The organism is Desulfosporosinus sp. FKB (genome assembly GCF_002196705.1).
Taxonomy (GTDB): domain Bacteria; phylum Bacillota; class Desulfitobacteriia; order Desulfitobacteriales; family Desulfitobacteriaceae; genus Desulfosporosinus.
Genome location: NZ_NADJ01000039.1, coordinates 459850 through 517520, shown reverse-complemented (window position 1 = coordinate 517520; position 57671 = coordinate 459850). Strand labels below are relative to the sequence as shown.

The 57671-nt window shown below is 41.4% G+C and carries 57 protein-coding genes (1 of these 57 running past the window's edge); 40 read left to right on the top strand and 17 right to left on the bottom strand.

Annotated elements, in window-relative coordinates; genetic code table 11:
- The first annotated feature begins 54 nt into the window (after positions 1–54).
- From nuoE to hydE, 8 genes are all read left to right on the top strand, one after another.
- Positions 55–543: an NADH-quinone oxidoreductase subunit NuoE gene (gene nuoE, locus B5Y67_RS21190; RefSeq protein ID WP_088228357.1), complete on the top strand. Its 489-nt coding sequence runs from the start codon at positions 55–57 to the stop codon at positions 541–543.
- 84 nt (positions 544–627) lie between these two features.
- Positions 628–2514, top strand: coding sequence for an NADH-quinone oxidoreductase subunit NuoF (locus tag B5Y67_RS21185; RefSeq protein WP_088228356.1), 1887 nt, complete (start codon positions 628–630; stop codon positions 2512–2514).
- 22 nt (positions 2515–2536) lie between these two features.
- Positions 2537–4279, top strand: a complete 1743-nt coding sequence (locus tag B5Y67_RS21180; protein ID WP_088228355.1) for an NADH-dependent [FeFe] hydrogenase, group A6 — start codon at positions 2537–2539, stop codon at positions 4277–4279.
- Between the two features lie 252 nt (positions 4280–4531).
- The gene (locus tag B5Y67_RS21175; RefSeq protein ID WP_088228443.1) at positions 4532–4786 is read left to right on the top strand and encodes a TM1266 family iron-only hydrogenase system putative regulator; all 255 of its coding nucleotides are present in this window, start codon (positions 4532–4534) and stop codon (positions 4784–4786) included.
- A gap of 102 nt (positions 4787–4888) precedes the next feature.
- Complete coding sequence (gene hydG, locus B5Y67_RS21170) at positions 4889–6307, top strand: [FeFe] hydrogenase H-cluster radical SAM maturase HydG (RefSeq protein ID WP_088228354.1); 1419 nt, start codon at positions 4889–4891, stop codon at positions 6305–6307.
- A 17-nt stretch (positions 6308–6324) separates the two neighbouring features.
- Positions 6325–7731, top strand: a complete 1407-nt coding sequence (locus tag B5Y67_RS21165) for an aspartate ammonia-lyase (RefSeq protein WP_088228353.1) — start codon at positions 6325–6327, stop codon at positions 7729–7731.
- A gap of 18 nt (positions 7732–7749) precedes the next feature.
- Complete coding sequence (gene hydF / locus B5Y67_RS21160; RefSeq protein ID WP_088228352.1) at positions 7750–8994, top strand: [FeFe] hydrogenase H-cluster maturation GTPase HydF; 1245 nt, start codon at positions 7750–7752, stop codon at positions 8992–8994.
- 74 nt (positions 8995–9068) lie between these two features.
- Positions 9069–10145: a [FeFe] hydrogenase H-cluster radical SAM maturase HydE gene (gene hydE / locus B5Y67_RS21155; RefSeq protein WP_088228442.1), complete on the top strand. Its 1077-nt coding sequence runs from the start codon at positions 9069–9071 to the stop codon at positions 10143–10145.
- A 292-nt stretch (positions 10146–10437) separates the two neighbouring features.
- Here hydE and B5Y67_RS21150 read toward each other — a convergent pair whose 3' ends face one another.
- The 3 genes from B5Y67_RS21150 to B5Y67_RS21140 are packed head-to-tail and all read right to left on the bottom strand — an operon-like array spanning position 10438 to position 13164.
- A complete protein-coding gene (locus B5Y67_RS21150; RefSeq protein WP_088228351.1) occupies positions 10438–11901 on the bottom strand; it encodes a HAMP domain-containing sensor histidine kinase in 1464 nt (487 codons plus the stop codon).
- A complete protein-coding gene (locus tag B5Y67_RS21145) occupies positions 11891–12568 on the bottom strand; it encodes a response regulator transcription factor (protein ID WP_088228350.1) in 678 nt (225 codons plus the stop codon). The genes B5Y67_RS21150 and B5Y67_RS21145 overlap by 11 nt, the downstream gene beginning before the upstream one ends.
- Positions 12569–12603: 35 nt before the next feature.
- Positions 12604–13164: a ubiquitin gene (locus tag B5Y67_RS21140; protein WP_088228349.1), complete on the bottom strand. Its 561-nt coding sequence runs from the start codon at positions 13162–13164 to the stop codon at positions 12604–12606.
- Positions 13165–13707: 543 nt separating this feature from the next.
- Between B5Y67_RS21140 and B5Y67_RS21135 the strand changes: the two genes are divergently transcribed.
- From B5Y67_RS21135 to B5Y67_RS21120, 4 genes are all read left to right on the top strand, one after another.
- Positions 13708–14535, top strand: a complete 828-nt coding sequence (locus B5Y67_RS21135) for a DUF1906 domain-containing protein (protein ID WP_088228348.1) — start codon at positions 13708–13710, stop codon at positions 14533–14535.
- A 563-nt stretch (positions 14536–15098) separates the two neighbouring features.
- Positions 15099–15668 (top strand): PadR family transcriptional regulator, encoded by a 570-nt coding sequence (locus B5Y67_RS21130; protein WP_088228347.1) that lies wholly within the window; start codon positions 15099–15101, stop codon positions 15666–15668.
- Positions 15669–15750: 82 nt separating this feature from the next.
- Entirely contained in the window at positions 15751–16293 is a 543-nt protein-coding gene (locus B5Y67_RS21125; RefSeq protein ID WP_088228346.1) for a flavodoxin family protein, read from the top strand.
- A complete protein-coding gene (locus B5Y67_RS21120; RefSeq protein ID WP_088228345.1) occupies positions 16274–16942 on the top strand; it encodes a hypothetical protein in 669 nt (222 codons plus the stop codon). The genes B5Y67_RS21125 and B5Y67_RS21120 overlap by 20 nt, the downstream gene beginning before the upstream one ends.
- A gap of 169 nt (positions 16943–17111) precedes the next feature.
- Here the strand turns inward: B5Y67_RS21120 and B5Y67_RS21115 are convergent, their stop codons facing one another.
- Together B5Y67_RS21115 and B5Y67_RS21110 are read right to left on the bottom strand one after the other, a co-directional pair.
- Positions 17112–17363 (bottom strand): hypothetical protein, encoded by a 252-nt coding sequence (locus tag B5Y67_RS21115; RefSeq protein ID WP_242976069.1) that lies wholly within the window; start codon positions 17361–17363, stop codon positions 17112–17114.
- 71 nt (positions 17364–17434) lie between these two features.
- The gene (locus B5Y67_RS21110) at positions 17435–18670 is read right to left on the bottom strand and encodes an MFS transporter (protein WP_088228440.1); all 1236 of its coding nucleotides are present in this window, start codon (positions 18668–18670) and stop codon (positions 17435–17437) included.
- A 154-nt stretch (positions 18671–18824) separates the two neighbouring features.
- Between B5Y67_RS21110 and B5Y67_RS21105 the strand changes: the two genes are divergently transcribed.
- Positions 18825–19709, top strand: a complete 885-nt coding sequence (locus tag B5Y67_RS21105; RefSeq protein WP_088228344.1) for a LysR family transcriptional regulator — start codon at positions 18825–18827, stop codon at positions 19707–19709.
- A gap of 58 nt (positions 19710–19767) precedes the next feature.
- Here B5Y67_RS21105 and B5Y67_RS21100 read toward each other — a convergent pair whose 3' ends face one another.
- Positions 19768–21069 (bottom strand): homocysteine S-methyltransferase family protein, encoded by a 1302-nt coding sequence (locus tag B5Y67_RS21100; RefSeq protein WP_088228343.1) that lies wholly within the window; start codon positions 21067–21069, stop codon positions 19768–19770.
- A 408-nt stretch (positions 21070–21477) separates the two neighbouring features.
- Positions 21478–21786, bottom strand: coding sequence for a carboxymuconolactone decarboxylase family protein (locus B5Y67_RS21095; protein ID WP_088228342.1), 309 nt, complete (start codon positions 21784–21786; stop codon positions 21478–21480).
- A 488-nt stretch (positions 21787–22274) separates the two neighbouring features.
- On the opposite strand from B5Y67_RS21095, the gene B5Y67_RS21090 reads away from it, so the two are divergent.
- From B5Y67_RS21090 to nuoB, 7 genes are read left to right on the top strand one after another with little or no spacing between them, the layout of a single operon-like run.
- A complete protein-coding gene (locus B5Y67_RS21090) occupies positions 22275–22823 on the top strand; it encodes a TetR/AcrR family transcriptional regulator (RefSeq protein ID WP_088228341.1) in 549 nt (182 codons plus the stop codon).
- A 43-nt stretch (positions 22824–22866) separates the two neighbouring features.
- Positions 22867–24924, top strand: a complete 2058-nt coding sequence (locus B5Y67_RS21085) for a proton-conducting transporter membrane subunit (protein WP_088228340.1) — start codon at positions 22867–22869, stop codon at positions 24922–24924.
- Between the two features lie 35 nt (positions 24925–24959).
- A complete protein-coding gene (locus B5Y67_RS21080) occupies positions 24960–25916 on the top strand; it encodes an NADH-quinone oxidoreductase subunit H (protein WP_088228339.1) in 957 nt (318 codons plus the stop codon).
- Positions 25917–25923: 7 nt separating this feature from the next.
- Positions 25924–26583: an NADH-quinone oxidoreductase subunit K gene (locus tag B5Y67_RS21075; protein WP_088228439.1), complete on the top strand. Its 660-nt coding sequence runs from the start codon at positions 25924–25926 to the stop codon at positions 26581–26583.
- A 9-nt stretch (positions 26584–26592) separates the two neighbouring features.
- Entirely contained in the window at positions 26593–28065 is a 1473-nt protein-coding gene (locus B5Y67_RS21070) for a hydrogenase 4 subunit F (protein WP_088228338.1), read from the top strand.
- Between the two features lie 27 nt (positions 28066–28092).
- Positions 28093–29802 carry an NADH-quinone oxidoreductase subunit C gene (locus B5Y67_RS21065; RefSeq protein WP_242976067.1) on the top strand — a complete coding sequence of 570 codons (1710 nt, stop codon included), beginning with the start codon at positions 28093–28095 and terminating at the stop codon, positions 29800–29802.
- Between the two features lie 31 nt (positions 29803–29833).
- Positions 29834–30694, top strand: a complete 861-nt coding sequence (gene nuoB, locus B5Y67_RS21060) for an NADH-quinone oxidoreductase subunit NuoB (RefSeq protein ID WP_088228337.1) — start codon at positions 29834–29836, stop codon at positions 30692–30694.
- Positions 30695–31073: 379 nt separating this feature from the next.
- Here the strand turns inward: nuoB and B5Y67_RS21055 are convergent, their stop codons facing one another.
- Together B5Y67_RS21055 and B5Y67_RS21050 are read right to left on the bottom strand one after the other, a co-directional pair.
- Positions 31074–31898 (bottom strand): hypothetical protein, encoded by an 825-nt coding sequence (locus tag B5Y67_RS21055; RefSeq protein WP_088228336.1) that lies wholly within the window; start codon positions 31896–31898, stop codon positions 31074–31076.
- Positions 31899–31972: 74 nt separating this feature from the next.
- Positions 31973–32911 (bottom strand): DMT family transporter, encoded by a 939-nt coding sequence (locus B5Y67_RS21050; protein WP_088228335.1) that lies wholly within the window; start codon positions 32909–32911, stop codon positions 31973–31975.
- A gap of 219 nt (positions 32912–33130) precedes the next feature.
- Between B5Y67_RS21050 and B5Y67_RS21045 the strand changes: the two genes are divergently transcribed.
- The 4 genes from B5Y67_RS21045 to B5Y67_RS21035 all read left to right on the top strand — a co-directional run bounded on the left by B5Y67_RS21045 (position 33131) and on the right by B5Y67_RS21035 (position 36607).
- Positions 33131–33778 carry a flavodoxin family protein gene (locus B5Y67_RS21045; protein ID WP_088228334.1) on the top strand — a complete coding sequence of 216 codons (648 nt, stop codon included), beginning with the start codon at positions 33131–33133 and terminating at the stop codon, positions 33776–33778.
- A 367-nt stretch (positions 33779–34145) separates the two neighbouring features.
- The gene (locus tag B5Y67_RS26280) at positions 34146–34271 is read left to right on the top strand and encodes a hypothetical protein (RefSeq protein ID WP_282432801.1); all 126 of its coding nucleotides are present in this window, start codon (positions 34146–34148) and stop codon (positions 34269–34271) included.
- A gap of 36 nt (positions 34272–34307) precedes the next feature.
- Positions 34308–35225, top strand: a complete 918-nt coding sequence (locus tag B5Y67_RS21040; RefSeq protein WP_088228333.1) for a ketopantoate reductase family protein — start codon at positions 34308–34310, stop codon at positions 35223–35225.
- Positions 35226–35764: 539 nt separating this feature from the next.
- Positions 35765–36607 (top strand): site-2 protease family protein, encoded by an 843-nt coding sequence (locus tag B5Y67_RS21035; RefSeq protein WP_242976066.1) that lies wholly within the window; start codon positions 35765–35767, stop codon positions 36605–36607.
- 127 nt (positions 36608–36734) lie between these two features.
- Here the strand turns inward: B5Y67_RS21035 and B5Y67_RS21030 are convergent, their stop codons facing one another.
- On the bottom strand, positions 36735–37007 hold the full coding sequence (locus B5Y67_RS21030) for a hypothetical protein (protein ID WP_088228332.1): 273 nt from the start codon (positions 37005–37007) through the stop codon (positions 36735–36737).
- Between the two features lie 331 nt (positions 37008–37338).
- The gene (locus B5Y67_RS21025) at positions 37339–37707 is read right to left on the bottom strand and encodes a hypothetical protein (protein WP_088228331.1); all 369 of its coding nucleotides are present in this window, start codon (positions 37705–37707) and stop codon (positions 37339–37341) included.
- A 251-nt stretch (positions 37708–37958) separates the two neighbouring features.
- On the opposite strand from B5Y67_RS21025, the gene B5Y67_RS21020 reads away from it, so the two are divergent.
- Positions 37959–38492, top strand: a complete 534-nt coding sequence (locus B5Y67_RS21020; protein WP_088228330.1) for a DUF1456 family protein — start codon at positions 37959–37961, stop codon at positions 38490–38492.
- Positions 38493–38654: 162 nt separating this feature from the next.
- Here the strand turns inward: B5Y67_RS21020 and B5Y67_RS21015 are convergent, their stop codons facing one another.
- Entirely contained in the window at positions 38655–38966 is a 312-nt protein-coding gene (locus B5Y67_RS21015; RefSeq protein WP_088228329.1) for a methylated-DNA--[protein]-cysteine S-methyltransferase, read from the bottom strand.
- 442 nt (positions 38967–39408) lie between these two features.
- On the opposite strand from B5Y67_RS21015, the gene B5Y67_RS21010 reads away from it, so the two are divergent.
- From B5Y67_RS21010 to B5Y67_RS20995, 4 genes are all read left to right on the top strand, one after another.
- Positions 39409–40101, top strand: a complete 693-nt coding sequence (locus B5Y67_RS21010) for a DNA alkylation repair protein (protein WP_088228328.1) — start codon at positions 39409–39411, stop codon at positions 40099–40101.
- Between the two features lie 20 nt (positions 40102–40121).
- Complete coding sequence (locus B5Y67_RS21005; protein WP_088228327.1) at positions 40122–40760, top strand: nitroreductase family protein; 639 nt, start codon at positions 40122–40124, stop codon at positions 40758–40760.
- Between the two features lie 431 nt (positions 40761–41191).
- Positions 41192–42976: a methyl-accepting chemotaxis protein gene (locus B5Y67_RS21000; protein WP_088228326.1), complete on the top strand. Its 1785-nt coding sequence runs from the start codon at positions 41192–41194 to the stop codon at positions 42974–42976.
- Between the two features lie 475 nt (positions 42977–43451).
- Positions 43452–43898: a DUF3788 domain-containing protein gene (locus B5Y67_RS20995; protein WP_088228325.1), complete on the top strand. Its 447-nt coding sequence runs from the start codon at positions 43452–43454 to the stop codon at positions 43896–43898.
- Between the two features lie 47 nt (positions 43899–43945).
- Here B5Y67_RS20995 and B5Y67_RS20990 read toward each other — a convergent pair whose 3' ends face one another.
- Together B5Y67_RS20990 and B5Y67_RS20985 are read right to left on the bottom strand one after the other, a co-directional pair.
- A complete protein-coding gene (locus B5Y67_RS20990; protein WP_242976065.1) occupies positions 43946–44731 on the bottom strand; it encodes an AraC family transcriptional regulator in 786 nt (261 codons plus the stop codon).
- Positions 44728–45327 carry a LysE family transporter gene (locus B5Y67_RS20985; RefSeq protein ID WP_088228324.1) on the bottom strand — a complete coding sequence of 200 codons (600 nt, stop codon included), beginning with the start codon at positions 45325–45327 and terminating at the stop codon, positions 44728–44730. Before B5Y67_RS20985 ends, B5Y67_RS20990 begins: the two co-directional genes overlap by 4 nt.
- 213 nt (positions 45328–45540) lie before the next feature.
- On the opposite strand from B5Y67_RS20985, the gene B5Y67_RS20980 reads away from it, so the two are divergent.
- The 3 genes from B5Y67_RS20980 to B5Y67_RS20970 all read left to right on the top strand — a co-directional run bounded on the left by B5Y67_RS20980 (position 45541) and on the right by B5Y67_RS20970 (position 46957).
- Positions 45541–45984 (top strand): GNAT family N-acetyltransferase, encoded by a 444-nt coding sequence (locus B5Y67_RS20980; protein WP_207652433.1) that lies wholly within the window; start codon positions 45541–45543, stop codon positions 45982–45984.
- 632 nt (positions 45985–46616) lie between these two features.
- Positions 46617–46751 carry a hypothetical protein gene (locus B5Y67_RS26275; RefSeq protein WP_282432803.1) on the top strand — a complete coding sequence of 45 codons (135 nt, stop codon included), beginning with the start codon at positions 46617–46619 and terminating at the stop codon, positions 46749–46751.
- Complete coding sequence (locus tag B5Y67_RS20970) at positions 46712–46957, top strand: ASCH domain-containing protein (RefSeq protein WP_242976081.1); 246 nt, start codon at positions 46712–46714, stop codon at positions 46955–46957. Before B5Y67_RS26275 ends, B5Y67_RS20970 begins: the two co-directional genes overlap by 40 nt.
- A 146-nt stretch (positions 46958–47103) precedes the next feature.
- On the opposite strand, the gene abc-f is transcribed toward B5Y67_RS20970, so the two are convergent.
- On the bottom strand, positions 47104–49029 hold the full coding sequence (abc-f, locus tag B5Y67_RS20965; RefSeq protein ID WP_088228322.1) for a ribosomal protection-like ABC-F family protein: 1926 nt from the start codon (positions 49027–49029) through the stop codon (positions 47104–47106).
- A 99-nt stretch (positions 49030–49128) separates the two neighbouring features.
- Positions 49129–49281 carry an RAxF-45 family protein gene (locus B5Y67_RS25470; protein ID WP_170932762.1) on the bottom strand — a complete coding sequence of 51 codons (153 nt, stop codon included), beginning with the start codon at positions 49279–49281 and terminating at the stop codon, positions 49129–49131.
- Positions 49282–49841: 560 nt separating this feature from the next.
- On the opposite strand from B5Y67_RS25470, the gene crcB reads away from it, so the two are divergent.
- The 8 genes from crcB (at position 49842) to B5Y67_RS20925 (ending at position 57104) form a co-directional block, all read left to right on the top strand.
- Complete coding sequence (gene crcB / locus B5Y67_RS20960; RefSeq protein ID WP_088228321.1) at positions 49842–50213, top strand: fluoride efflux transporter CrcB; 372 nt, start codon at positions 49842–49844, stop codon at positions 50211–50213.
- Positions 50214–50281: 68 nt separating this feature from the next.
- Entirely contained in the window at positions 50282–50611 is a 330-nt protein-coding gene (locus tag B5Y67_RS20955) for a DUF190 domain-containing protein (protein WP_088228320.1), read from the top strand.
- Positions 50612–50763: 152 nt separating this feature from the next.
- Positions 50764–51900, top strand: a complete 1137-nt coding sequence (locus B5Y67_RS20950) for an MFS transporter (protein WP_088228319.1) — start codon at positions 50764–50766, stop codon at positions 51898–51900.
- Between the two features lie 1059 nt (positions 51901–52959).
- Positions 52960–53949 (top strand): D-cysteine desulfhydrase family protein, encoded by a 990-nt coding sequence (locus B5Y67_RS20940; protein WP_088228317.1) that lies wholly within the window; start codon positions 52960–52962, stop codon positions 53947–53949.
- Between the two features lie 473 nt (positions 53950–54422).
- A complete protein-coding gene (locus B5Y67_RS25465) occupies positions 54423–54593 on the top strand; it encodes a hypothetical protein (RefSeq protein WP_170932760.1) in 171 nt (56 codons plus the stop codon).
- A gap of 112 nt (positions 54594–54705) precedes the next feature.
- On the top strand, positions 54706–55290 hold the full coding sequence (locus tag B5Y67_RS20935) for a hypothetical protein (protein WP_088228316.1): 585 nt from the start codon (positions 54706–54708) through the stop codon (positions 55288–55290).
- A 241-nt stretch (positions 55291–55531) separates the two neighbouring features.
- Positions 55532–56137: a TetR/AcrR family transcriptional regulator gene (locus B5Y67_RS20930; protein ID WP_088228434.1), complete on the top strand. Its 606-nt coding sequence runs from the start codon at positions 55532–55534 to the stop codon at positions 56135–56137.
- Positions 56138–56288: 151 nt separating this feature from the next.
- Positions 56289–57104 carry a nitroreductase family protein gene (locus B5Y67_RS20925; RefSeq protein ID WP_088228315.1) on the top strand — a complete coding sequence of 272 codons (816 nt, stop codon included), beginning with the start codon at positions 56289–56291 and terminating at the stop codon, positions 57102–57104.
- Between the two features lie 132 nt (positions 57105–57236).
- Here B5Y67_RS20925 and B5Y67_RS20920 read toward each other — a convergent pair whose 3' ends face one another.
- Positions 57237–57671, bottom strand: partial view of a DUF169 domain-containing protein gene (locus B5Y67_RS20920; protein ID WP_088228314.1) — the 3' portion only. Its footprint extends 285 nt past the window's final position; the window shows 435 of its 720 coding nt (coding positions 286–720); the start codon falls outside the window, past its right edge — the gene reads right to left on this strand; it ends in the stop codon at positions 57237–57239.

Here is a 57671-nt window from a genome sequence, read left to right as displayed (position 1 = left end):
AGATGGAGGGTAGTACTACTTTGCTAAAATAAATTTAAGAGGAGGAGGATTTAAATGTGCAACAGCGATTCGCCTAATGAGTTCGCGCAAAAGTTAGATAATTTTATTGACAGCTTGCCGAATAAAAAGGAAAACTTAATTGCAATTTTGCATTATGCTCAGGAAATATATGGTTGGCTGCCTGATAACGTGCAGTGGCATATTGCTCAAAAGCTTGATATACCCTCGGCCAAGGTTTACGGAGTGGTGAGCTTTTATTCGTATTTCACCATGAAACCAAGAGGAGAACATGTGGTTAATGTGTGTATGGGCACAGCCTGCTTCGTACGTGGTGCGGAAAAATTAAAAAATGAACTTGAAAATCAATTAAAAATCAAAGCCGGTGAGACTACTCCGGATAATCTCTTTACGTTAGAAACTCTGCGCTGTGTTGGAGCCTGCGGTCTTGCCCCTGTCATGATCGTTGACGGAGAAGTCCATGGAAAAATGCATGAGCCCCAAGAAATTAATGAGGTTCTGGCGAAGTACCGTCCGGAAGGTTAAATGAATCAAACCAACACCAACTAAGTTGTATGCTGACAAAGTAGATGGATGTGTGAGAAGCGTCATCGAAGGAAGGGAAACCAAATGAAACTTAAAGATACCGAAGAATTAAATGTTTTGAAAGCTCAAAGTCTCAAGCTTATTGAGACACGCCGAGCCAAAGAAGCGGTGGATACCAAAAATGCCCCCGGTTTAGTCAGACATATTTTGGTCTGTGGTGGACCTGGGTGTCATTCCTCAGGCAGTCCGCGAATTGCTGAAGTTTTGGAAGAGGAACTGGATCGTGCAGGATTAGCGGATCAAATAAAGGTTTTTGAACCAGGTTGCTTCGGATTTTGTGAAAAAGGTCCTATGATACAGATCCATCCTGATAATGTTACGTATTGTGAAGTTTCTCCTGAAGATGTCTCAACTATTGTGCAAGAACATTTGCTTGAAGGAAAGCAAGTTGAACGCCTTCTTTATATGGACCCCAACACTAAAGAACGTTTTGCTGCGAATATTCCCTTCTATAATAATCAACTGCGTATTGCCCTGCGCAACGTTGGCTATATTGCACCGGAAAATATTCTGGAATATATCGCTGCAGATGGTTATCAAGCACTAGCCAAAGTTCTTTTCCACATGACTCCTCTGGAAGTTATCGATACGCTTAAAGTCAGCGGGCTGCGAGGACGCGGCGGGGCTGGGTTCCCAACAGGTGTAAAGTGGGAATTTACCCGCAGGAGCGAGGCAGATCAACGATATATTATCTGTAACGCCGATGAAGGTGATCCGGGTGCTTTTATGGATCGCTCAGTTTTGGAAGGGGACCCTCACAGTGTTCTTGAGGCAATGCTTATTGCAGGTGCAGCGATTGGATCTTCACAGGGCTATATTTATGTTCGGGCAGAATATCCTGCAGCTATCCATCGCTTAAAAATCGCTATTGATCAAGCACGCGAATACGGTTTGCTTGGCAAACAGATTTTGGGAAGCGATTTTGACTTTGATATTGAACTTAAATACGGAGCCGGTGCTTTTGTCTGCGGTGAAGAAACGGCACTTATTCATTCAATTGAGGGATTAAGGGGAGAACCTACCGTCAAACCTCCATTCCCTGCCCAAAAGGGACTATGGGGTAAGCCCACCTGTGTCAACAATGTGGAAACGTTAGCTAATATTCCTCCAATTATTTTAAAAGGTGCAGAATGGTTCGCCAAAATCGGGACTGAAAAAAGCAAAGGAACAAAAGTATTTGCTCTGGCCGGAAAAGTAAATAATGTTGGTTTAGTGGAAGTTCCTATGGGAACAACCCTTCGCGAAATCATTTTTGGCATCGGCGGAGGGATTAAACGCCATAAAACCTTTAAAGCGGCTCAAACCGGGGGCCCTTCCGGCGGATGTATTCCGACAAAATATTTGGACTCGCCCATAGATTATGAATCGTTAATGGCCATTGGTTCCATGATGGGTTCCGGAGGGCTTATTGTTTTAGATGAAGATGACTGCATGGTTGAAATCGCCAAGTTTTTCCTGGAATTCACCATGGATGAATCCTGTGGCCGCTGTACCGCTTGTCGTGTGGGAACAAAACGGCTGCATGAAATCTTACAAAAAATTACCGAAGGCCGCGGCACCTTAGAGGATCTGGAAAACTTAGAAAAACTGTGCAATATTATCAAGGATACTGCCCTTTGCGGCTTGGGGCAAAGTGCTCCGAACCCAATTCTTTCAACCCTGAAATATTTCCGGGATGAATATGTTGCTCATATTGTCGATAAAACCTGCCCAGCGGGCGTATGTAAAAGCTTGTTAAAATACGAAATTACTGATAAATGCGTTGGCTGCGGTCGTTGTGCCAAACAATGCCCCACGCGCGCCATCAGCGGTTCGCCTAAGAAACGCCATGTTATTGACCAAGAACGTTGTCTAAAGTGTGGGGCCTGTATGGAACAATGCCGGGTTGATGGTGCCATTATTCGTCATTAAGGCTCGTAAAGGAGGACTTCCTATGGATATACATCTAACTATCAACGATATACCCTTGACAGTCCCAGAGGGAACGACAATTCTAGAAGCAGCACGAACTATAAATATAGATATTCCGACATTATGCCATATGAAACTCCATGAAATGCATTATAATAATAATATAGCTTCTTGCCGGGTCTGTGTTGTTGAGATTGAAGGGCGACGCAATTTAGCCTCTTCATGTTCGACCCCTGTCATGGAGGGAATGGTTGTGAAAACTGATTCCCTGCGAGCCATTCAAGCTCGAAGAGCCATGGTTGAGCTGCTGCTCTCGGACCATCCGAAATCTTGTTTAACCTGTGCCAAGAACATGGATTGTGACCTGAGAAAGCTGGCTGCAGAATTAGGTGTGCGGACGATCGGCTATGAAGGGGTGGAATCTGAGTTTGAAATTGATCAATCCAGTTCCTCAATTGTACGTGATCCGAATAAATGCATTCGCTGCCGCCGCTGCGAAACAATGTGTAATGAAGTTCAGACAGTCGGGGTATACTCTGCTATGGGGCGTGGCTTTGAGACTGTAATCAAAACCGCCTTTGATTTACCGCTTAGCCAAACGGCCTGTACGTTTTGCGGACAGTGTTTGGCGGTATGTCCGACAGGTGCTTTAACTGAAGTGGACCAAGTAGATAAAGTTTGGAAAGCTCTCAACGATCCTAATCAATTTGTAGTTGTCCAAACTGCACCAGCTGTACGGGTTGCTCTGGGAGAGGAATTTGGTATGGAACCTGGTGAGATTGTTACAGGAAAAATGGTGGCTTCCTTGCGACGGCTTGGATTCGATCGAGTTTTCGACACGGATTTCGCGGCGGACTTGACGATTATGGAAGAAGCCAGCGAACTTGTACACCGAATACAACATGGCGGCCGCTTACCTTTGTTGACAAGCTGCTGCCCAGCCTGGGTTAAATTCTTTGAGCATCAATTTCCTGATCTCTTAGACATCCCTTCAACGTGTAAATCTCCGCATCAAATGATGGGAAGTTTGATCAAGAGCTATTATGCTAAGACGTTAGGTATCGATCCCAAATCCATCACGGTTGTTTCCGTAATGCCCTGTGTCGCTAAAAAATACGAAGCGGCTCGTCCTGAATTAGGCCAAAGTGCCGATACTGCTGATGTGGACATCGTTATCACGACTCGTGAACTTGCTCGCATGATCCGTGAAGCCAGCATTCATTTCGATCATCTCAAGGATCAAGAGTTTGATCATCCGTTAGGGGAATCAACAGGTGCAGCCATTATTTTCGGAACAACAGGAGGAGTTCTGGAAGCGGCCCTAAGGACAGCCTATGAAATGCTGACAGGGGAAGCTCTGGAAAAAGTAGAATTTGAAGCTCTCAGAGGTATGAATGGAATTAAAGAAGCCGTTATCCCTATCGCAGGAAAAGACTATCGAATTGCAGTTATTCATGGTCTGGGCAATGCTCGCACTGTGCTGGAGAAAATACGGGCCGGAGAAAGCGATTATGATGTGATAGAGATCATGGCTTGTCCGGGAGGATGTATCGGCGGCGGTGGTCAACCTTATCATCATGGCAATATGGAAATCCTTAAATCCCGAGCGGCTGCTATTTATCGCGAAGACCGTGCTAAGCCTTTGCGTAAGTCCCATGAAAACCTGGCGATAGTTGCTTTGTATAAGGATTACTTGGGTGAACCTTACGGAGAGAGAGCTCACCAATTACTGCATACCAGTTATACGGCGCGCAGAAAAATCTAATGGTTGTACCCGATCATGCCATGTCTAGGAGTGCTTTCAGCTTTTTGTTGGCATAATACTCCATGAAATGAGACTAATTTCATAATAATCATCGACTGTGTTGGAAGATTTCCGCCATAGTGGATTCATAAAAACAATGATCTAATTGTGAAGATTAATCTGAGCAAGAGGAGAAGGGTGAAATTAATGCTAATGTTGGAAAGCCTTCTTACTTTTGGGGAAGGCTTTCTTTTTTTTGGAGGAAATGAAAGCATGGATAGTAGAATCGGAGTGGTAGGGATCGTTATCGAAGAATTTGAAAGCGCAAATCTAGTCAACGAAACGCTGCATGAATTAGCGAGTATTATCGTTGGGAGAATGGGCGTTCCGCGCAAGGAGAGAGGAATAGCAATTATTTCGTTGATTGTTGAAGGCACTACTGATGAAATTAGTGCTCTCACAGGAAGGCTCGGGAAAATTAAAGGAGTTAACGTCAAATCAGCTTTGACTAAAAAGTCGGAGAGGTAAAGTGAAACTTGATACAGGTGGAGTTTGGACCTCATCTGAATCTCAGTTGAGCGTTGATAGATAAGATAATTAAAAATAACTATAAAAAAAGGAGTTTGGGCTATGTATAATAGTAAGTCAAAAATCGCAACGGAGTTTATAGATGACGGTGAAATTCTGACCACCCTTGCCTATGCCCAGGAAAACAAAAGAAATCGTGAACTGATTGATGCTCTAATAGAACGTGCCAAAGACTGCAAAGGCTTAACCCATCGAGAAGCTGCCGTTCTGTTGGAATGTGATTTGGAAGATGAAAATGAGAAAATGTTCAAACTCGCCAAGGAGATTAAGCAAAAGCTTTATGGCAACCGTATTGTCATGTTTGCTCCGCTCTATCTTTCAAACTACTGCATAAATGGCTGTGTGTATTGTCCTTACCACCATAAAAATAAGAACATATCTCGCAAAAAACTTTCGCAGGAGGATATTGAACGAGAGGTCATTGCTTTGCAGGATATGGGACACAAGCGTTTGGCTTTAGAAACAGGAGAAGATCCTGTGAACAATCCCATTGAATATGTTCTGGAGAGTATCAAGACTATTTACGGTATTAAGCATAAAAACGGAGCTATTCGTCGAGTCAATGTTAATATTGCTGCAACAACCGTGGAAAACTATCGCAAGCTTAAAGAAGCAGGTATCGGTACTTATATTCTATTCCAGGAAACCTATAACAAAAAAAGCTATGAGGAACTGCATCCCACAGGACCAAAGCACGACTACGCCTATCATACTGAAGCGATGGATCGTGCCATGGAGGGCGGTATTGATGATGTGGGAATCGGAGTTTTGTTCGGCTTAAATATGTATCGTTATGACTTTGTAGGTCTACTCATGCATGCTGAGCATTTAGAGGCAGCAATGGGCGTGGGGCCGCATACTATCAGCGTTCCGCGCATCCGTCCTGCCGATGATATTGATCCTAAAAACTTTTCCAATGCCATCTCAGATGATATTTTTGCAAAGATCGTGGCCGTAATTCGTATTGCCACCCCTTATACGGGAATGATTATTTCCACCCGTGAATCGCAAGCAACCCGTGAGCGTGTACTGGGCTTGGGTATATCTCAGATAAGCGGAGGCTCAAGCACCAGTGTTGGCGGATATGTCGAGCCGGAAGCAGAGGATGATAACTCGGCACAATTTGAAGTTAATGATACCCGTACCTTGGATCAGATTTTAAACTGGCTCCTGGGAATGGGGTATATCCCCAGCTTCTGTACTGCGTGTTATCGTGAAGGGCGTACAGGGGATCGTTTTATGAAACTTGTTAAGTCCGGGCAGATTGCCAACTGCTGTCAGCCCAATGCTTTAATGACTCTCAAAGAATATCTGGAGGATTATGCTTCGCCGGATACCAAGAAAAAGGGTGAGGCAGTCATTGAAAAAGAAATTCCCAATATACCTAATGAAAAGGTTCGAACAATTGCTTCAACGCATTTGAACGAAATTAAGGATGGCAAGCGAGATTTCCGCTTCTAACTCCTGGAGGATGTAACGTGAACGTTAGAATAGAAAAGGACAATATTGGTAAACTGGAAATTCCAGAATCAAGTTATTACGGAGTTAATACAAAACGGGCTCTTGAAAACTTCGATTTAGGGACGAGAAGTGTTAATCGAAAGCTGATCTATGAAATAGCCTTAATTAAAAAAGCAGCAGCAATGGTCAATCATCGTTTGAAGAAATTGACGAAGGACAAGGCACAAGCTATCATTAAAGCCTGCGAAGAAATCATTGAGGGTAAATTCGATCAGGAATTTATCGTCAATGCTTTGCAAGGGGGAGCGGGAACCTCCACAAATATGAATGTCAATGAGGTCGCCGCCAACAGAGCCCTTGAGATTCTTGGCGGAGAAAAAGGAGATTATCATCTTATCCACCCCTTAAACGACGTCAATATGTCTCAATCGACTAATGACGTTTACCCTACTGCCTTGCGAATTGCAGCCATACGTCTGCTGCGAAGGTTAAGCTATTCTCTGGCAGATCTGCAGGAAGCTCTCCAGAAGAAAGAAAATGAATTTAGTGATGTCCTTAAACTTGGCCGGACAGAGCTGATGGACGCTCTGCCAATGATGCTGGGGCAGGAATTCGGTGCCTATGCCAAGGGCATCGAAAGGGACCGCTGGCGAGTTTATAAAGGCGAAGAACGGCTTAGGCAGATTAACTTGGGTGGTACCGCTATTGGCACTGGCATGAATGCTTCGCATGACTATATTTTTATGATCACGGATACTATTCAGGAACTGACAGGACTGGGCTTAGCCCGGTCTGACTATCCGATAGACATAACCCAAAATAATGATGTTTTTGTTGAAGTATCTGGCCTTTTAAAAGCTTGCAGTACAAATTTGCTGAAAATTTCCAATGACCTGCGTCTAATGGCTTCCGGACCTAAAGGGGGGTTGGGAGAAATAGAACTTCCTCAAAGGCAAGCAGGTTCAACCATAATGCCCGGCAAAATAAACCCTGTCATCCCGGAAATGATCGGTCAAGTGGCCATGAAGGTTATGGCGAATGATTATGCGATTACTTTAGCGGCTTCTTCCGGACAGTTGGAACTTAATTCTTTTATGCCCTTGATCGCAGAAAGCTTATTGGAATCCCTCGAATTGTTGAATCAGGGAGTTATCCTCTTCCGGGAAAAATGTATCGAGGGAATTCAGGCCCAAAAAGAAAAATGCCAAGCCAATCTTGAAAGGTCAACAGCATTAGCTGCGGCTCTTGTTCATCATATCGGTTATGATCGGGCTTCTGAGCTCGCTGGAAAAGCCTTAAGGGGAAATAAATCTATAGGTGACGTTTTAAAAGAAGAAACAACCTTATCGGACTCCCGGATTGCCGAAATCCTCAATCCTTGGGAAGTCACGAAACCGGGTATACCGGGAGGACTGGAAAAATGATTTGCTGGGGGAATTTTAATGAGCTTAAATGATGCACCAAGAGGGGTGAGAGTTCACCTGGCGCTTTTCGGTAAAAGAAATGCGGGGAAATCCAGTGTTATCAATGCCCTGACAGGACAGGAGACAGCTATCGTTTCCGAGGTAAAAGGAACAACAACAGATCCTGTTTTCAAAGCGATAGAAATCTTACCTATAGGGCCTTGTGTGATCATTGATACGGCCGGCTTCGATGATGTAGGAGAATTAGGAGAGCTAAGGATCAAAAAGACCCTGGAGGTTCTTGATAAGACCGATGTTGCCCTGCTTATCATAGACATTAATCTTGGAATCAGTGACGATGACAATTTAATTCTTAAAACGTTAAGAGATAAGAAAAAGCCAGTCATTGTTGTCTTAAATAAGATGGATACTCTGGACAAGTCAGAGGCGGGAAAAAAAGCGGCTCAACTGCAGGAAACCTTAAATACTCCGGTTGTTGCCCTATCGGCTCTCACGAAACAAGGAATTAAAGATTTAAAAAGCGCAATTGTCTCAGTGATCCCGGAGAACGAGGATACCTTCAAAATTGTTGGAGATTTGATTAATCCCGGCGATTTTGTTGTATTGGTTACTCCCATCGATAAAGCCGCTCCTAAAGGACGTCTGATTCTTCCTCAACAGCAGACGATACGCGATGTCTTGGAGAGCGATGCCATGGCAATTGTAACCAAGGAATATGAGCTGAGAGAAACCTTAAGCAATCTCGCTAAAAAGCCCAAACTCGTTATTACGGATTCCCAAGTGTTTCTAAAGGTTGCTGCAGATACACCTAAGGATATCTTAATGACCTCCTTCTCAATCTTGTTTGCCCGGCAAAAAGGAGATCTCACCGAATTTATCCGAGGAGCGAAAGCCATCGACCGCCTCAAGAATGGAGACAAAGTATTAATTGCCGAGGGCTGTACCCATCACCGGCAATCTGATGATATCGGCAGTGTGAAGATACCCAGGTGGATACGTCAAAGAACAGGTAAACAGCTAGAGTTTGAATTCACATCCGGCGTAACCTTTACCGAGGATGTCCAGAAATATGCTTTAATCGTTCACTGTGGAGCTTGTATGATGAACCGAACCGGCATGCTCAGCAGAATAGCGAGTGCTAAAGCTTTGGGCGTACCTATTGTCAACTATGGAATTTTGATTGCCTATGTACAGGGATTGGTGAGCAGAGCTCTTGAACCGTTCCCCTTAGCTAAGATGGTCTTGGAAGAAGAGCTTGGTTAATAGTTGCAATCTGGCAATTTGAGAGATTCAAGCAGAAAAAATGCTACCCTTAATGGAGGAAATGAGTAGTGACTATGCATAATTTAATCGAGAAAGCCTATCAGACCAATGATCTCTCAAAAGAGGAAATAATAGCTCTCGTAGAAACTATAACACCTGAGGAAAGGGAGATTCTCTATAAAAACGCCCTTAAGACAAAACAAAACTATTATGGAAACAAGGTTTATTTGCGAGGGCTGATTGAGTTTTCCAACATTTGCCGTCAAGATTGCTTATATTGCGGTCTTCGGGCTTCCAATACTAAGGTGGAACGATATCGGCTGACACCGGGGGAAATATTGGCTTGCTGTGATAAAGGCTATGAATTAGGTTATCGGACCTTTGTTTTGCAAAGCGGTGAAGATCTTTGGTACACAGTTGAGATACTTAGTGAGCTGATTCGTCAGATTAAGAAACGCTATGACCAAGAGGTGGCCGTCACCCTATCCATCGGCGAGCGGGGAGCGGAAACGTATCAGAGTCTTTTTGCTTCCGGGGCTGATCGTTTTTTGATGCGCCATGAAACTGCCACGGAGGGATTGTATGAATCACTGCATCCGACGATGAGCTTTACTAATCGCAGGGCTTGTTTAAATGCTTTAAAAGAGATTGGGTATCAAGTGGGAGCAGGGTTTATGGTTGGACTCCCCGGACAGACTCCAGCTGATTTGGCAGAAGACCTCCATTATTTAAAAGAACTTCATCCCGACATGATTGGAATCGGGCCTTTCATTCCCCACAGCGAAACGCCTCTGGGAGGAGAGAAGGGTGGAACGGTAGACGATACTTTAGTAATGGTGGCCTTAGCACGACTCCTTGTTCCGGACAGCCTTATTCCGGCTACAACGGCCTTAGGCACTCTCCACCCTCTTGGGAGGGAGCTGGCCTTACAAGCAGGCGCCAATGTTGTTATGCCTATTATCACCCCGACATCGGTAAGGAAACAGTATGCACTTTATGAAAATAAAATTTGCGGTGATGATCATCCAGAGGATTGCCGTTATTGTATTGAGCGAAGAATTCAGGCGGTGGGACAAGATGTGGATTTAGGCAAAGGTGATAGTTGGAAGTTTATCTCGAATGGTGATCGTTTCAAAGAGGCCACTGATTAATTTCTGCCTGGATAATCAATCCTTAGCTCAAGATACAATATGTTTATCCAGTTTTTAAGATCCCCACTTCTTGTAAGTGGGGGTGGTTCCTTCGTTAACTTCAGGTGGGGTAGAGTCCTCCTTCGCCGCTAAGTATTCCTATTGGGAAAGGCGGCTCGGCAATAATGTCCACTGGACATTATTGTATCTGAAGTCCCGATGTTCAGCTTTAGCTGAACGAGTTCACTTAATACAGCCAATTATAATCAATAAGGGGCAGCTTATGTACTTTGAACAGAAGCTGCCTTTTGTATTATCCAGCCGGAAGGATAATGGAAATCCTTGTGCCGATATCTTGTCTGCTTAAAACCTCCATGTGTCCGCCATGACGTTCGGTGATCCACTTAGCAATCGACAAGCCCAGCCCTGTACCGCCTGTGGCTCGGGCTCGGGACTCATCGGTCCGAAAGAAGCGGTCAAAGATTTTGGGGACTGCTTCAGGGGCAATACCTATTCCTTCATCTTGAACGGTCAGGCGGGCTAGATTATCTGAATTAGAAACTAAAATCGTAATTTTTTTACCCGTGGGAGTATATTTCATAGCATTATCTATCAGTATCCTCAGGGCTTGTTTAATAAGACTTTTGTCAGCGTTAATCAAAACTGTCGTGATTTTCGCAGCATAATCGTGGCCTTCATCAATCATCTGCGTCTCCCGCAGTACTTCTTCGACCAGGGCAGACAGCTCAAATCGCTCAATTTGCAGAGCCATCGTGTTATTGTCCCCTCGAGCTAAAAACAAAAGCTGTTCTACCAAGCCCTTCATATTCGCAGTTTCATCTTTGATAGCATCAATAGATTCCTGCAACGTTTTTTCATCGTTTTTTCCCCAACGATCCAAGAGATTGACATACCCTTGGATAACCGAAATTGGTGTCCTTAATTCATGGGAAGCATCGGAGACAAACCGTACTTGGGAACGATAGGATTCGTTGATTCTGTCCAGCATGCCATTGATGGCTGCTGCGAGGGTTTTAAGTTCGCTTTGCGTATCTTCCACGGAGATTCTTGTGTCGAGACGAGTAGCATTAATATCGTCTAACTTGCCGGCCAGAACTTCCAATTGTCCCGGAGAAAAAACGCCTTCAGTACTCAGGTTTCGGGCTGCTTGAGCCAATTGCTGAATTGGGCGGAAGGTATTGCGGATTATTCTTGCACCCGTAAAAATGCTGCGCATCAGCAGCAAAAGCTCAAGGATTACTATTATGGCAAACATTACCATAAGGATCCCAAGTGTCTTTTGCAGGTGGAAAGATATTCGATAAGGATGATCACCGGTTTCAATGGTCACATTATACGTAATTCCCAAAAATCGTCCCCATTCATTTAAGCCTTTGGAATTCGGCAGTTCAATACTCCGAATCCCTGAGGCGGTTTGTTTGGAGAAATAAGTCTTCAAAGGCGGGGGGATTTGGATACCTCCAGGTTCTCCCGTTGGGGGGGCTATACTGCATTCATTAATGGTCAGCCATTGTTCAGCCTCCGGAGTAGGTAAACCTGATTGGGCGATTAGTTGTGCTGCCGATGTCACAGTTTCTTCGGCGCGTATAAATAAGCCTGCGGCTCCCAGCAGGCATAAAAATATATCCAGGACAAGAAAAAGTCCCAGCAGACGGAAAAACAAGGTTATGTTGAGCTTCCAGACGATAGAAAAACGTATTCTGGTACTAATACTACTGGAGGAATTCGAGGAATCACTTAGGGATTTATTTTTCATCCTTAATCACGTATCCCACGCCCCTTACCGTATGAATCAGCTTGACATTGAAGACCTCATCAATTTTGCCGCGGAGAAAACGCACGTAAACATCAACAGCGTTAGTTTCCCCTGTAAAATCAAAGCCCCAGACATTCTCCAGCAGCGCTTCCCGCGAAACGACCATTCCCTTATTTTTGAGCAGATAGTGCAGAAGATCAAATTCCCGTTTTGTCAGGTCGATAGGTTTCCCCTCCATCGTAACCTTATGACGGCCGGTATCCAGCAACAGGCCGGAGGCGGACAATACTTCTGCATTTTCAATTGTTGTTTTGCGCAGGGCGGTGCGGATTCGGGCCAATAGCTCCTCAATGGCAAAAGGTTTCGTGATATAATCGCTCGCTCCGCTGTCAAGTCCGAAAACTTTATCCATCACACTGTCCCGAGCTGTCAGCATAATGATAGGAACTGAGGAGGTTCGGCGAAGTCTGCGCAGGACCTCCATGCCGCTTAATTTTGGCAGCATAACATCTAACAAAACAAGGTCGAACTCGCCAGTTTCGGCGAGTTCAAGCCCTGTTCTGCCATCGAAGGCCTTTGTTGTGATATAGCCCTCATAGCCGAGCTCCAGCTCGATAAAGCGGGCAATTTTTTCCTCATCCTCGATAATCAATATTTTAGAACTCATGAAACCTCACGTCATTTCTCGAATTTTCTAGAGACTTAGATGTTAATAGATTTCTTGAGATTTTCGGCAGCGTCGGCTGCGCTATCCATTGCCCTATTGACAGTATTATTGCCTAAGTCAGGCCCATTGAAGCGATAGTGTAAACCGAAGAAGAGCCCGATGATAAGAAGGGGAATGGTAACCCAGAAAGCGAAGATCAGGAGCAAGCCGAGTACCGTAACCGGGAAAGAGCCTTTGACTTCCTCTCCCTTAAGCACTTCAAAGGAATTGGCATTTCCCTTGCGGATAATTTTCAGGCAAAATTCCCCGACTTTTTTTATAACGGAGAAAAAGGTTTTTCCGTTGTGACAATGATGATGTTGGTGATAATGCTGCTTTCCCCAACAATTGTCTTGATAAGCCTCGGCATTGGGGTCAATCGTTTTTTCACTGCTGTAATAACCGCCTCCGGTCGGGGCAGAAACCTTTCCCTGTTTTTCCAAATAGATAATGGCATCCAGCAAATCTCCATTTGCTGCATCGAGGGCAGCTTTGGCTTCTTCATAACTAATATTTGCCATCGTACATAATTTTTCGACTTGTTCCAGGGTTGTCATTTTAAGAATTCCTCCTTGTTTTCTGTTAGAATACCTCTTTGTAACATTTCAATGTGTGTTCTGGTGCCGCAACTGACTATGTTTGTATTCTAACCTCGAAAACTTCAAGGATAATTTGATAAAAATTAAAATTTGATTAAAAAATTAAAGTGCTGGACTTGCAGATGTCTAAAAAATCGCTGGTAAGATCAGCTCATATAAATACTATCAACGAAGTCTATTTTGTCAATAGTACACTAAAGTATGCGTCTTCCTTTTTCGCCTTTGAAATTGTAACTATTGGTTCTAAATGAGCGTAACCTACTGTGCAGAATCCTTTTATCCAATCGTAAGATTCCCGCTTCCTGTCTTCAAGTGGGAGTGGCCCCCATACCTAGCTTCGGTGGGGGTAGAGTCCATCCTTTAGCTGAACGAGTTCACTCTTTGTTAGAGCAGGCAGTGATATCCGTGAGTATATTAGTTTATGGCTCACATTGGGGAATTGTTTGAGAATCACTGTTCTCGCAAATGTTGCTTTAATCAAAGAGAAAGGAGGGGTGGAAGATGAATGGAATTGACTGTGCTACTAGGCTGAATTTGACAAATGTTCAAAGCTTAAAAATATCGGGAGTTTTAGCGGTTGGACGATACCTTGGCTACAAACAAGGTTGGACGAAATCGTTGTCTCCTGATGAAGTTCAATTAATTTTTGTGGCCGGGTTAGACATCTTTCTTATTTGGGAGTCCAATCCGATCAACAGGAGTTACTTCACCTATGACCAAGGAGCAGCTGATGCCAAACAAGCTGTGATTGAGGCTGAGTTTCTCAGTGCTCCCAAGGGTGCGGCAATCTATTTTGCAGTTGACTATGATGCTCAAGCCGGAGATATGTCCTCTATCCAAGACTATTTCAATGGAGTGAAGGATGGATTAGGCGGTCAGTTTCTAACGGGAGTCTATGGATCTTATGCGGTCATGAATGGTATTCTGGCAGATAAATATTTTCAAACCTATGCCTGGTCCAATGGTCAAAAAGCGCCAAACCATATTTATCAATATAATAACAATATTTATTTGGCAGGTGTATTTGTCGATCAAGATTATGTGAATGAAGACGCAGGCTTATGGAAGAGGAGTGACAATATGGGCTTAGATATAGCGGTCTTATTATATACAAAGGAAGACTTTTGGGCAGGAAACGACGTAGCTGTTAAAAATGGAAATTGTGCTTTATTTGTGAGACCGGACGATCATTCTGTCCCCAAGACTGCTATGAGCGCAGCAACACTGATTGTTGTCGGCGGACCTACGACGGGGCATCCAAACGAGGTGCTTCTGAGCGGCAATGACAAGTATGACACAGCTGCAGCAGTAAAAAAATATTTAGGCTAAGATCTAAAAATGTTTAACCTACTCTTTACAGCCCCTTCACGGAAAGGTAACTTTCAGGGTTTATTATAAGGGTAACAACACACGTCATTTTAACCCCTCCATGCTGAGGGGGCTTTTTTTGCATAGTTGTATATTAGAAGATGTTCTTTAGGTTTAACATATTTTTTAATTAAAGTTCATGGAACTATAACAAAAATAATCTATGATAAAGGCAAGAGCTTAAGGTTTTGAGACCGAAGCAAACAAAAACCTGTTATCCGCTAAGCGGTTAACATATTCTCACTTTTCTTCCGTCGTCCTTCCTTTACTCCCCTCACCATGAGGGGCTTTTTTTTGCCCAAGATAAGTTTTATTATTGAATGCCTTGCCTGTGAACCTTTGTATTATTACTCTTACGAAATGAAGCTGGTAAAGGGTAATACTAAGCTATTAGAAAAAATCTCTTTAGCTTATATTGACTTGCATAAAAAATATATTTACAATATATAATATTATTATATATATCATAGTTGTATATATAATAATTATACGTATATAAAACTATGAGGTAAGGTGAGCAATTTATGGCAACTGTTAATAAAACTAAATATGCACTTCTTGGTGTTTTAAACATAATGCCTTGTTCTGGATATGACATTAAAAAGTTCTGTGATTCTTCTATATCCCATTTTTGGAATGAAAATTATGCACGGATTTATCCTGTACTAAAGGAGATGGAGAAAGAAGGGCTGGTTGTTAAGAAAACGGAACAAACCGAAGGAAGACCCCTGAAGAATGTTTATTCGATCACTGAAGCAGGTAAACATGAATTGGATGCCTGGCTTTTGGAACCGGTTCAAAGCATCATGGGGAGGAATGAGCTTCTTCTCAAATTATTCTTTTCCTCCGAAGTGCCTCAGGAAAATATCATCGAGAAGCTTGAGGAAGAAAAAGTAAAGCACGAGAAACTTATCGCTGACTATTTGCAGATGGAAGAAATTCTGAAAGCAGATGAGCAGGTAAAAAACAGCAAAAATCTTCCGCTTTGGCTCGCGACCCTTAGTTGTGGAAGATACAATTCTGAGGCAAGGATTAAATGGTGCAGGGAGACGATAAAATCCCTGACAAATAACTTCGCTATTGAAGGAGATTGACTATGATGCCATGTTTCCGGGATGTATTAGAAAATAAAAATCCACAGAAGAGCGTAATAAGGATTAAAGGAGGGTGTGGGCTATGAAGGTGCTGATACTCAATGGAAACCCGAAAGCAGAGAACGAGAGGTTCGAGGAATACATTCAAGAGTTAGCTCTTGATTTGAAACAGAATGGTCATAATACCATTGTGTTAAATCTAAAGGAAATGGAAATAAACCGTTGTATTGGTTGTTATTCTTGTTGGCTAAAAACCCCCGGTAAATGTATTTTTAACGATGATGATCCCCAAATATTAAAGGAATATTTGAAAGCGGATTTGGTACTATTTGCTTCGCCTATTATTATGGGTTTTATCAGTAGTTTGTTGAAACGTGTACAAGAACGATGCTTGCCCCTGGTGCTTCCGTTTTTGTATGTTAAGAACGATAGAATGCAGCATATATCCAGGTATGAGAAGTATCCGGCAATTGCCTTGCTTCTTGATCATTCGGAAGATTATGATCAGGTCAGCGCCGAAATCATAGAAAAGGTCTTCCGAAGCAGCAACAGTCGTAAGTTTCTTTTTACGAAAACGATGAACAATAGTCCTGAGGAGGTCGCTTATGCAATTAACAGTATTTAACGGATCACCAAAGCTTGGGAAAAGTAATACAGAGCTGATGGTGAATGGGTTTCTTGAAGGTTTTGAGAAGACACCGGGTAATGGGTCCAGGGTGTTTAAACTTAATCACTTAAAATCTGTGAAGGAAGCTGTAAGCATAATTCAAGAGTCGGAGTATATATTGCTGGCCTTTCCTTTGTATTCTTATTCCATGCCGGCAGGGGTTAAGGAATTGATTGAAGAACTGGAACCTTTATGTGGGAATTGCGGCAATAAGAAGATAGGATTTCTAGTGCAATTTGGGTTTAGAGAGGCCATACACGCTCGGGCATTGGAGAAATATCTTGAGAAGGTAACATCTCTCTTAAACGGGGAATACTTAGGAACCATTATTAAAGGCGGGTGTGACGGACTGGCGAAAGAATTAAATTCTTCCCGCACAAAAAAAGTGCTGAATGGAATCTTTGACATCGGCAAAGTCTTTGGAGAAACAGGCAAGTTCAGTCGGGACCTTCTGGATCAATATTCCAAGCCTGAGACTCAGACGATGCTTTCAAGAATCATGATGAAATCCTTTGTCAAGCTTGCCAATAAGTATTACTGGGGAGCGGAGCTTAAGAACAATGGCGTATTTGAAGAAAGCTATGCCCAGCCCTATAAACAAGACTGATTGCAACTGCTCTCCCTGGATGTTTCCCTTTAAAATATTCAATACGCTGAAAGTCAGATTGGTTAATTTTGACAATCTGACTTTTCTTTATAACTTTATATCTATTCCTGGAATAGATGGGGCGTTATCTATAAATTTAAAAACCGACTCGTAAGAGCCGGTGTAGGGACTAGCTGTTAAGCAATTTAGACTTTACCCGGTTCAAAAGGTTACTAGCGGTATCACATACCCCGACAGCCCCAAATCCAATTAATAACCCTTCGAGGAGACGTTCCTTTATAGTGCCATGTAAAAGCAAAAAACTGCTGATAAGGCCCAAAGGAATCGCAAAGAGATGGGCTGTTATTCGGCTAACTCCATATTTCTCGAAAGTTTCTACGATACTATAAACAATTACTATAAGGACACTGATGTCTAACATTATCCTCACCCTATCAAAGAGTATATCTAGTCCATCATATGCTCCGATAGGTAAAAGTGTGGACTGCTTTTTCACACATGAACTGTTTGTTTTCTGGGAGTAAGATTCGTCTTTAGCTGCTGGTGTTTGGAAGCAACATGGTTCAGGTAAAGCGACAACAGGAAAGCGCAGCTTACGAAACCTAAGATTAGACTAATCACGCCCCCCCAGCCAAATGCTTGCCAGAAGGTACCGCCGACGGTTCCGCCCGTACTCGAACCTGCATAATAGAAAAAGAGATAGAGCGATGAGGCTTGGGCTTTGTCACGAATGGCTTGGTGGCCAACCCAGCTGCTGGCGATGGAATGACTGCCAAAAAACCCAAAGGTGAGGAATGCAATCCCGAGAATTTTAATGGCCAGAGATGTCTGTAGGGTGAGACAAGCTCCTAAAGCCATAAGCAATAATCCAATCCAAAGCATTTTGTTTCGGCCGTGCATATCTGCCTGACGGCCCATCCAAGTGGAACTAAACGTGCCGACAATATATAAGATGAAAATAAAGCCAACAATTGTTTGACTCAGGGAATAGGGCGGGGCCATTAATTGAAAGCCGATATAATTATAAAGTGTTACAAAACTTCCTAAAATAAAAAAGGCAATTCCATATAGACAAAGAAGGCTGGGATCTTTCAGATGGTCAATCATGGATTTTGTCAGCATTTTAATTTCCAGTGGGCGTGGTTGGAAATGTTCTGATGGCGGCAAGAGATAGCAGAAAAGCAAACTGGCCAGAACGCTTAAAATCCCAACGGTGCCAAGAGCCACCCGCCAATTGAAGAAATCAGTCAGGATTCCAATAATAATCCGGCCGCTCATCCCGCCAACTGAGATTCCGCTGATATAGAGCCCCATGGCAATTCCTAAGTCCCCACGTTCAATCTCTTCGCTGAGATAAGCCATGGCTACAGCGGGCAAACCTGCCAGAACGATGCCCTGAAGAACGCGAAAGAGAAGAAGCATATGATAATTTGGGACGAAAGCAGTGAACATGGCTAAAACCGAAGCCGAAACGAGAGAAAAAATCATCAGCGGCTTACGCCCTTTGACTTCTGACAAGGATCCAACAAAAAGCATACTAATGGCCAGAGCCATGGTTGTTAAAGAAAGGGATAAACTTGCTATTGCCGGGGAGATATGAAATTCCCGGGAAAACACTGGCAGTAGTGGTTGTGTACTGTACATAATGGCAAAGGTATTAAAACCACCGAAAAACATGGCTAAGGTTGTTCTGCGAAAGGTCTTTGTTCCTTTCTTAATGTAAGGCATCTCATTCATGAAAGTTCACTCCAATAATTATTTCGCTTACTTATCCTACACCTTGACACCTTATTACGTCTAATTTATAATTTGCATTAAATTAATAACTATCAGTAATGAATAATAAGACAGTAATTTAGATGATTTCGGAGAGGCAATTTTCATGGAATGGACACAATTTCAATACTTTCAAGTTGTAGCTCAACTGCAGCACTTTACGAAAGCCGCAGAAACCTTGAATATTTCCCAGCCGGCGCTGAGTCGCTCGATTGCCAGACTTGAAGAAGAACTGGGTGTTCCCTTGTTTGAACGACAGGGACGCACAGTAGTTCTAAATGGCTATGGCAGAATCTTTCTTAATCGAGTGAACCGCGCGATTCAGGAAGTTACTTTAGGACAGCAAGAAATTCAGGATTTGATTGATCCTTCCCAAGGCAGCGTTTCTTTGGGATTCATTCATTCTCAGGGTTCAAATCTTGTTCCGGATTTATTAGGCACCTTTCACAAAAATTTTCCGGGTATTCGCTTCATGCTTTATCAAAATTTAACAAATCAAGTCATAGATCAATTAGAGACCGGGGATATTGATTTCTGTTTTTGTTCCCAGCCTTTGGCCCATGAAAATGTCCATTGGATTCAGCTGTTCACCGAAGAGATTATTCTAATTGTCCCTCGTGAACATCCTCTAGCCCAACGAAAGACGGTAAAACTCGCAGAGTTGTCGGAAGAGCCCTTCATTGCTTATAAAAAAGAATTATCTTTAGGCGAGATCACTGATCGGCTTTTTCGAGAAGCAGGAATTACCCCCAAGGTAACTTTTGAGGGTGAAGAGATTGGAACGATTATGGGATTAGTGGCGGCAAAACTTGGGATTGCCCTTATTCCCAAGGTCAAGGCCTTTGATATGAGCGGACTATCCCAAGTCCATGTGTCAGCACCTCTATGCCAGAGGGTCATAGGAATGGCCTGGGTCGAGGGACGATACCTTTCACCTGCCGCCAAGCGTTTCAAAGAATTTGTGATGGAGCATTTTCTCCATGAAAAATAAGTTCCCTTGATAGAAGCTTAAGGGAGAGAAAAGATCTCCCTTAAACCAACAGACGGATCTAAAAAGATCCGTCTGTTGGTTTTAAGCTGTCATTGACGATTACTGCACCATAATGCTGCAAGCGAGAAAGCGAGACGCTGGAGTCCGCCGAAAGAACAACTCCTGCTCTCCCGGGATAATATCTTAGGAATTGTTCAATGATTTCTGGAGACTTGGCTTTAATCATCACCGGTTTTCTAATAAATGATCCAAATTGGCCGGCGAAATCCTCAAGATCAAAGGTTTCTTGGATATTCCCAAAGTCCAGCAGGAGGTAATCAAAAGCATCGGACCGGCATTCGCGGGCTAAGCCAGAGAAGTTACCATCAATTACTGAAGTCATCTCTTCTTGAGATAGCCTTTTAACTGTGTGTTCCTGGTCAGGGGAAAGTACGAGATGATTAAAGGCTGACGCAAGGGCTGGCGCGGATTTTAGGTTGATTTCCGGGATTTGGAGACTGGTAAGAGATTTTCTTAGTTCGCGAATAAATTCCGGAGTAGTTCCGCAGCATCCGCCAATAAGCCGGACGCCATTTTCCAGATAGTCTTTAGTATAGGAGGCAAATTGTTCCGGTGTTTGACGATAAACCAGCTCTTCCTTGATGAGCTCCGGCATGCCGGCGTTAGGTTTTACGCAAAGAGGAACGGAGGCAACAGAATACATCCGTTTTATAGGTTCAATTAAACTTTCCGGACCACCTGAGCAATTTGCCCCAACGATTGAAGCACCGAGGGACTGGCAGACGATGGCACAGGCTTCCGGTGAATTACCAAAGGTTGTTCGTCCATTGGCTTCAAAGGTCGCCGAAGCAATAATTGAAAGTTTTGTTGTTTCTTTTGCTGCCAAAATGGCCGCCCTTAATTCATTTAAATCAATAAAGGTCTCAAAGTTCACAAGGTCTGCTCCGGCATCTTCGATGGCTTTTAAGGATTCTTGGAAGACGTTGTAAGCCTCATCAAAACTTAAATCACCGGCAGGTTCCATAATTGAACCGGTAGGGCCCAACGATGCAGCTATATAGGTTTGGCTGCCAACAGTCTCCCGTGCTAATTTAACGCCTGCTGCCACAAGTTCAGAGGTTTTGTCCCCCAGGCCATGTTTGCCCAGAGTTATTTTGTTGCCCGGAAATGTATTGGTTTGAATTATGTCTGAGCCGGCTTGCTGATATTCGGCATAGAGATTTTTCACAACATCCGGATGCGATAAATTCCACTCTTCGGAAGCCTCATGTCCGCTTAGGCCTTTCTTTTGGAGCATAACTCCTTTAGAGCCATCATATAATAAAACCCTTTCTTGAATTGATTTCAGAAAGTCATGCAAGGATTTAACCCCCTTCATAGATTAAATTTACTGTCATCAATAACCTCAATACTAACTAAAATTGCCTCTTTAGGCAACTAATATTTGATCCAATCGTAAGATTTCCACTTCAAGTGGAAGTGGCTCCCATTTAAACGAGTTCACTCATTTTTTGACTCGTTATATTCGCTCCAACTTAATAATAGTTTCATCAGAAAAGGTCACGATGGATCCGGTAATTTTCGTTGGACTTTCATGTTGTCTCTATAAAATTGCTGAAGAGGAAGACTAGGTTATCTAATCTTCCTCTTCTAAATTTAGACTCTAATTATTAAATTATTGTAAACTTTCCGGCTTATCTCCGTTTCTTGTTACGCAGCAAGCGCGAGCTGAAGAAAACTATTCAGATAGCTAAAACGAACTTGTTGATCAGGATTTATCATTGTTAGCAAACGCTGCTGCTGATGTTACTAAAATAGAGTTTCCAAAAGCGAAATAAGCAATCCTTAAAGCTTCGGCGATCTCAGCATCACTAGTCCCTTGGGCCCTTAGTTGATTGGCAATCGATGATACTCCTTGACCCGCCCCATGAGCAGCATCCAAAGCGAGAGCAATCAATAGTTTTGTCTTTTGATCCAAAGCCCCCGGTGCCATTGCTGATGCAAAAACCTTTTCAATCGCCTGAGCAAAGTCCGGATCACTGGTTTCTAAAAACTTTAGATAGATAGGTAGTGACATGAAAATGCCTCCTTTATGTGTTTGATTTTAATTAGTTTATCACAGAACTGGAGGAAGCCATAATAAGTTTGAACCCCTTTGTTATCCCCTAAAATAAGAACGAGTGTCGGAAAAGGGTATCCGTTATTTATCGAATCGTAAGACTCCCCCTTCAAGTGGGAGTGTTTCCCATACCTTGCTTCGGTGGGGGAGTCCATCCTTCAGCGCGATAGAATTTGTTATGGCTTAGGCGCTTTCGGCGAAAGTGTCCACAGGACACTTTCGTCACCGAAGCCCCGATGTTCAGCTTTAGCTGAACGAGTTCACTGACACTTCAGTTTTAAAAGTGTTCCAAACAAGGCTTCAAATCATGTTATCGACATCAAATGAGATATTAACCGAGTATTAGTAAAATTAATCACGACTACATTGACAGATTAAAGGTCAAAGACTATACTTTGCAGGACTACCTAACGTTTGGTAGGCAATTAGTCAGGAGTGTTGCTGCAATGGAAACAAAGAAAAGACTTATGGATTCTGCCTTCAAATTGTTTGCTTATAAAGGAAACGAGTTTTCCTTATCCGAAGTGGCAAGTGAAGTCGGGATACAAAAAGCCTCTATTTATGCTCATTTTGCCAGTAAAGAGGAGCTGTTGTATGAGGTGATTGATCAAGAGATCAATCAATATTTTTTAGAAATCAATGAGCACTATCGGGATTTGAAAAGCATGTTTTTTATGATTTTGAATTATTACGATAGATCTCAAACGAAGCTGTATTTTTGGAAAAGGTTGCTTTTGTTTCCGCCGCAAGCCTTTGCGCAAACGTTGATTGCCAAAATACATACCTTATCTGAGGAGCGCTTTCAAATCGTCAAAGATATCATTCGGGCCAATATGAAGGAGGGGATTATTCGCAATCAAAATCCGGAAACAGTGGCAATTTCCTATATGGCTTTGATTCATGGCATCTTATCAAGCGTCATTATCTATCAAGCTGAAAATGTTACAGTTCATTTGGAAGAGATTTGGGAAAATTTCTGGAAGGGGATTTGCTAAGTACCAAGAGAAAATCCGTAAATTTTTGGAGGTCTAATTATTCATGGAGCTATATGTGCGCAATTTATTTTTGATGTCTGTTTTATTGTATGTACTGGGTGCCGCTGCTTCGGCTCTTATCTATTTCTTCAGGAAACCGGATAAAACCGGTATGACCGGCAGCTTCTTGGTAAATGCCTTCTGTATTGTCGCTTCCGGTCTGGGAGGAGCAGCTGCTGTGGCTAAAATTCTGTTTGCAGTTAACCCTCTTGAACTGATTAACCTATCGTCCGCCATCCCGTTCATATCTCTAGAGATGAACCTGGATAACCTTTCGGCGTTCTTTGTTTTGGCCCTATCTGTCTTAGTGTTCAGCGTTTCCATCTATTCTATCGGCTATCTTTCCCATTACAACGGAAAAAGAAATATTGGACTTTTTAATTTGTTATATACAATGTTTATTCTTGCGATGATCGGAGTCCTGACTTCAGCCAATACAGTTTGCTTCTACATATTTTGGGAAGCCATGTCTCTGTTTTCCTACTTTTTAGTAGTTTTCGAAGCAGAGAAAGAGGAAAACACCAAAGCAGGGACAGTGTATATCGTCATGACTCATATAGCCACAGCCCTGCTCCTCATTGGGTTTGTTATCATTTATAGTTATACAAAGTCCTTTGCGTTAAACGCAAACACGATGGCAATCCCTGGGATAGTTAAAAATATTGTGTTTGTGCTCTTCTTGATTGGTTTCGGAACGAAGGCTGGTGTTATCCCGCTGCATATTTGGCTGCCTCACGCCCACCCGGCGGCCCCCAGCAATGTTTCGGCGCTGATGTCGGGCATCATGATTAAGACGGCAATTTATGGACTGGTTCGTTTTGTGCTGTGTTATCTGGGTATCCAAAATACCTGGTGGGGAATTGTGATCTTAATTCTCGGCGTTCTGTCTGCCGTTCTCGGCGTGGCCTATGCCTTAATGGAGCATAACATCAAGCGGCTTTTAGCTTTTCACAGCGTGGAAAATATCGGGATTATCCTGATCGGCTTGGGTGTTTCTTTTATCGCCTTTGCCCAGCATCATCAAATTGTCGGCGGGCTGGCCCTGACGGCCGCTCTTTTGCATACCTTTAACCATACATTGTTTAAAGGCGGTTTGTTTCTCGGTGCCGGTGCTATTCAATATGCAGCCCATACTAAAAATATCGAGGATTTAGGCGGCCTCATTAAAACAATGCCGCTTACAGCCTTGTTTGTCCTGTGTTTTTCGCTGGCAATATCGGCTATTGTTCCATTCAATGGCTTTGTCAGTGAATGGCTGACCTATCAATCGCTTTTTGCTAATATCCTTCCGGAACATATCGGACTTAATTTCTTAGCTGTTTTAGCTGTGGCAGCACTTGCTTTGACAGGGGCTCTGGCTGCAGCCTGTTTTGTCAAACTTTTCGGCATATCTTTTTTAGGTCTGCCCCGAAGCGAGCAAGCAGCTAAAGCCCAAGACGTTCCGGCAACGATGACGCTAGGGATGGGAATACTTGCAGCCCTCTGTCTGGGCATTGGCCTTTTTCCATTAACGATGATTAAGCTTTTGGACAAGGTCGTTTTTAGTGTAGGCGGCGGTTCCATCTACGGTCAGCTTCAAGGAGGGTTTATGCTGGCCTATTACCCGTTAACGATCTCAGTCAACAGCATATCTCCCCTTGCTTTTATCCTCGCTTTGGGTGCCATCATTCTTCTTGCGCTCATCGTGATTAGAATTGTGGGCGGAAAATACATCGAACGTCGATATGGGACTTGGGATTGTGGCTTTGAGGCTTTGAATTCCCGCATGCAGTATAGTGCTACAGGTTTTTCTAAACCGATTAAGATTGTCTTTAGGGCCTTATTCAGACCGGTCCGCAAAACGATTGTCGAAGGGGATTCGATGTATCATCCGGAATCGATCATGTATTCCACCACGGTTACTTCGATTTTTGAAGATTACCTGTATGAACCTCTTTATAGGGCGCTTCTCAGGTTTTCCAAGAGGACAAAGTTTAGAGTTCAGACCGGCAGTATTCACAACTATCTCTTGTACATTTTTGCACTGGTCTTGTTGTTAATGTTATATAACCGCTTTGCTTAAGGATTAAAGTTTGTTAGGAAGGGGGAGATTGCGCAGTGAACAGTATTGTTTACCTCTTGATTCAATTATTAGTCATTTTACTCGTTGCACCTTTCGTTAATGGATTGATCAAAAAGGTTAAGGCCTTGAGCCAAAAAAGAAAAGGTGCTTCAGTTTTGCAGATGTATTTTGATCTATACAAGCTCGTTAAAAAGAAGCCCGTCGTTTCGAACATTTCTTCGTGGATTTTTCATGTGACTCCCTATATTGTCTTTGCGACAGCCCTGGCTGCGGCCCTGCTTGTTCCTGTTTCGACGAAGATTCTGCCGCCGCAAATTCCTGGAGATTTTATTATGGTTGTTTCCATCTTGGCCCTCGGCAGGTTTTTTCTGATGATTGCAGCTCTGGACACGGCAAGTACCTTTGGCGGAATGGGCAGCAGCAGGGAGGCCATGATTTCTGCGCTCATTGAACCGTCTATCCTGATCTCGATGTTCACGGTTGCCCTTATTTCCCGCTCAACCTCGCTGCCTCAGATCATGGAAACAGTTCAGAAAGTTGGGCTTCCCTTAGCCCATCCGGTCTATATCATGGTAGGCCTGGCCTTATTAATTATTATCCTTGCCGAGACCTGCCGCATACCGGTTGATGACCCGGCAACACATCTGGAATTAACAATGGTTCATGAGGCAATGATTCTGGAGTATTCTGGGAGACATTTGGCTCTATTAGAATACGGTGCCGCAGTAAAACAGCTTGTTTTTATGACTTTGTTTGTGAATATTTTAATCCCCCAAGATCAGATGATTGGGTTCATGGGTTTGGGGGCTCTGATCCTTTCACTTCTTATTTATTTACTAAAGGTCATCCTGCTGGCTTTGGCCATGGGAATTATTGAGGTTAATACGGTAAAATTAAAACTTTTCAGCATTCCTAATCTGGCCGCCCTGTCCTTTATTCTTGCATTTTTAGGTGTTTTACAGTTTTTGATCCTGGGAGGTAAGCATGTCTAATTTGGCTGTGAATTCTAATTTGTTAGAAACTCTATCGGTCTTAATCTTATTATCTTCCTTCGTCCTGATGGCTAATAAAAGAATCAATTCCTACATTAAAACCTTTCGGATTCAGTCGTTCCTGATAGCTTTAGCCGCCGGCATCATGGGGCTCCGAAGTCTGATGAGCGAGGGACGGTGGGATTTTCTGGTGGTGTGCCTGCTCATCATGATCCTCAAGGTTCTTTATATTCCTAACATGTTGAACAAAACTTATAAGAATGTCAGCTACAAAGTTGAAAAAGACTTCATTTTAAATATTCCTATCCTCGTCCTGCTCTGCTGCGGACTCGTTGTGTTTTCTTACTTCACCTTGTCAGGGGTTGACGGGATTAGTCAGGACGTTTTAAACATGCAGCTTGTCAACTCGGTCTCTGTGATTTGGATTGGTCTATTATTTATGATCAGTCGTAAGAAAGCGATCGGCCAGATCATCGGCTTTTTGGTCATCGAAAACGGTCTTTATATCACCGCGATGTACTCAACTCAAGGGATGCCCTTTATCGTTGACCTGGGGATCTTTATTGACCTTCTTACCTTTGTGTTGATTATGGGTGTTATGACGTTTCGTATCAATGAAAAATTTGACTCCATTGATACAGATCAACTGAATAACCTGAAAGGATAAGATATAAAGATGGGCATTTTACTCCTGATCGTACCTTTAATTGCAGTTCTGTTGTTATTAACCGTCAAACAAAGCCAATTCCGGCATGCCATAAGCGTTGGGGCTTCAAGTTTGCTGCTGATCCTGGCCTTAAGACTGAATCGTGAGGTGCTGCTTCACGGCAGTGTCCAATACGCTTCTTACGGCGGCTTCTTCTACGTCGATGCTTTAAGCATGATTGTTTTGGATATTGTATTGATCATTGGTTTTATGGCAGCCATTTTTACGCCAGGTTATTTAGAGGCGGAGATTAAGCACGATAAAATTAGACGGGAAAGACTGGGCCTCTATTATAGTCTGATGTATACCTTCATTTTTACAATGGTACTCGCTTTAACGGTAAAAAATATGGGTCTGATGTGGATTGCTATTGAGGCTACAACCTTATCTTCAGCATTTTTAGTCGGGTTTTATAATGATAAACATGCTTTGGAGGCTGCCTGGAAGTATGTGATTCTCTGTTCGGTGGGAATTGCCATAGCCTTACTGGGGATCATCCTGCTTCATCTCTCCTCGGCCGGTGTTCTGAACAGCAGCTCATTTTTAGACTGGACTGCTCTATATGCTAAGGCAGCTTCGCTGAAAAGTTCTGTTTTACGACTGGCCTTTATTTTTATTCTGATTGGTTTTGGCACGAAAGCCGGTCTTGCTCCGATGCATAACTGGCTTCCCGACGCTCATAGTCAAGCCCCTTCTCCAATCAGTGCCCTGCTGTCTGGGGTCCTCTTGAACACTGCGCTGTACGGAATCATTCGTGCGGCAGTCATTGTCAATCATAATCAGGGAAGCAGCACTTTTACCGGAAGGCTTCTCATCGGTATTGGAATTTTATCCATTGCCACGGCGGCCGTCTTCATCCTTACCCAAAAAGACTACAAAAGACTCCTGGCCTATTCCAGTATCGAACACATGGGAATTATTGTTGTTGCCATGGGGTTATACTCTCCCTTGTCTGTTTTCGGAGGGCTTATGCACATGATCAACCACTCTCTGACCAAATCAATGCTGTTTTTTTCATCGGGCAATATTTTACAAAAATATGACACCAAACAGATTTCCAAGCTCAAGGGAGTCCTGAAAATAATGCCGGTAACGGGGACGGTCTTCCTGCTGGGCTTGTTTGCCATTGCCGGTACTCCGCCTTTCAGTGTCTTTGCCAGTGAGTTCAGCATTGTGGTTGCTGTATTTAACGGACCCTACAAATGGGTTGGGGTAATTTTTGTCTTGCTATTGGCCGCAGTATTTGCCGGGATTGCCGTAACGTTACTGAAGATCTTTTACGGTGAGCCGGGTGATGAGAACTTGCAGGCCGGTGAAGTAAATCTTCCGGGGACCGTTTGTCTGGTCATTCTGCTGGTTGGCATTGCAGTCAGCGGACTTTATCTGCCGGGAGATCTAAAAGAACTTATCACAAAGGCTCAAGGTATCATTCTTGGAACATAGGCGTATGAGGGGAAGAGGAGGGCACGAATGGTGATGACATCGAACTTAAAAGGGAATCTTGAGAGTAAATTTTCTCTCAGGTTTTTTTCCGGCCAACAATTTTCAGAGATCGCCTTTCCACTGACTGCGAAACGATCAACTAATAATCCCCAAGTCACATTGGGTACTGATAAAGATAATTGGCAGCATGTCAGCTTCAGCGATCACGACGATAAATTTTCGCAGGAACAGGATAATGTCTATTATCTTGAAGCACCTTTGGAAAAAATCAAAGAGATTTGCTGCTATATTCAGGAACTTGGCTGTCCGCTCGTCTTAATGTTCGCCAATGACGAACGAAGTTTCCAAGCGGGCTATGCCGTATATTATGTCTTTGCGGTTAGAGAAGAGGGAATGCTTCTAGTGATCAAAACTAAAGCAGACCCAGAAACTATGGAGATACCCTCGATTAGCAATCATGTCCACGCTGCCTCAGGGTATGAACGTGAAATTCAGGACTTGTTCGGAATTGTGCCGGTTGGGCATCCCGATGCTAAACGACTCGTCTTTCACGGCAATTGGCCCCAAGGAGCGTATCCTCTGCGCAAGGATTTTGCTCTTGGGCAAAAGCCGGATTTTGCTCGGGAAAAAATCCGCTTTCAGGAAGTAGCGGGCGAAGGTGTTTATGAGATCCCCGTCGGTCCGGTACACGCCGGGATTATCGAGCCCGGTCACTTCCGGTTTAGTGTTGCGGGTGAACCGATCATCAATCTCGAAGCGCAGTTGTATTATGTTCATAAAGGGATTGAAAAATTAGCTGAAGGTCAAAGTATGGAAAAGTGCCTATTCATTGCCGAACGGATCTCAGGGGATGAGACTTTTGCCAATTCGTTGGCCTACTGTCAGGCGATTGAAGAAATCTCTGAGACGAAGATTCCTCCTAGAGCAGCCTATACCAGAGTTCTCTTTGCTGAACTGGAGAGACTCACCAGTCACTTAGGTGACCTTGGCGGAATTTGTCTCGACGCAGGTTACGGTTTTGCCAACTTTCAGTTTCAAATGATGAGAGGCTGGGCCTATTCCGTCGCTGATGAACTCTGCGGTATGCGGTTTTTAAGAAGTGTCAATAAATTGGGCGGAGTCAGAAAGGACTTCGTCTCCGGTAAGGAAGCTAAGCTGATTGAGCTGCTGTTAAACATTCGTTCCGAACTTGAAGACACCGTGACTATTATCAAATCGAACAGTATGTTTATCGACAGAGTTGAAAACACAGGCATCCTGGAAACCAAAATAGCTGCGGATCTGAATGCTGTCGGACCGGGAGGACGAGCATCAGGGATACGTTACGATGTTCGCAAAGCGTTCCCCTATGCGGCTTATCCAAACTTGGAATTTAAGGTCCCGGAACACAACAATGGTGATATCAACTGCAGGATGAATACCAAAATTGAAGAGAGCTTTGAAGCGATTAACTTAATGATTCAGGCTATTGAAGGGATGCCTGTGGGGAAAGTTTGTGAACCAATCACGGAGGTCAAACCCTATAGGTTCGCTTTCGGGTTAACCGAAGCTCCGCGAGGCGAAAATATTCACTGGGTGATGACCGGAGAGCATAATACCCTTTATCGGTATAAAATCAGAACTCCTTCCTTTTGCAACTGGCCTGCTCTCTGCCATGCTGTTAAGGGAAATATTGTCCCGGATTTTCCTCTGATTAATAAGAGTTTCAATCTTTCCTATGCCGGAAACGATTTATAGTGAATTTTAATATAAAGCAAGGAAGATAGATATGTTCAATACTTTGAAAAAAATTATCAAATATCCAAGGCTGACGCAGGATTATCCCAATAGAAGCCTTACTCCCGCTTCGTTTCTGGGCCAAACGGAGATAGATACGGCGAAATGTAATTTCTGCGGTGACTGTGCCTCACATTGTCCTTCTCATGCCATTGGCCTTGATAAAAGTGCCCGGAGCATTGGCATCGACTACGCAAAGTGTATCTTTTGTATTCTGTGCGAGGAGATTTGCCCGGTTGGTGCAGTCCAAACGACTAATAAATTTGAACTGGCCGTAAGGGATAAGGTAACGCTGAATAGTCATGCTTTATGTACTAATGCCTTAAGTGATACGCCTTTAAGTAATAAGAACAACGATGAATCTATTAATAAGACTGCTATAATTAAAGAAGATAATTTAGCAAACACCTCCTACGAAACTATTTGCAGCGATCTACAAGTAACTATCAAGAGGATTTTTGGCCGAAGTCTCCAAATCAGGGAGGTTGATGCCGGATCCTGTAATGGCTGTGATTACGAAATTAATGCTTTGAATAATCCTTTTAACGATCTGGAAAGGCTCGGGATAAGCTTTGTTGCCTCGCCGCGGCATGCCGATATGTTGTTGGTAACAGGAACCGGAACCAGAAATATGCAGCAGGCTTTGGTTAAAACGTATGAAGCAACGCCTGATCCCAAGCTTGTTGTCGCCGTAGGTGCCTGTGCCTGCAGCGGAGGAATTTTCAGAGATACTTATGCCACAAATAACGGCATTGATTCATTGGTACCTGTGGATGTCTATATTCCGGGATGCCCCCCGAGACCGCAGGCGATCATCTATGGAATCCTGAAAGCCATAGATAGAGTTAAATAAAGAGAGTTAATATAGAGAGAATTAAATAAAGAGAATTCAACAATTGGGTTTATCAATAATATAGAAAGAGCCATTGAAGAACGAAACGTTCATTCTTCAACGGCTCTTTTGTTCGATCAGGAATTATGACCATCGGTTAAATGCTTTTCTCGGTATAAGTGAGACCAACTTCACAGCCGCTCGGATTCGATGAAGCCGGATTTTCCCTTCCTCGTTTGATGTTATATGAATAGCATTTATTCAATCGTATGACTCCTATTTCTACAAGTGGGAGTGGTTCTATACCTTGCTTCGGCGGGGGTAGAGTCCATCCTTCAGCTGAATGAGTTCACTGCTGCGGCCGAAAGATTAAAACTCTGTTTAAATTCTTTCCTGATGTTTAAAACTTAATTTTCCTGGCGGCAGACAGAATAAAACTTAATCCCAAACTTAATAAGGAACAGATTAAAGCCAACTCTGAGAGAGCGACTATATAGGTAGTGTAATGGGTTACCTTCTCGATATAACCGTAGGTATTAAAACCCAGAGAGGTCCCGAGGATTGAAAGCATAAAGAGCATTAAGTAAAGAACAAGGAGTCCCTGAGCTGCTCCTTCAATGTCTGCCCAACTTAAGGCCATGTGAGATGAAATACAAATGGCAATGAACAAAAAAATCCAGAAATTTAGGCTTAATACATGATTTAGGGTAAAAAGACTCTTCATTAGAACAAGAGTGCCCTTGAAAAATTCTTTGAAAAAAGTCAGGTCGGAAGGTTGAGACAGTCCACTTGTTTTCCAATAAAGTTCAAAGGTCTTAAATGAATTTGGTAAGAAAAAGTGCAGACAAAGAAACAGAACGCCAATCCCGCTGAGGAGAGGTGCTATGCCAATGAAGAAATTGCCAACCGATTGATAGATACTCCTCCGATTATAGGAGTGAGAGACATACCCGAGGGTACCATTTGTGCGATTAATTTTTAGTAATTTCAGGTCGGTAATTTTATGACCAAAAATAAGGCACATTAAAGCATGTCCCAGTTCGTGCACCGGAGTGCCCAGCCAGGCAGTCGCCAAAATTCCTTTATAGCCAAAAGCAGCGAAGAAATTTTGGTTTGTTTTACGCTCCAGGATGCCTAATATCAGTCCGATGACAAGCAACGGTCCGACAAGACTGATTAATTCAAGGAAGCTGATTTTAAGGGCTCCGGCTAATAATTGTTCCATTTTAATCTCTCTCATAGTTCAATTTAATGTTTTCGGAAAACTTTAACTTTACAAGAATCCTAAACGAAATTCAATTAGGCTATATTTTTAGAGCTGCTCTTAGAGCGTTCTGTATACATGCTTTTTGCTTCAGGCCGTGTTGTTAAATAAACGCCTGAAATGACGATGGCCGCTCCTAGAAGTTTAAAGAGAGTGACAGATTCGCCTAAGATGGTCACAGACTGAATAATTGTAAAGATCGGTACCAGATTCACGAAAATAGCTGTTCGAGGGGCCCCAATCCGTTGAATTGCGACCATCTGAATGAGATAGCCCAGCACTGAGGCGAAGACACTCATATAGAGGATAGAAAGCCAGCCGCTGGCTGAGGTTGAAGCTAGATAAGCAGAAGGCTTTTCCCACAAGAAGAATGGGAAAGAAATGATAACGCAGATCAAAAAAGTATAAGCAGTTACCATCAGCGGAGATAAGTTATATCGTTTCATAAAACGGCGGCTGAGTAATGAATAAACAGCAAAACAACAAACGGCAACCAGCATAACAATGTCACCTTTATTGAAACGCATTTGAGAAACTAATTGCAGGTCTCCATTGGTAATGACAAAGAAAACTCCCAAAAACGATAAGATCAAACCCAATAACCGGGAGGGCGTTAATCGTTCAGCAAAGAACAATACGGCTAAAAAGGTTGTGACTATGGGATTCATAGCCCCGATAAGTGATGAATTTATAGCTGAGGTATATTTTAAGGATGTGAAAAATAAGGAGTGATAGCAAAATGTCCCGATGAAGCCGAGCAGAAGGAGCGGCAGCCATTGTTTTCCACGGGGTATGCGGTTGCCGGGCTCTCGGAGGTAGAGAATTGCGAAAATAAATGGTAAGGCAAAGAGAAAACGAAAGAATGTAAGGGCAAAGGGTGGAAATTCTCCTACGGCTATTTTACCGGTAATAAAAGCACCCGACCAAAAAATAGATGTCAGCACCATTAAAAGGTGAACCTTTTTATCAGACAATACCAGCGCTCCTCTCAAACTGACTTCAGATTCAAATAATAAACCAATTATAGACTAAGCTTGAAAAATATCAAGGAACGAGAAGCAAATAGTTGTTCATTGAGCGAGGCATTATTCTCGCCTTTGAGACAAATCAGCGGCAGAACTATTTTGTCAATTGATTGTTTGAGAGTATAATTAACTAACTAAAATAATCAACAGAGGGTGTGACTAGATACCATGAAAGTAATTGCTGTCAATGGAAGTCCAAGAAAAACATGGAATACTGCTACGCTATTACATAAAGCTCTTGAAGGTGCTGAATCGGTCGGAGCCCAAACGGAGATCGTACATTTATATGACTTGAATTTTAAAGGTTGTATCAGCTGTTTTGCTTGTAAGCGGAAAAACATCAAGAACGCCGGACATTGTGCCGTACAAGATGATTTAAAAAATGTTCTTGAGAAAGTCTTAGCAGCCGACGTCCTCCTCATCGGCTCCCCCATCTATTTTGGGAATGTTACCGCCGAGATACGTGCTTTTTTGGAACGCCTGTTATTTTCCAACCTTTCCTATAATGAAGGACATCGATCTGTTTTCCAAGGTAAGTTAGCATCGGGTTTTATCTATACCATGAATGTTCCCGAGGAAATTATGCAACAAGTAAAATACGAAGAAAATGTCTTTCAGCCTAACAAAAACATGCTGCAATTACTAGGAGGACCCTCTGAATTCATGATCTCTGCGGATACCTATCAATTTGATGATTATTCCAAGTACGAGGCATCTATGTTTAATGTCAAACACAAGGCTCAAGTGAAAGCCGAACGATTCCCAATTGATTGCCAGAAAGCTTTTGACATGGGAGTTCGTTTAGCAAGGAGCTAAATTTAAGGGATTAGTCAGTAATCAATAATTATCAACCCATTTCATTTGGACTTCTGCATAGAAGGAAAAATAGTTCTTTATTAATACTTATGTTATTGAGGGCCAGGTGGAAGGTTCTAAATGCTTATATTAGATCTTTTCGTACTCGATAGCCATTTCAGAGATAATAATCTGTAAGAACTTATCTTTCTGCAAGAACTTAATTCTTCGGATAGAACTTAAACGAATAGAATTAACAAATGGGACGCAATTCACCTGATAATGGCGTCCCATTTTGTTATTTTGAGAAAATTAGCGATTGGCGGGAGGGAACTTAGGAAGATCCGGCGAAAAAGGAAGAGTGATGAAAGTAACAAGGGGAAGTAAGATGCCTGATTGTGTATTTTGTACTTTGGCGGAGGAAGACATCTTAGCCCGGAACGAGCTGGCCCGAGCTTTTTTTGATAAGTTCCCAGCTATGCAATATTTAGTGGATCGAAGTATTGGGAACTAAACATACAATATTAATAGAGAGAAAGGTTATTGTGTTATGGAGATAAAAAAGGTATCAATTATCGGTTTAGGAGCCTTAGGAATTTTATTTGGCCATCATTTGAGCAAGAGAATGCCCCAAGGGGATTTAAGCATTATTGCTGATCAAGAAAGAATTCGAAGGTATCAAAGGGATTCTCTTTATTGCAATGGTGAGCGCTGCCGATTCAATTATCTGACACCTGAGGACAAAGGAGAGCCGGCCGATCTGCTGATCTTTGCCGTCAAGTACAATGGTTTGCAGGATGCTGTCAAAGCCGTTAAAAATCAGGTCGGGGAACATACGATCATCTTATCGGCACTGAATGGAATTAGCAGCGAAAAAATTATCGGGCAGACTTACGGGATGGACAAAATTCTCTACTGTGTAGCCCAGGGCATGGATGCCGTAAAAGTTGGCAATCAATTAACTTATGCCCATATGGGGATGCTGGTCTTTGGCGAAGGCGAACCGGGGCTCATCTCAGAACGAGTGAAACGGGCTGCTCAATTTTTCGAAGGCATGGCGGTACCCTTTGAAGCAGTAACGGATATGAACCGGCGCATGTGGGGTAAATTTATGCTCAATGTCGGTGTCAACCAAACTGTTGCGGTGTATGAGAGCAACTATGGCGGGATTCAAAAAGAGGGTGCGGCGAGAGATACAATGATTGCCGCTATGAGAGAAGTTATGGTTCTTTCCGAAAAGGAAGGCATTAATTTGACAGAGACGGATTTAACCTATTGGCTGAATCTCTTAGATACCTTAAATCCGGAAGGCAAACCATCCATGCGGCAGGACATGGAAGCCCGACGTTTTAGCGAGGTGGGATTATTTTCTGGGGCAGTTTTGGAGTTAGGGGAAAAATACGGTGCAGCAACACCAGTAAACCAAGAACTCTATCGGCGGATAAAAGAAATCGAAGCTCAATATTGATTTGCCTCAAATGACAAGCCTGATCGCAGATGATACAATATCTATAATAAAGTAAAATATTGGGAGTTGATTATGTGAGTGAGCTGCTCTCAAGGCTGCTCCCCTGATAAGTATTTCTCTCTATTAGGTCAATTACTCATCACCTTAAGTCTCCTGTTGATTTGATTAACTTGGATCGAGGGGATGCCTTTTCCAAGTACCTGTATTTTTAAAATCATCGGGAAAAACATTGATGGCAATCTTCCAAGCGGTAATCATTGGCATAGCAAACTTTTAAATGACAACAGCTACAAATTATCGTGATTTTATTATTTCGGAAAGTTTAAAGAATCAATTGGCAGGGTACTTGGCCTTTAGACATTTAAACGCAATTCATATTCTTTTTTTCTAAAATGGGATGAGTTAAAGAAGCTTATAGATCCATTAGCATCGTTATGGTCAGACTGTAAGTCTGAATTAAGAATATTTCTCGGATTAGAAACTTAATGGCCTTACAAAGTACTAACCTTAGAATATTCTCTATTAGAGAGGAGAAGAAAATGGATAGCAACGTACATGCTGAACAACAAAATTATGTACCTCCGGAACTATCCCCCAAAAAGAAAAAAGGTTTAGCCGGTGTAATTGCTGTCATCATAGGTCTATTGGTAAAATTCAAAGCAGGATTATTATTGGTTTTACCAAAGCTTAAATTTGTCTTTGTTTTATTAAAGCTTGGTAAATTTGGGACAACTGCTTTTTCAATGCTTATTACAATCGTGATCTATGCCTGGACATTTGGCTGGATGTATGCCGTAGGTTTTGTCGCCTTACTTTTTGCCCACGAAATGGGCCATTATATTATGGCCAAATGGGTAGGACTGCCGGTCTCAGGACCAATTTTTATTCCCTTTGTCGGTGCTTTAATACAGCTTAAAGAACCTCCTGTCAATGCTAAAATGGATGCTCAAGTTGGTTATGCAGGGCCTTTTGCAGGTTCCTTGGCTGCGGGACTATTATTTCTTTTCTATCTAGCTACCGGCTCTAAACTTGTTTTAGCACTGTCCTATACGGGGTTTCTTCTTAACCTGTTTAATTTGATACCGGTTCATCCACTGGATGGAGGCCGGGTAACTACTGCGATTTCGCCTTATTTATGGTTGATCGGAATACCGATCTTGATTTATTTTACCATTACCTCTTTCAATCCAATTCTCGTTTTGATCATCATCTTAGGGGGTATTCAAATCTATAAACACTGGAAAGGAACCGAAAAAGAGTTCTACGAAGTATCGCCTGAAACACGGAATATTTTTGCAGTTCTCTACTTTGGTTTGCTTGCCGGTTTAGGCTCAGGTGTCTGGTATACTCTCCAAATACTTGAGACATATAGAAGATTTTAATTAGAGATCCCTCAGCCAAACCATACAAATTGGCACACTGAAACAGAAGCGCTCTCCTTTCACTTTGACAACAGTGAGAGGAAAACGCCTTTTTGATTTCTGATACTCCATGAATTATTCGTATAACTTACATGTTAACTACATTAATATGGGATGAGCTCTGGTTGTTTCGCTCAATAATATGGTTTACTACTTTAACAACAGTGGCCGGCGAATTAGTCAGCTTGACTACTCTAAATTCCCTGGAGTTTTCACCATATAAATCTCCCAGGATTTCCAGAATCTTTTCCTTAATAGCGCTAAATGTCAGCTTATCACTGGCAGCGCGTAGTTCGGGTACCCAAAGTCGATCAATTTCATGAGATAATTGGGATAGTTCTTTACAGGAATGTAGAAACATAGTTCCTCCTTAATCTTAACCAATTAATTGGAATGGGGTTTTCTAAAAGAGGTTAGACGGATTGCCTAAATCAATTCTATAGGAATAATGTTAATTCTCAAGATAACTGGTGTAAAATTTTTGTAAAAAGAATGCAAACTCACGCACGTTCTTAAGATATGTACTTAGTTGCTTTTTAGTGAACAATTTACCAGTTAAATTTTGCAGTTATATTTGTATAGTTTGAGAATATTATAACGCTCGTCTATAACGCCCGGCGTGTGGCTGCTAATAGGATCGAATAGGGTTTCGTTCACATCTTTGCGTTGGGTTGATTGGGAGTTTTCGATATTCAGTTTAAAATCTCTTTCTTAATCTCATAACTATACTCTTTTTTACCTTCCGTTTGACTGTAGGTATATTCTTGAACTTTGTATATAACTTCATTTCCTTCTATAATTCGTTGATCTGTATAGTCGTCTTCGAAGCCGGATAGTACCCTTACTACCTGAGCTCTTCTCGGTAACCCAAAGGAACTGACCGTTACAATCTCGCCAATTTGAGCGGTTTCTTCTTCCTCAGCTTGGGGAATAAGAGCAAAAACTTCGTCATCGGCAATAACCTCATACCCGGTACGCTTACCAAAGCAATCATCATTTTGCCCCGCAAGCTGTTCGATCGTCAGATTTTCTGTAATTGGATTTGTTAGATTTATCGTCATAATTTTTGTGCACTCCTCTGTCTTTAACATATTATCTGGATTAGTATATGGAAATAGAGGGGCATAATACGTTAAGACAGAAACTTCGGAAGTTTAAGTGGGGGCAGTTACCTTTTGGTAACTGGGCTGTCGATAGGTTATGTTTTATCGAAAACATTTTTCACTAAAAACTCTCTGATGGTGATGGTATCGTCAGCTCTGCTGATCAAATATTCATGCTATAATGGATAGTCTAGGGAAGATTTAGGAGGATTACGATGGATAATAATGATATTTTAGTTAGAATAAGATATGCGCTAAATTTAAGAGATACTGAGATGGTCGAGATATTCAAGCTTGGCGGCCTTGAACTAACGGAAGACTTGGTAAAAAAGATGCTCATTAAATCAATGAACCCTTATCGTCATAATGATACGGCTGAAGATCAGGGTGATGTGGAATCTAAGGAAGAAAGAATCAGATGCAAAAATAGTATGTTAGAGTCATTCTTAAATGGTTTAATTACATATAAGCGAGGAAAGCAGGATGAAAAACCAGAGTCTTCTGAAAGTACGGGGCTTAAGAACAATGAAAATCCTAATAATATCCTGCTTAAGAAATTGAAAATAGCGCTCTCCCTTACAAGTGAAGAGATGATAGATATCTTTGCCGAAACAGGAATTATCGTAACAAAAGGAGAACTGGGAGCTCTGTTGCGAAGAGAAGGGCATAAGAATTATAAAGAGTGCGGCGATAAGTATGCTCGAAATTTCTTAAAAGGATTAACGAAAAAATACAGAGGGTAGATTAACGGCGAATTCTTTAGAAAGGAGCAAGGGCATACTCTTCGATGAGGGGTCCATAGATTTGTTCCTTTTTGGCAGCAAAGCCCATGAGGCAGGAGATATGTCTATCGACAATTTTGACGGGGAGGCTAAACAATCAGGCCATATTTATTTTCAAGTGCGTTAAGTCTTTGATACAAAGTCCCAAAGATACTTTTTTAAATTCACGCATCCGTTTTCTTTAAAGTGAACACCTTCGTTGGCTAGGAGCCGTTTTTGATCTGTCCATCCTGGAACTAAACGACCTTGGTGATTCACAACCCGATGGCAGGGGATGTCGTGAGAATCCGGGGCATGATGCAATGCTTGCCCAACCATTCTTGAACATTGTGGGTAACCTGATAAAACGGCGATCATTCCATAAGTGGCGACGTTACCAGGGGGGATATCCCTGACAATATCATAAACTTTATTAGAAAATTCTTTTCTGTTCAATTTAATTCACCTGGCCAATTCTATCTTTTTGCGGCGAGAAGACTCCTATTCTCTTTAGGCGGCGAGATGAATAGCCGCCCCCAAATTATTACCGAACACCAGTTCCGAATTCGTTCTTGTTGTGGTAAAATAACGAATGGTAGCGCTGCGTTTTTTTCGTTTCTATTGTATCATAGTGTACTCGTTCAGCTAAAGCTGAACATCGGTGCTTCGTTGATTGAGGAAAGCGCCTAGCCCATAACAAATTCTATCGCGCTGAAGGATGGACTCTCCCCCACTGAAGCAAGGTAGGAAAATCACTCCACTAGGAGAAGCGGGAGCCTTACGATTGGATGAACTATCGAATAGCCCTTGGCTTGTTTTCTAAGCAATTATTCGGTTAATGTGATCAGGCTGATTAGTTCCGGTTATTATAACATTCGTTGATGAAGGGTAGAATGATATGAGCAATATTGAAGAAGAGATCCGGCGTCGGTTATTCGAGCTTCAGGATCTAAAATACAAAGAGTTTGCGAGCAAACTTATGCCGACAGTGAACCCGGAAACCGTGATCGGCGTCCGCACGCCGGATCTGCGGAAGCTCGCCAGGGAATTTTCCAAAAGGCAGGAGGCTTTGGAGTTTCTTAAAATCCTGCCGCACGCGTATTATGAGGAAAATAACCTGCACGGCTTCCTGATTGAAACGATCAAGGATTATAATGCCGTTGTTGCCGCTGTTGATGAGTTTCTGCCGTACATAGACAACTGGGCAACCTGTGACTTGATTTCACCAAAGATATTTAAAAAGCATCTGCCCGAACTCTTCGAAAAAATCAAAGTCTGGCTGTTATCCGACCGGACCTATACGGTGCGCTTCGGGATTGGAATGCTGATGAGCTTTTATCTCGATGATGCTTTTCAGCAAGAGATGCTTGAGCTTGTGGCGAGTCTCCGGTCGGACGAATACTATGTCAACATGATGATCGCCTGGTATTTCGCAACGGCATTGGCCAAGCAGTATGAAGCGTCCTTGCCGTATATTCAGGAACAGCGTTTGGAGAAGTGGACGCACAATAAAGCTATCCAGAAGGCGATTGAGAGTTACCGGATCAGCGACGAAACAAAGACATACTTGCGGACACTGAAAGTAAAATAAGGCCCAAGGAGGAATAGTAAATGCCTAGCAATCAAAATTTGGATGAAGTCTTGAAATCCCGCCGCTCAATTCGTATGTTTACTGCCGAAACACCTGCTAAGGAGGATATTGAGGCAATTATTCAGGCAGGTGTCTTAGCACCTTTTGCCGCCTTAGCTAACACCGGAAAGGATGGGCGCAAATTTATTGTAATTTCTCGTAATAATCAGCTCCTTACTCAACTAGCGAACGTTGTTAAAAAGAAGGCTGCTGTCCTTGCCGAACAATTCAAGTCACAGCTGGATACCAATCCATTTCTGCAAACTCAAGGTCAAGGATTTCTGAAACGTTTAGAAATGACCGCACAACAAGGTCCTTTAGGTATCGGCAGCGCGCCATATTATATAGTCGTTGCTGAAAAGAAAGGTATTCCGGATGTACAGCACCAGTCCATCTCCTACTGTATGGAAAACATGTGGTTAAAGGCCACGTCGCTCGGACTTGGCTTCCATCTGGTATCAATAACGAGCCAAATGGAGCAGGACAGCGAGTTTTGCGGCTTGTTAAATCTCTCTATGGGTGAGTATAGATTGGATGGTTGTGCAATAGGATATCCTGCTCAAAATCCACCTCAGCCAGCAATGGCTTCAGTTGAAGAAGTAACGACTTGGTTTATTTAGATATGATTAATTGTAAAAGGTCATTTACCAACAGTTCCCATTGCGACACCTCCTGGTACACTAATACTGTTAGTGTAGAAGTGTGGCCGATATTATCGTAAATGGCCCATTAATCCCAACAATATAGGTTTTGCCAGGTTCAAGGCCCGTTGCCATACGGGCCTTTTCGTTTTGAGCAATATCCAGGAGATAACTTTCAGTAATAAATGTTGCCTGCGGTTACTTTATAAAGTAGCGTGGAGATACAGCTTCATAGGAAATGGAGGCTGAATTTTGATATTTCAGAATTGTAACCGATTATGCCGAAAAAGACTCATTTTGACAAAATAGAGAGGATTTATGAAAAAAATGTTGAATATCCAGAGAATATCAGAGATGCATAACAAATAAATAATACATACAACTAACTGTAACAGAGAGGAAGCCGTAGTATGTTCAAGCGACAAAAACTTAACCGAAATATCTTAGCCTTAATTATTGTATCTGTTTTAGTTGCCATAGGAGTTGGCACAATAAACATTTATAAAACTGAAACGAACAGTAAAAATAGTATGGACATTTATACAAAGGCTCTTAATGAAAGCTATGATCAAAATATTCGCTTTGTAACACAGCAAGCCATTAGTATCTTGAATGGGATTTATGCTCAAGAGCAGCAAGGAAAGCTCACGGAAGCACAGGCTAAATATCTGGCGACAACCGTTATGACACAGATGCGTTATGGAGATAAGAATCAAGGCTATTTTTGGGGAGACACTATCGACGGCCTTTGTGTTTTTCATGGAACAAATCAATCACTTTTAGGAACCAATCGAAATAATGCCCAAGATTCCAAGGGTATTTACTATATTCAGGAGATCCGAAAAGCCGCTATCGCTGGTGGAGGCTATGTGAATTATTGGTTTCCCAAAGCAGACCCCAATGATAAGACTCAATACCCTAAACGAGGGTATACATTGGAGTTTAAGCCTTGGCAATGGATCGTTGGAACAGGAAATTATGTGGATGATATTCAAAAGACAATAGCTCAGCGCCAAGCGTCAGTAGATCAGGAAAATCGATTATCGATTACGTATACAATTGCAGGAATGTTATTGGTAATACTTGTTTCCATAGGCTTCTCATTGATCGTTAACCGTAAATTAACAAAACAACTAGAGCCGATGGCGGAAACTGCTATTCAAGTTGCCAATGGAAAACTTAACGTTCCTGAAATTAAAGCGGAAGGCGACGATGCCATTGGGCGTTTAGGTAACTCTTTGAACACAATGTCAAAACAATTACGAGAACTTGTTCAAAGAGTTAGTTTATCGTCAGAACAAGTTGCTTCGACATCAAACGAACTGAGTATTGGAGCAGAGCAATCGGCTCAGGCATCCAACCAAATTACCTTGGCGATAACTGATGTCTTCCATGGAACTGAGAAGCAGCTTGCAGTCGTCGAAAAATCAAGAGAGGTTGTTAGCAACATTATGGATGGCATCAATAAAATGTTATCTTATTCCCAAGAAGTTGTGAGCACATCGGAAAAAGCCACTGAAGCAGCTCTCCAGGGAAGTAATGCTATTGACCAAACGATTGAACAAATGAATACAATCGAAAAAATAGTGGGTGCCTCTGCAGAAGTCATACAAGAACTGGGCGACGAGTCGAAAGAGATAAGCCAGATTGTGGAAATGATATCGGGTATTGCCTCACAGACCAATTTACTGGCACTGAATGCCGCTATTGAAGCGGCACAGGCAGGAGAACAAGGTAAAGGGTTCGCTGTAGTAGCTGAAGAGGTAAGAAAGCTCGCTGAACAATCCGGTCAAGCTGTCCACCAAATCGCGGAATTAATTTCAGCGGTTCAAAGTAACACTCAAAAAGCGGTAACAACCATGGGTCAGGGGACCAAAGAGGTGTCTGCGGGTATGGATGTCGTAAGAAGTGCCGGGCAAACATTTAAAGAAATCAGTGAACTAGTGAGTTCAACATCTGTTGAAATACGGGGAATTTCTGAAGAAATAAAGCGTACAGCGTCTGGAAGCACTCAAATTGTCGATGCAATTCAAGAACTGGATAGGGTGAGTCAAACCATCGTGAACCAAACACAGACGGTCTCTGCATCTACACAAGAACAAGCTGCTTCGATAGAACAAATCGCAACAGGGAGCAAAATGCTTTCTGATATGGCCCAAGAGCTAAAAGCTGCTACAGAAACGTTTCAAGTTTAATCTGTTGTATGAATACAATCAGGAAAAAGGACTGAATTTTGATTTCAGTCCTTTTTTGGACTACCAATCTTTACGCCTCGTGTGTACTCCCCAAAAAGCCTCGTTTAGTTTATTCTCATTGGGTGTCACCATTATTGGTAAATTCGCAAACTTAAATTTATAATGTTATTGATTAAGTCGCTATGGGTAATGCGAAGACTATTTATTGACCAGAGGGAGATGATGATATTGGACGTAATGTGTATAAAATACCAACGGGTGCGTGCTATAAGTGCATACCAGGAACTAATTGTGCTATAGCTAATGTGCAACAGACTATGACAGCAGAGGACGCTTGGACAGATATTTTGAAAAAACTCCACCGAATGCTGGGTATGCTCCTAACACTGAATATGGTTTGAATTTTGAGTATTATCCAAGTAGTAATGGATGAAATTACCAGCTGTGGACACCTATAATAAAGAGGTATTAAACTATGTGTCAAAAAAAGACCCAAAGATTCCTTGATAAGACGATGATGCCTTCATCTTCTGAAATAAATATGCTGTTAGGTAATGAAGCCGTTGAGAGGCTGACAAAACTTGAAACATTTTTGCATAATAATTATGACATAATACGTGAGCTAAAATTCCCATTCGGTAACAACTATGGGTGGGGATATAAATATAGCCACAAAAATAAACTTTTATGTTATGTGTTTTTTGAAAAAGATTCATTTACCGTTACAATTACAATAGGTAAGAGTGAAGTGCAAAGATTATCTCAAGAGTTAAATAATATGCTCCCTAAAACAAAGGAATTATGGGAAAATCGTTATCCATGTGGTGAAGGCGGTTGGGTACATTATCGGTTGGAAGATGACAATGAACTGTTAGATATTCAAAAACTCATTAATATTAAGAGAAAAATCAAACACAAATAATTGGCAGGAAACCATGTTGTTGGATAAGATTATAAGGGGCACGTTCTCTAACTCAGGGAGGACATATATTCAAAAGGTGTTATTCCATATATGCATTTAAAATGCTTATTTAAGTGTGTTAAATCAACAAAACCACATTCTGCTACTGCCAAATAGACATCTTTGTTTTTTTCTATTAATTGCTTTGCACGTTCTACCTTGCAGTTTAGAAAATATTGATATGGCGAAATTCCAGTATTCGCTTTAAACATCCTGATGAACTGAAATTTCGAAATATCAAGTTCCTTACAGATGTCATCAAGTCTTAGTACATTTTCCAGACTGCAATGAATCATATCCTTTGCTTTTCTGGTTAAATGATTATCCTTCTTGTAACTTATATACAGATTGGGTTGAGTAAAGCTATCCGAAAGAGATAATAGCAATTCACTGCATAATGCTTCATCTTTTCCGCTTAATATTGCACAAGAAAGGTTTAAGATTATTTGTTGAAGCCTGTAATTATATACAATCGGAGAAGAGAAGCGAACTATATCCTTTTTTTTAAGAATCTCTAAAAATATTTTTGGCTCAATATATACCATAACATAATCAAGCCCTGTCTTATCATGTGCCATACCGTCATGGGGTTGCTCCGGGTTAAAAAGCATGACGCCATTTTGATATGACAACTGTAAACTTCCATCCAACTTATACTCCTGAATACCCCGCAATGTTACACCTAATGCATACTCCTTATGGGAGTGCTTTTTATATTTGAAATCAGTAAAGCTTGCTGACAACGCAGTAATGCCCGCTGATTTTTTATATATAAATCTTTCCGTATGAATCACCTCTTAATTAGCTCAACTATCCCAGATGCAATTATGGCGGAATAAACTATAAATAATGCCATAATTACATTAACGGTTTTTTGATATTTCTGCAAAAATTCCTTGAACACTACCCCAAAGAAAACCCATGTAACAAATGCGCAAAAGCCGATAATTGTTATAGACGCAGTAAATGCTGCAAGCGCAGGCGGAGCAGTATAGTATGGCATAACAAAGCTTGGAATTACTGTCATTGTAAATAGTACAACTTTTGGATTTATAAACTGCATAAGAAAACCCGAAATAAAAGTAGCAGTTTGTAACTCATTAGCCGACTCTGATATATCCATTCTGTATATTTTATAAGCAAGATAGAGCATATAAAAGCTTCCAAGTACCTGCATAACAATCAAAATCATTGGTATTACTGCTAGAAGTACAGTATTTAACACAGTAGAGATACTAAGTAATAAACCAAAAGCAATCGTTGCACCACATGAATATTCCATTGCCTTTTTTGTCCCCAAATTATGTGCTATGGACAATATAACAATATTTGTAGGCCCAGGTGTAAATGTAACAATAACACAGTATATTAAAAAAGATGTAATATTCATGAAGAAACCCCTTTCAGGAATTTTTTCATGATTATACATTTTAAAATTAAAGGCAGATAGTACATTATTGCAGAGTTATAAACTTACCATACGAACGAGAACAACTAGCAATAATGCTTAAACCCTTCAGCATGTGGGCATCACGATCAGAAGGCTTTAGTTCAGAGGCCACAGTTTGTTTCCTATTAATAATTTAAGGAGTGCGTATTAAGTATGGATATTCGGCTTGCTGAAAAGAAACATGAACAGGCCATTTTTGAATGTGTATATATGTCTTATAGCGTGTACATTGAAAGAATGTGTAAAAAGCCCGCTCCTATGCTTTCAGATTATTCTAAACTTATTGAGGAGAATGTTGTTTATATAGCAACAGATTCGGAAGAATTTATGGGCATTATTGTCTTTTTCCCAAAAGGGAATTCCCTATTTATCGAAAATGTGGCAGTTCACCCAGATTTCCAAGGAAGGGGAATTGGACGTAAATTAATTGAGTTTGCTTTAAATTTTGCTAGAAAAGCGGGTTTGCAAGAAGTCAATCTTTACACTAACGAGTTAATGACTGAAAATATTAGGTACTATCATGGGCTAGGGTTTGTCGAAGTGGGACGCCGATTAGAAGACGGTTACAGACGAGTGTATTTTGCAAAATCTTTATAACCTAAAATATTCTTTGCATTTTTCTTATTCGTGACCCATTGGGATAGTTAGAAGCATATCCCTTAAGTCGACTGGCGATAGATATAAAAAAACTGATTTACTTTGGATAACGGGAATAAAAAATGGATACCATTCCTTAATTTATATCCATATCAGGAGGCACGATACCTATAAGTGCTATTTTTAAGGAAAAATATTAATTCGTGATATGCATAGAATGCGAGGTTATAATGTCGCCTTACGAAAAATATCTGAAACTAAATATTGACAGCTCTCGCATTGGCTTGGAGCGTAACGAGAGCGAAAGCAACTATTTCTGCACGCCAAAGGGTGCGAAAGTGATCGGCTGGACAGGTGTGGATGGTATCCACTATTGCTTCGTACGGTGGATGATGTGGAATGGCGCATGGTGTTTCATGAAAAATGCCGCGAAGATATTAAGATGGAGATAAGATAAGTGTGATATAGATTTCATAGATTATGAGCATATGGGTTGTTGGAATATTTTAATTGTATTCCACATTATTCATATATTGGTTAGGCCAATAATGGTAAGCTTCCAAAAGGCAGGGGTTGAAGAGAGCAAAGTAGCATAATGTGAATTATTGAAGGTGAATTAAAGGAGTAAGAACATGGCAGATGAACATATATCAATAAAAGAAATGTGGGTGAATTATTTAATATCAATAGGCGAAGAAATTGTGGGTACAAACAAAAATTATACATCTTGGCATTTTGTGACAATGAGAAAAGTGCTGATGTTTTAGCAGAGTTAGTAAAACAGGGTATTAAAAGAGCAACAACGGGATTGTATTATTCGTACGAAATAACAGGTGAAACATTACCTAAAGTTGGAGACCTTAGTATTATTGTAGACTGGCAAGGTTCGGCTCAGTGCATTATAAAGACAACAAAAGTGACTTTATTATCATTTAATGAAGTAACCGAGGAATTTGAAATGGTATACAAATAGATTCGCATTATCGATATGCTAGTTAGGTTAATAATGGGGAGTATATCCTTTAAGGAAGTATTCATATTTTGACGAATAGTTGAATGCGTAGAGATTAGTTTCCGGTTCCCTGATAAAAGCTTTCTTTAATCAGGGAACCTTATTTTCTAGGACTTGTCAGATATGATGACCCACTTGTCATACAATAAATTAAGCCGGTCTTCAATAGCCTCCCGTTCATGCTGGAACGAGGCAAGTTCTGATGAGTCGGAAGAAATTACAGGGGCAGACATTTGAGCCTCAATATCAAGAAGTTGTTGTTCCAGTGCGGCTATTTCCTTTTCTAGTTGAGCGGCTGATTTACACAGATGGGTTTCCTTTGCAACAGATGCTTTAACTTGCTGCCCCCGTTCACTAGCAAGGTTTGCCGGACTGTCTGTTTTACTTGCGATTTTAATAATTTGTTTCGCCTTTCTTTCCAGATAGTCATTATAATTGCCCAAGTGGGCAGTAACCTCACCTTGGTCAAGCACCCAGACCTTATGAGCCAAACGATTGATAAAATACCGGTCGTGAGAGACTGCCAGCAGTGTGCCGGGAAATTCGGCCAATGCTTCTTCCAGCGCTTCACGCGAATCAATATCCAGGTGATTAGTTGGCTCATCGAGCAATAACAGGTTTGGCTTTTGATACATGAGTAATGCCAGCTGCAACCGGCTCCATTCTCCGCCGGACAAACTGTTAATCTTCTTAAAAACATCGGAACCGTAGAAGAGAAATTTCGCTAACTGTTTTCTCGCCTCACCTTCATCCATTTCCAGTTCTGCACGGAAATACTGAAGGACGGTTTGGTCGGATTTGAGCGGTGCACTGTCTTGGGAGAGGTATCCGATGTCAACTCGTGAGCCAAGGCGTATTTCACCGTGATCTGGGTTTCCCTGATCTAAGATCAATTTCAGAAGAGTACTTTTACCGCAGCCGTTTTTGCCGATGAGGATGATCCGTTCGCCGTAAAATAGTTGGGCACTGACTTGACTGAAAAGCAAGCGGTTAGCATAGGATTTGCTGATTCCCTCCAGCGAAATCACTTGTTTCCCGGAACGGTCACTTTGTTCAAGATTCAGGTCGATTTTTTTGCGTTCTAAGATCGGTCTCTTTAATTTAATCATGCGATCTAAGGCCTTTTGCATAGATGCGGCGCGGCGGTGAAAACCGGGATTCGGTGGATTGGAGCGGTTGCCCCACTCAATTAATTGTTTGATGGATTCCTGCATCTTTTTGATCTTTTTCTGTTGTTCTTGATAATTTGCAAACTCTGAGAGCAGGCGGCTCTCTTTTTCTTTCTGATAGGCGGTATAGTTCGTTTGATAAGTTACAGCTTCTCCGTCTTCCAGCTCGATAGTTTTAGTTATCACTTTATCTAAAAAGTAACGGTCATGAGAAACAACGATGACAGTGCCCCTATAGTTATTTAAAAAAATCTCAAGCCATTCAATGGAGGACATATCCAGGTGATTGGTTGGTTCGTCCAGCAATAAAACATCAGGCTGCGTCAATAGTAAGGCTGTTAAACCTACCTTCGTTTTTTCTCCGCCGGATAAAGAAGGAAATGGCCGTGGATAGTAATCCGCCGTGATACCGAGTCCGTTGGCAATCCCGTCGATGCGGGAAGAGATTTGGTAACCACCAGCCTCTTCGAACTTCTCCTGAAGTTTGCCATATTCCAGTATAAGCTGACTAAGGTTATTATTCTCTGCGTTGATGGGGTCGGACATTTTTTGTTCTAATCGTTCTAGCTGCTGCTGCCACTTCTTTACTTCTTGAAAGCACTGTTCCAATACGTCATAGACGCTCATTTTGGCGTCATATTCAGGGACCTGTGCTAAGAACCCAATCTTGGTATTTTTGCGTATGGCGATTAGCCCTTGTTCAGGTTGAAGGGATCCTATGATTAATTTTAAAATTGTAGACTTTCCTGTTCCATTACGGCCTATTAGACCTACTCGTTCTCCTTGCTTGATTTCAAAGGAGACGTCAGTAAGCACTTCATTGGAGCCAAAAGATAGTTTAGTGTGTTGAAAATCAATAATCATGTTCATTCTCCTCCGGGGAAACGACACTTATACCGATTTAAGCATAAAAAAACCGCAGGGAAATGTCCCTACGGTCGCAGCTTCAAATTTTTGTTGCGGTTATGGTAGGTGTGTCATTTCGCAATTTTGTTGATCCATACTCAGTTGCCTAAAAATGGGCATAGCTATCCCGTTAAATGAAACTGCATGCATGATTCCAAAGATTGCTATTGGCAACTGTTCAAGACGGAGCATTGCAAAATCGCGATTCATCCTACCACACCTCCTTCACTGAATTACTATGAATATAGTAACATAATCCTTGTGGAAGAATCAACCAGATTCTTAGACTAATAAAAAGGTGCAGGCAGTATTTTTTTGCCTGCCTTTCTTTATCTTTAAGTCCTTAATGCTAGCCGTAAGATGTCCCTCAGATAAAAGATTGGAAATAGATCATCCGAGAGATTCCCTATCTTTTTCGTAAATTTTACGTTTAACCAATCGTAAGACTTCCACTTCTACAAGTGTGAGTGGTTCCCATACCTGCTTCGGTGGGGTAGAGTCCATCCTTCCAACGCGATAGCATTTGTTATGGGCTAGGCGCTTTCGTCACCGAAGCCCCGATGTTCAACTTTAGTTGAACGAGTTCACTGGTTTAGCTCTAAAATATGATTTGCTTTAATGAATAATTTCAGTTATGATATTAATGAGTTAGGTACATGTGATAACCTTACTTGCGATGGAGCTCGCTATTGCATTGCATAATGCTGATGGCTCCTACTGAAACTATTTCAGTAGGAGCCATTTTATTTTTTTAGGAAGGAGTAAAGACGTTGAATATTTTAGTCATTGCATTAGGGGGCGCTTTAGGGGCATTGTCCCGCTATGGTCTCGGATTATGGGTATCTGGTAAATGGAGCCAGGGTTTTCCATTAGGCACTTTTATAATTAATATTACCGGGGCTTTCTTATTAGGATTTCTGAACATATTATTTATAGAAAAATTATCAATAAGTCCATTATGGCGTCTTGGCATAGGCATAGGGTTCCTGGGAGCTTACACAACCTTTTCTACATTTAGTTATGAAACTATTATGTTACTTGAAGGTGGCAGTTTACTTACAGCAGGCCTATATACAGTTTCAACTGTAATCATTGGATTTGCTGGAGCTGCATTAGGAGTGGGACTTGCCCGTTTAGTTTAATTCTTATTTTTGCAGTTTGATGTTCACAATTGTAAATAACTTAATTAAAAAAGGAGGCTTGTTTAAATATGCTAGGGAAAGCCAAATTATTAAAAGTTTATCTGGGAGAAAGTGAACGGTATAAACATAAACCTCTTTATCAGTATTTAGTTTACTGGCTCAAAGAAAAAGGAATAGGAGGGGTTACGGTCAGTCGAGGTATCGAAGGTTATGGACAGGATAAAGTACTTCGAACTGCACGTTTATTAGAGTTATCCTCCGATTTACCAATGATATTAGAAATTGTAGATGTCGCTGAAAAAATTGATCCTCTAATTCCTGAAATTTGTTCAATGGTCCCAAAAGGTTTAGTTTTTTCTACAGATATACAGGTTTACAAACATGGAAAAGAACAGTAGCCAAGAAGGTCAGCCCTGGTTTCCAAATTCAACTTCTCGTTGCATGTAGTTCATTCAGATAGTCATAAACTTGGTGGACATTTATTTGCCTTGGCCGGGGGAAAACTCATTAAATTCATGAGTTAATCGCTCGAAATAAGGGGGGATAACGTCTGTTTAACATAGTAGTTTTAGGAATCGTTAGCTTATTGACGGACATAAGTTCGGAAATGGTATATCCACTCATACCGATCTTTTTGACTGCTACGCTTGGAGCTAGTCCGGCAATTGTTGGTGTAATTGAAGGAATCGCTGAGAGCATCGCCAGCCTGTTAAAGGTATTTTCAGGTTATTGGGGAGATAAGACTAAGAAGAAAAAGGAATTGGCAATTGTCGGCTATGGGAGTTCACTCCTGGGGAAAGTTGTACTTGTCTTTGCTGGTTCCTGGGGTGGGGTATTAATTTCACGAGTGATTGATCGCTTGGGTAAAGGGATAAGGACTGCTCCCCGCGATGCCCTCATTGCTGAATCCGCTAAAGCCGAAGCCCGTGGCCATGCCTTCGGCTTACACAGAGCGATGGATACCTTTGGAGCGGCACTAGGAGTCACGATTGCCTATTTTCTTTTAATCGGAAATATAAGCAACTACAAACGAATTTTCTTATTCTCAATGATACCGGCTTTTCTGGGAGTAGTTACACTATTTATTGTCCGGCAACCTCATGAAATAAGTACTGATAAGAAGAAATTATCTTTTGCATGGTCATCTTTAGATGCTAAACTTAAAGCCTTTTTAATATTAGCTTTTATATTTAATCTGGGTAATTCATCCAATCAATTTCTTTTACTTAGAGCCAGTAAGCTGGGTGCTTCTGCACCGTTAGTTGTCTTACTATATTTGGCCTATAACATAAGTTACGGCATTTTATCTTATCCTATGGCCAGATTGTCTGATTTCATAGGCCGCAGGCGTATTCTTGTTGGTGGTTACTTCATCTACGCTTTTGTATACCTTGGGTTTGCCTTAGTAACTCATATTACTGCTCTTTGGCCACTGTTTGTTGTTTATGGATTTTATATTGCCTTTACTGAAGGAGTGGAAAAGGCTTTATTGACGGATATAGCACCTAGCCACTTACGAGGTACTGTCATTGGTTTGCATGCAACTTTGGTTGGCTTGGCATTGTTACCTGCTTCCTTATTCGCTGGACTCTTATGGGATATTCTGGGCGCTTCAGCACCTTTCTATTTTGGAGCAAGCATGGGCCTGTTGGCAGCTGTCGGGTTATTCGTGATTTTGAAAGAATAGGATGCAGACAACAAACAACAGTTGCGTGACGAATAAGAAGGACAATTACAATAGTATAGAGGAAAAAGCCGTGGATAATCTTTGAAGAAGTCCGTCATCCTTTTCGACTTTGGATGAAGGGGTAATAAAAACTCACTTCAAAAAATCGACTTTCTGAACACCCTCATCTCAATGTTCGATAAGAACAGGACCGGCTGGCATTGTTTTTCTAATCATCAGTTTGAACGCCTCAGTGGCAGTTATCGCGGGGATATTAAGCATAATCAAAAAATGTTTCAGTGGCATTTTGGGCGAACCACTACCTACACTATAAATTGGCGTTGAAGGGATTAGTCCCCCAAATGGTCGATGAATCCTATACTCCACAAATATGTCCTGTTTGTGGGAGAAGAAAGAAAACCACCTCTAGAAATTACAGGTGTACTTGTGGATTTCGAGAACACCGGGATATACGGAGCCAAGAATATCTTGGGCAATCACAAATATGGGGTGTTTCGAGAATCATATGTAGAAGAGTCAAAGTATCTACGGATTGCCTAAGGTAAGAAGTAGTAGATACTATAAACCTGGCCTGTATGCAGAAATTGCATAGAGTTGCCGGCCTTACCGAAATGATGGACTCACGCCTATTGGGTGAGGCATCTCTAACGAGATACCCTTGAGATATGCATTTTGGGCTTGCTGAAAGCTCCTATCTCTCAGTGAAGTGTAGGTAGGAGAGGTTCACAATTAGGCGATAAATCTTGATTTCGGTGAAATTGGAGTTTTCATGTATCGGTGTTGATAATGTCTAGAATGTCTAGCAAATTATTAATTTTAAGGTGACTGGTAATAAAAATGGATAAATATTAATCATTATAATTTTCGGATAATAAGATAACGAAAAGCTATTAACATAGAGGCAAGAACTTGAAGGAATGCAATAATTTAGTGCAGAAAGCTAAACATCATGGACCTCGAACTCTTACTGAATCGTCTGCCGAGCGACTAGGCATTTTATAAACGAGTACAAAGGATAATCAATCATTATATAAATTTAATATAAGAGGAGCCGATTCTATGATTAAAATTCCAGAGAAAATGATGTTTGCAAACTTGCCAACAAGGATTGAAAAACTAGAAAGGTTATCGCAAAAACTGGGTGGACCCAACATCTATATAAAAAGAGATGACCAAACAGGAACTGAGGTATCTGGTAATAAAATAAGAAAACTCGAATTTTCTGTAAAGGAAGCTCTTAATCAAGGGTGTGATGTACTTATTACCTGTGGAGGGTCTCAATCTAATCACTGTAGAGCCACGGCGGCAGTAGCTTCAAGAATTGGAATAAAATCAGTTCTTGTTTTAAAAGGGGACGCAGAGATAGAATCAGATGGCAACTTGTTAATAGATAAGCTTTTGGGTGCTGAGATTTACTTTATCACCCCAGATGAATATAAAAATATTAGAACTGAAGTTATGGAAAAAATCAAGTTAGAATTAGAGGAGCAGGGGTGTAAACCTTATATCATACCAGAAGGCGCATCTAATGGAATTGGTGGCTTTGGATACTATAATGCCATGGTGGAAATTATTTCTCAGGAAAAAGAGCTGGGTGTTCATTTTGATAGAATTGTACTGGCAGTAGGTTCTGGTGGAACTCATTCTGGACTGTTCCTAGCAAGTAAATCACTAGGGTATACTGGTGAAATCTATGGCATCAACATTTGTGAAGATGAGGAACACTTCAAAAATGAGATTTACAAAATTTCACATGAAAGTATGCAATATCTCAATGTGAATTTACATTTTTCAAAAGACGAAATTCATATCATAGATGGATATGTGGGCGGAGGTTATTCATTGAGCAGACCAGAAGAGCTTCGCTTTATTCATGAATTCGCTAAACTAGAGGGAATCATTTTAGATCCCGTATATACTGGTAAAGCAATGTTTGGACTAGTAGAAGAAATTAAAAAGGGAACCTTTAGAAACAGCAAAAATATCCTATTTATTCATACTGGCGGAGTCCTAGGATTGTTTCCTCAAAAACACTTATTTACGTTTTAAATTAGCCTATAAATGTTGGTTCTATTTTGAACATTTTTCTTCTCGCAGAAGGAAAATGAAGCAAATTATTCTTTCTCTGAAGACCCAATACAAAACATGTTTAATAAGTATAAAGGCTAATTTGACTTCTGCCAATTCTTATTCGAGCTGTATTGGTAGGCGGCAAATTCTAAGAGGGTAAAATAATATGTATGATATTTTAAATATGGTAATTGCATTAATAATAAGTACGGTTATTATTAATGTTCTTATGAATTTTAATAATACTAAGCGTATTGATTTTGTGGGATTCCTTGAATATTTATGGAAGAAAATCAAGAGAGCTTATAGATAGGTTGCATTTAAAATTTGCCTTGTACGACATTGTCGATATTGATAGTGACACAAGATTTAGCCATTTTCATGAGATGAGATAATTGCCGAGTAGTAAGTCAGTTTATCTGAAATGTGTGCCAAATAGAGGAGGAGTTCCGATGGCTTTTTTAGTGTATCTACTGCCAGTTTCTTGTTTCCTTTTTGTAAATAATCTAGTTTCTGTTATTGAGAAGGTGCATAAGGATGACAAAAATACTGGTTTCAACACAATTGGTTCAACCCTTGGACTTCTTTTGATAACAGGAGCTATTATTGCCACTCAATCGTGAATTGTTTCTTATATAGTGTCACTCATTGTTATGTTTTATAAGTGGAGGACTAAGTTAACACTTAATATTTTATAGCGAGGCCCCAATATATTTTAGAATGAGGTATATGTTTGTGAAATCAGATTATAGTCCGCTAAACTTAAATCAGATTAATGATTTCTTAGAACGAAATAATGTAGATGCTTTGGATATTCAAGATATTGGGAATTACACAGTCATTTTGTACCAAACACTTGAAGAGCAAGGAGATTGGCGATTAACTTCTGACCAAAATGGTATGATATCTGCAAGTCATGGATATTCAAACAATAATTCTGATATAGCTAAAGTTTCAGTTGGATTTTCTAAGGGTGGTGGAAGGGGAATCGGTAATATTAGCTATATTTCATTAATAATTAACGATAATGAAATTTTGGAAGCTGCTGATAGATTAGTTGTTAACAACAAAAATCATAGTAGCGAGGAATTGGTAAATAATAGAAGAGGAATAATTATATCAGATTTTGAAGACGAAAGTTCAGAAGAATTAATTATTACCTTATTAGATAAAACAGGGAATATGTTGTTTTGTTATAAAAGACCAACGATTGGAAACAAAGTCATTGATAAAATCAACGACTTAAAGAAAGGTAGTAACTCAATGCAGAATGCTGAATCTCAATGTGTACTTAAACATCTGCCGTTAGAAAGCAATTAATGGCAGCGATAACAATAGATCTGGAAGAAATTACAAGTTCTTAATATCCCTGCAATTCCACCAAAAATAAAAACAGGGAGCAATTATCCTAAGTTGCATTTTTTAAGCAAGTAGGATTAGCAATCTAGGGATTGACTTCTAAAAGGAGGACTGTTTTGGTTCACTTTAGACCATTTGAAGAAACATATTCATCAGCAAAGCCATATTTACAATTAATATGACCAGTTATATAATTAAAAGCATGGCTAGAAAAAAATGCGAAGACTTAGAACAAACGAAAAAGAAACTATTAGAAACCGGCTTAGCTCTTTTTGAGCAAAAAGGCTTTAATGCCACTGGTATTCAAGAAATCGCCACTATTGCTGGTATTCCTAAAGGCTCATTCTATAATTATTTTGCCAGCAAGGAAGAGTTCGGCGTAGAAATTATTCGTTTTTATACCGAAACTCATATTGAGCAATGGCAAACTTTGTTGGAGGCAGAAGATCATGGCGATGCGTATTTGGCGTTAAGTACAGTTTTTGTACAGCTCGCTGCAGCATATGAATCTGCTGATCCCAAGAAGGGTTGCTTGCTGGGTAACTTAGCAGGTGAAATCAGTGAAGCCAGTGAAGAATGTCGTGTGGCGTTAAAGATTGCTGTCGGTGAATTCAAAGAGATATTAGCGCAACGTTTACTAAGTGGCCAGAAGAGTGGTAAAGTCAGGATCGATTTATCGGCAGAATGTTTAGCTGATTTGTTCTGGGATGCTTGGCAAGGCAGTTTGTTACGAATGAAGATCGAAAAATCAACGAAACCAGTAAAAAATACGATTGAGACATTATTTGAAAGGATACTCATACCGTAAAAAGTAATTTATACTAATACTAATATGTAGCCCTTGCTAAAAGTATATTTTTAAAAACATTTTTAAACGAATGGTCATTTTAGACGTGGAATTTGTTAATTATGACGAATTTGCAGAAGACTAGAAAAAGTGGAAAGCAGGAGTGATGAATATGGATCTGATTCAAGTTAACCAAGAGAAATGTATCCACTGTGGACTCTGTGCAGAAGTCTGCCCCTCAGGATGTATCATTATGGACAATCAAGTGCCGCAGGCCACAGAACGGAATTGTATTGCCTGTGGACACTGTGTGGCTGTCTGTCCTGTGGCGGCAATGGACAATGTGAAGGCACCACTCTCCAAGCAGTTGCCGCTTGAAAAGGTGCCTGTCCTTGATGCCGACACGGCAGCCCGCTTTCTCCGTTCCCGACGATCTATTCGCCGCTACAAACAAAATCCTGTACCACGGGAAAAAATAGTGCAGCTCCTTGATATCGCGCGATTGGCACCAACCGGAGGCAACACTCAAGGTGTTGCTTATCTCGTCATTGATAACGCTGAAACGCTGCGCCAAATAACGGCTGCTACAGTTGATTGGATGGAAGAGCAAGTAAAAAGTGGTTCTGCCTGGGCACAGTATTATACTGGAGTCGTGGACACCTATCGCAAAACCGGTCAAGACGTTATTTTACGAAACGCTCCCTGTCTGATTGTGGCTATAACCTCAAAGAACTTTCAACCCCGTGGACGTGATAATACACATTTTTCACTGGCGTATGCTGAACTCTATGCGCCGGCTATTGAATTGGGAACATGTTGGGCGGGATTTTTTGAAGGGTGCGCCTCTGCTAAGTATAAGCCATTATTGGATATTTTGAAGCTGCCGGAAAACAGAGTTGTCACCGGTGGATTGTTAGTAGGTTTTCCGAAGTATACTTATAAACGATTAGTGGACAGAAATCCGTTGCAAGTGTCGTGGTGGGACTAAAGGTGAAGGATTTTCCGATATAGGTTTGAGATATAGCCGAAAGCCCGCGATTGAAATCGTGGGCTTTCGGCTGGTTTATTTAAAGTCTGGCAGATATTCACTAAGTCTTTGATTGACAAAGGTTCGATCCTATTATTCAATTCGTGACGCTATGCTGAGCCATGTTTCTTTAGTTAAAAAACCCTCTTCCACTTGCTCTTCTAACTCTAAAAATCGTTTATAGGGAATACTGAATGAAAGAATATCTTTGTCGATATATTTTCTTGCCGAGGGATCGGTTAGTCCTATAACACACTTTGGTTCTTTTTCCTCTGCTTGTGCCAGAGGATATAGTACAGACTGATGACAACCGGCACCAAATTCTATTTTGACATTGTCTTGGGTTGGTTTATCGTAATTGGCGAACTGTACCAGAGCGGAAATTTGGTCGGCATTTACCAGGAAGATAATGACTTCCGGTGTTTCGTCCTGAGTTAATTCAGCCAAAGGCTTAAAAATAAGATAAGTTTTTGCATCAACGTCCGGCAATCCGGCAGCAAATTTTGCGGCCAGTTCAGGACTTTTTTT

Excerpts from the sequence above, each read along its gene's own strand:
- B5Y67_RS21030 (WP_088228332.1), bottom strand. The coding sequence starts at position 37,007 with ATGTTTCTACATTCCTGTAAAGAACTATCCCAATTATCTCATGAAATT.
- B5Y67_RS26275 (WP_282432803.1), top strand. The coding sequence starts at position 46,617 with ATGGCAGATGAACATATATCAATAAAAGAAATGTGGGTGAATTATTTA.
- B5Y67_RS20985 (WP_088228324.1), bottom strand. The coding sequence starts at position 45,327 with ATGAATATTACATCTTTTTTAATATACTGTGTTATTGTTACATTTACA.
- B5Y67_RS21045 (WP_088228334.1), top strand. The coding sequence starts at position 33,131 with ATGAAAGTAATTGCTGTCAATGGAAGTCCAAGAAAAACATGGAATACT.
- B5Y67_RS25465 (WP_170932760.1), top strand. The coding sequence starts at position 54,423 with ATGGCTTTTTTAGTGTATCTACTGCCAGTTTCTTGTTTCCTTTTTGTA.
- B5Y67_RS20930 (WP_088228434.1), top strand. The coding sequence starts at position 55,532 with ATGGCTAGAAAAAAATGCGAAGACTTAGAACAAACGAAAAAGAAACTA.
- nuoB (WP_088228337.1), top strand. The coding sequence starts at position 29,834 with ATGTTCAATACTTTGAAAAAAATTATCAAATATCCAAGGCTGACGCAG.
- B5Y67_RS21005 (WP_088228327.1), top strand. The coding sequence starts at position 40,122 with ATGCCTAGCAATCAAAATTTGGATGAAGTCTTGAAATCCCGCCGCTCA.
- B5Y67_RS21175 (WP_088228443.1), top strand. The coding sequence starts at position 4,532 with ATGGATAGTAGAATCGGAGTGGTAGGGATCGTTATCGAAGAATTTGAA.
- hydF (WP_088228352.1), top strand. The coding sequence starts at position 7,750 with ATGAGCTTAAATGATGCACCAAGAGGGGTGAGAGTTCACCTGGCGCTT.
- B5Y67_RS21035 (WP_242976066.1), top strand. The coding sequence starts at position 35,765 with ATGGATAGCAACGTACATGCTGAACAACAAAATTATGTACCTCCGGAA.
- B5Y67_RS21055 (WP_088228336.1), bottom strand. The coding sequence starts at position 31,898 with ATGGAACAATTATTAGCCGGAGCCCTTAAAATCAGCTTCCTTGAATTA.
- B5Y67_RS26280 (WP_282432801.1), top strand. The coding sequence starts at position 34,146 with ATGCCTGATTGTGTATTTTGTACTTTGGCGGAGGAAGACATCTTAGCC.
- B5Y67_RS20955 (WP_088228320.1), top strand. The coding sequence starts at position 50,282 with ATGCTAGGGAAAGCCAAATTATTAAAAGTTTATCTGGGAGAAAGTGAA.
- B5Y67_RS20925 (WP_088228315.1), top strand. The coding sequence starts at position 56,289 with ATGGATCTGATTCAAGTTAACCAAGAGAAATGTATCCACTGTGGACTC.
- B5Y67_RS21150 (WP_088228351.1), bottom strand. The coding sequence starts at position 11,901 with ATGAAAAATAAATCCCTAAGTGATTCCTCGAATTCCTCCAGTAGTATT.
- B5Y67_RS21105 (WP_088228344.1), top strand. The coding sequence starts at position 18,825 with ATGGAATGGACACAATTTCAATACTTTCAAGTTGTAGCTCAACTGCAG.
- B5Y67_RS21085 (WP_088228340.1), top strand. The coding sequence starts at position 22,867 with ATGGAGCTATATGTGCGCAATTTATTTTTGATGTCTGTTTTATTGTAT.
- B5Y67_RS20940 (WP_088228317.1), top strand. The coding sequence starts at position 52,960 with ATGATTAAAATTCCAGAGAAAATGATGTTTGCAAACTTGCCAACAAGG.
- B5Y67_RS21010 (WP_088228328.1), top strand. The coding sequence starts at position 39,409 with ATGAGCAATATTGAAGAAGAGATCCGGCGTCGGTTATTCGAGCTTCAG.
- B5Y67_RS21120 (WP_088228345.1), top strand. The coding sequence starts at position 16,274 with ATGCAATTAACAGTATTTAACGGATCACCAAAGCTTGGGAAAAGTAAT.
- B5Y67_RS21135 (WP_088228348.1), top strand. The coding sequence starts at position 13,708 with ATGAATGGAATTGACTGTGCTACTAGGCTGAATTTGACAAATGTTCAA.
- B5Y67_RS21185 (WP_088228356.1), top strand. The coding sequence starts at position 628 with ATGAAACTTAAAGATACCGAAGAATTAAATGTTTTGAAAGCTCAAAGT.
- B5Y67_RS21115 (WP_242976069.1), bottom strand. The coding sequence starts at position 17,363 with ATGTTAGACATCAGTGTCCTTATAGTAATTGTTTATAGTATCGTAGAA.
- B5Y67_RS21180 (WP_088228355.1), top strand. The coding sequence starts at position 2,537 with ATGGATATACATCTAACTATCAACGATATACCCTTGACAGTCCCAGAG.
- B5Y67_RS21125 (WP_088228346.1), top strand. The coding sequence starts at position 15,751 with ATGAAGGTGCTGATACTCAATGGAAACCCGAAAGCAGAGAACGAGAGG.
- B5Y67_RS20995 (WP_088228325.1), top strand. The coding sequence starts at position 43,452 with ATGTGTCAAAAAAAGACCCAAAGATTCCTTGATAAGACGATGATGCCT.
- B5Y67_RS21070 (WP_088228338.1), top strand. The coding sequence starts at position 26,593 with ATGGGCATTTTACTCCTGATCGTACCTTTAATTGCAGTTCTGTTGTTA.
- B5Y67_RS21025 (WP_088228331.1), bottom strand. The coding sequence starts at position 37,707 with ATGACGATAAATCTAACAAATCCAATTACAGAAAATCTGACGATCGAA.
- hydG (WP_088228354.1), top strand. The coding sequence starts at position 4,889 with ATGTATAATAGTAAGTCAAAAATCGCAACGGAGTTTATAGATGACGGT.
- B5Y67_RS21140 (WP_088228349.1), bottom strand. The coding sequence starts at position 13,164 with ATGACAACCCTGGAACAAGTCGAAAAATTATGTACGATGGCAAATATT.
- B5Y67_RS21130 (WP_088228347.1), top strand. The coding sequence starts at position 15,099 with ATGGCAACTGTTAATAAAACTAAATATGCACTTCTTGGTGTTTTAAAC.
- B5Y67_RS21040 (WP_088228333.1), top strand. The coding sequence starts at position 34,308 with ATGGAGATAAAAAAGGTATCAATTATCGGTTTAGGAGCCTTAGGAATT.
- abc-f (WP_088228322.1), bottom strand. The coding sequence starts at position 49,029 with ATGATTATTGATTTTCAACACACTAAACTATCTTTTGGCTCCAATGAA.
- B5Y67_RS21090 (WP_088228341.1), top strand. The coding sequence starts at position 22,275 with ATGGAAACAAAGAAAAGACTTATGGATTCTGCCTTCAAATTGTTTGCT.
- B5Y67_RS21095 (WP_088228342.1), bottom strand. The coding sequence starts at position 21,786 with ATGTCACTACCTATCTATCTAAAGTTTTTAGAAACCAGTGATCCGGAC.
- nuoE (WP_088228357.1), top strand. The coding sequence starts at position 55 with ATGTGCAACAGCGATTCGCCTAATGAGTTCGCGCAAAAGTTAGATAAT.
- B5Y67_RS21145 (WP_088228350.1), bottom strand. The coding sequence starts at position 12,568 with ATGAGTTCTAAAATATTGATTATCGAGGATGAGGAAAAAATTGCCCGC.
- B5Y67_RS21110 (WP_088228440.1), bottom strand. The coding sequence starts at position 18,670 with ATGCCTTACATTAAGAAAGGAACAAAGACCTTTCGCAGAACAACCTTA.
- B5Y67_RS25470 (WP_170932762.1), bottom strand. The coding sequence starts at position 49,281 with ATGAATCGCGATTTTGCAATGCTCCGTCTTGAACAGTTGCCAATAGCA.
- hydE (WP_088228442.1), top strand. The coding sequence starts at position 9,069 with ATGCATAATTTAATCGAGAAAGCCTATCAGACCAATGATCTCTCAAAA.
- B5Y67_RS20980 (WP_207652433.1), top strand. The coding sequence starts at position 45,541 with ATGGATATTCGGCTTGCTGAAAAGAAACATGAACAGGCCATTTTTGAA.
- B5Y67_RS21000 (WP_088228326.1), top strand. The coding sequence starts at position 41,192 with ATGTTCAAGCGACAAAAACTTAACCGAAATATCTTAGCCTTAATTATT.
- B5Y67_RS21065 (WP_242976067.1), top strand. The coding sequence starts at position 28,093 with ATGGTGATGACATCGAACTTAAAAGGGAATCTTGAGAGTAAATTTTCT.